Origin of the sequence: Kluyvera chengduensis, from assembly GCF_044197065.1 — a bacterium.
In the GTDB taxonomy this organism is placed as follows: Bacteria; Pseudomonadota; Gammaproteobacteria; order Enterobacterales; family Enterobacteriaceae; genus Kluyvera; species Kluyvera ascorbata_C.
Genome location: NZ_JBIQOI010000003.1, coordinates 57672 through 115342, shown reverse-complemented (window position 1 = coordinate 115342; position 57671 = coordinate 57672). Strand labels below are relative to the sequence as shown.

The 57671-nt window shown below is 54.4% G+C and carries 51 protein-coding genes and 1 tRNA gene (2 of these 52 cut by a window edge); 29 read left to right on the top strand and 23 right to left on the bottom strand.

The genetic code is table 11. The features are described 5' to 3' along the window. Positions 1 to 181, top strand: the final stretch of a protein-coding gene (locus ACH1XZ_RS11525; protein ID WP_395595676.1) for an AraC family transcriptional regulator. 638 nt of this gene lie to the left of the window's left edge; 181 of the gene's 819 nt are visible here — the last part of the coding sequence; its start codon lies off the left edge, out of view; it ends in the stop codon at positions 179 to 181. 4 nt (positions 182 to 185) lie between these two features. Here ACH1XZ_RS11525 and araD read toward each other — a convergent pair whose 3' ends face one another. From araD to yiaK, 8 genes are all read right to left on the bottom strand, one after another. Further along, on the bottom strand, positions 186 to 881 hold the full coding sequence (gene araD / locus ACH1XZ_RS11520; RefSeq protein WP_395595675.1) for an L-ribulose-5-phosphate 4-epimerase: 696 nt from the start codon (positions 879 to 881) through the stop codon (positions 186 to 188). Continuing rightward, a complete protein-coding gene (locus ACH1XZ_RS11515; protein WP_395595674.1) occupies positions 875 to 1735 on the bottom strand; it encodes an L-ribulose-5-phosphate 3-epimerase in 861 nt (286 codons plus the stop codon). The genes araD and ACH1XZ_RS11515 overlap by 7 nt, the downstream gene beginning before the upstream one ends. After that, positions 1735 to 2391: a 3-keto-L-gulonate-6-phosphate decarboxylase UlaD gene (gene ulaD, locus ACH1XZ_RS11510; protein WP_395595673.1), complete on the bottom strand. Its 657-nt coding sequence runs from the start codon at positions 2389 to 2391 to the stop codon at positions 1735 to 1737. The genes ACH1XZ_RS11515 and ulaD overlap by 1 nt, the downstream gene beginning before the upstream one ends. Further along, the gene (locus ACH1XZ_RS11505; protein WP_395595672.1) at positions 2388 to 3893 is read right to left on the bottom strand and encodes an FGGY-family carbohydrate kinase; all 1506 of its coding nucleotides are present in this window, start codon (positions 3891 to 3893) and stop codon (positions 2388 to 2390) included. Before ACH1XZ_RS11505 ends, ulaD begins: the two co-directional genes overlap by 4 nt. Before the next feature lie 83 nt (positions 3894 to 3976). Then, entirely contained in the window at positions 3977 to 5305 is a 1329-nt protein-coding gene (locus ACH1XZ_RS11500) for an MFS transporter (protein ID WP_395595671.1), read from the bottom strand. A gap of 41 nt (positions 5306 to 5346) precedes the next feature. Continuing rightward, positions 5347 to 6282 (bottom strand): DUF4862 family protein, encoded by a 936-nt coding sequence (locus tag ACH1XZ_RS11495; RefSeq protein ID WP_395595670.1) that lies wholly within the window; start codon positions 6280 to 6282, stop codon positions 5347 to 5349. A 25-nt stretch (positions 6283 to 6307) separates the two neighbouring features. Then, a complete protein-coding gene (locus ACH1XZ_RS11490) occupies positions 6308 to 6775 on the bottom strand; it encodes a YhcH/YjgK/YiaL family protein (protein WP_395595669.1) in 468 nt (155 codons plus the stop codon). A 10-nt stretch (positions 6776 to 6785) separates the two neighbouring features. Next, on the bottom strand, positions 6786 to 7784 hold the full coding sequence (gene yiaK, locus ACH1XZ_RS11485; RefSeq protein ID WP_395595668.1) for a 3-dehydro-L-gulonate 2-dehydrogenase: 999 nt from the start codon (positions 7782 to 7784) through the stop codon (positions 6786 to 6788). A 302-nt stretch (positions 7785 to 8086) separates the two neighbouring features. Between yiaK and ACH1XZ_RS11480 the strand changes: the two genes are divergently transcribed. Together ACH1XZ_RS11480 and ACH1XZ_RS11475 are read left to right on the top strand one after the other, a co-directional pair. Beyond that, on the top strand, positions 8087 to 8902 hold the full coding sequence (locus tag ACH1XZ_RS11480; protein WP_395595667.1) for an IclR family transcriptional regulator: 816 nt from the start codon (positions 8087 to 8089) through the stop codon (positions 8900 to 8902). A gap of 128 nt (positions 8903 to 9030) precedes the next feature. Further along, the gene (locus ACH1XZ_RS11475) at positions 9031 to 9492 is read left to right on the top strand and encodes a 4Fe-4S dicluster domain-containing protein (protein ID WP_395595666.1); all 462 of its coding nucleotides are present in this window, start codon (positions 9031 to 9033) and stop codon (positions 9490 to 9492) included. Here the strand turns inward: ACH1XZ_RS11475 and ACH1XZ_RS11470 are convergent. The 4 genes from ACH1XZ_RS11470 to ACH1XZ_RS11455 all read right to left on the bottom strand — a co-directional run bounded on the left by ACH1XZ_RS11470 (position 9484) and on the right by ACH1XZ_RS11455 (position 16213). After that, on the bottom strand, positions 9484 to 11199 hold the full coding sequence (locus ACH1XZ_RS11470; RefSeq protein WP_395595665.1) for a ShlB/FhaC/HecB family hemolysin secretion/activation protein: 1716 nt from the start codon (positions 11197 to 11199) through the stop codon (positions 9484 to 9486). The two genes, ACH1XZ_RS11475 and ACH1XZ_RS11470, sit on opposite strands and share 9 nt — an antisense overlap. A 104-nt stretch (positions 11200 to 11303) precedes the next feature. Then, a complete protein-coding gene (locus tag ACH1XZ_RS11465; RefSeq protein WP_395595664.1) occupies positions 11304 to 12383 on the bottom strand; it encodes a collagen-like triple helix repeat-containing protein in 1080 nt (359 codons plus the stop codon). Positions 12384 to 12749: 366 nt separating this feature from the next. Then, entirely contained in the window at positions 12750 to 14003 is a 1254-nt protein-coding gene (gene avtA / locus ACH1XZ_RS11460; RefSeq protein WP_395595663.1) for a valine--pyruvate transaminase, read from the bottom strand. Positions 14004 to 14176: 173 nt separating this feature from the next. Then, a complete protein-coding gene (locus ACH1XZ_RS11455) occupies positions 14177 to 16213 on the bottom strand; it encodes an alpha-amylase (RefSeq protein ID WP_395595662.1) in 2037 nt (678 codons plus the stop codon). A gap of 307 nt (positions 16214 to 16520) precedes the next feature. Between ACH1XZ_RS11455 and ACH1XZ_RS11450 the strand changes: the two genes are divergently transcribed. After that, complete coding sequence (locus tag ACH1XZ_RS11450; protein WP_395595661.1) at positions 16521 to 17375, top strand: protein bax; 855 nt, start codon at positions 16521 to 16523, stop codon at positions 17373 to 17375. Between the two features lie 102 nt (positions 17376 to 17477). Here the strand turns inward: ACH1XZ_RS11450 and xylR are convergent, their stop codons facing one another. The 4 genes from xylR to xylF form a co-directional block, all read right to left on the bottom strand. Further along, positions 17478 to 18662, bottom strand: a complete 1185-nt coding sequence (gene xylR / locus ACH1XZ_RS11445; protein WP_395595660.1) for a D-xylose utilization transcriptional activator XylR — start codon at positions 18660 to 18662, stop codon at positions 17478 to 17480. Between the two features lie 70 nt (positions 18663 to 18732). Beyond that, on the bottom strand, positions 18733 to 19914 hold the full coding sequence (xylH, locus tag ACH1XZ_RS11440) for a xylose ABC transporter permease XylH (protein ID WP_395595659.1): 1182 nt from the start codon (positions 19912 to 19914) through the stop codon (positions 18733 to 18735). After that, positions 19892 to 21433 (bottom strand): xylose ABC transporter ATP-binding protein, encoded by a 1542-nt coding sequence (locus ACH1XZ_RS11435; protein WP_395595658.1) that lies wholly within the window; start codon positions 21431 to 21433, stop codon positions 19892 to 19894. Before ACH1XZ_RS11435 ends, xylH begins: the two co-directional genes overlap by 23 nt. Before the next feature lie 57 nt (positions 21434 to 21490). After that, a complete protein-coding gene (xylF, locus tag ACH1XZ_RS11430) occupies positions 21491 to 22483 on the bottom strand; it encodes a D-xylose ABC transporter substrate-binding protein (protein ID WP_123651074.1) in 993 nt (330 codons plus the stop codon). 358 nt (positions 22484 to 22841) lie between these two features. On the opposite strand from xylF, the gene xylA reads away from it, so the two are divergent. The 3 genes from xylA to yiaB all read left to right on the top strand — a co-directional run bounded on the left by xylA (position 22842) and on the right by yiaB (position 26245). Beyond that, positions 22842 to 24164, top strand: coding sequence for a xylose isomerase (xylA, locus tag ACH1XZ_RS11425; protein WP_395595657.1), 1323 nt, complete (start codon positions 22842 to 22844; stop codon positions 24162 to 24164). Between the two features lie 81 nt (positions 24165 to 24245). After that, a complete protein-coding gene (gene xylB / locus ACH1XZ_RS11420) occupies positions 24246 to 25700 on the top strand; it encodes a xylulokinase (protein WP_395595656.1) in 1455 nt (484 codons plus the stop codon). Positions 25701 to 25867: 167 nt separating this feature from the next. Then, a complete protein-coding gene (gene yiaB, locus ACH1XZ_RS11415; protein WP_395595655.1) occupies positions 25868 to 26245 on the top strand; it encodes an inner membrane protein YiaB in 378 nt (125 codons plus the stop codon). Here the strand turns inward: yiaB and ACH1XZ_RS11410 are convergent. Then, positions 26210 to 27205 (bottom strand): acyltransferase, encoded by a 996-nt coding sequence (locus ACH1XZ_RS11410; RefSeq protein WP_395595654.1) that lies wholly within the window; start codon positions 27203 to 27205, stop codon positions 26210 to 26212. The genes yiaB and ACH1XZ_RS11410 overlap by 36 nt on opposite strands. Before the next feature lie 170 nt (positions 27206 to 27375). Between ACH1XZ_RS11410 and ACH1XZ_RS11405 the strand changes: the two genes are divergently transcribed. The 5 genes from ACH1XZ_RS11405 to ACH1XZ_RS11385 all read left to right on the top strand — a co-directional run bounded on the left by ACH1XZ_RS11405 (position 27376) and on the right by ACH1XZ_RS11385 (position 33213). Continuing rightward, positions 27376 to 27681, top strand: coding sequence for a YsaB family lipoprotein (locus ACH1XZ_RS11405; RefSeq protein ID WP_395595653.1), 306 nt, complete (start codon positions 27376 to 27378; stop codon positions 27679 to 27681). A gap of 138 nt (positions 27682 to 27819) precedes the next feature. Continuing rightward, on the top strand, positions 27820 to 28731 hold the full coding sequence (gene glyQ / locus ACH1XZ_RS11400; protein WP_035893112.1) for a glycine--tRNA ligase subunit alpha: 912 nt from the start codon (positions 27820 to 27822) through the stop codon (positions 28729 to 28731). A gap of 9 nt (positions 28732 to 28740) precedes the next feature. Continuing rightward, complete coding sequence (glyS, locus tag ACH1XZ_RS11395; RefSeq protein ID WP_395595652.1) at positions 28741 to 30810, top strand: glycine--tRNA ligase subunit beta; 2070 nt, start codon at positions 28741 to 28743, stop codon at positions 30808 to 30810. A gap of 329 nt (positions 30811 to 31139) precedes the next feature. Continuing rightward, complete coding sequence (gene hokA / locus ACH1XZ_RS11390; protein WP_395595832.1) at positions 31140 to 31292, top strand: type I toxin-antitoxin system toxin HokA; 153 nt, start codon at positions 31140 to 31142, stop codon at positions 31290 to 31292. 301 nt (positions 31293 to 31593) lie between these two features. Beyond that, positions 31594 to 33213: an ABC-F family ATP-binding cassette domain-containing protein gene (locus tag ACH1XZ_RS11385; RefSeq protein WP_395595651.1), complete on the top strand. Its 1620-nt coding sequence runs from the start codon at positions 31594 to 31596 to the stop codon at positions 33211 to 33213. Between the two features lie 53 nt (positions 33214 to 33266). On the opposite strand, the gene cspE is transcribed toward ACH1XZ_RS11385, so the two are convergent. Together cspE and ACH1XZ_RS11375 are read right to left on the bottom strand one after the other, a co-directional pair. After that, a complete protein-coding gene (cspE, locus tag ACH1XZ_RS11380) occupies positions 33267 to 33479 on the bottom strand; it encodes a transcription antiterminator/RNA stability regulator CspE (protein ID WP_035893107.1) in 213 nt (70 codons plus the stop codon). A 340-nt stretch (positions 33480 to 33819) separates the two neighbouring features. Then, entirely contained in the window at positions 33820 to 35193 is a 1374-nt protein-coding gene (locus tag ACH1XZ_RS11375; protein WP_395595650.1) for an MFS transporter, read from the bottom strand. Between the two features lie 419 nt (positions 35194 to 35612). On the opposite strand from ACH1XZ_RS11375, the gene ACH1XZ_RS11370 reads away from it, so the two are divergent. Next, positions 35613 to 36323: a DUF3053 domain-containing protein gene (locus ACH1XZ_RS11370; RefSeq protein WP_395595649.1), complete on the top strand. Its 711-nt coding sequence runs from the start codon at positions 35613 to 35615 to the stop codon at positions 36321 to 36323. A 39-nt stretch (positions 36324 to 36362) separates the two neighbouring features. On the opposite strand, the gene ghrB is transcribed toward ACH1XZ_RS11370, so the two are convergent. Next, a complete protein-coding gene (gene ghrB / locus ACH1XZ_RS11365) occupies positions 36363 to 37337 on the bottom strand; it encodes a glyoxylate/hydroxypyruvate reductase GhrB (RefSeq protein WP_395595648.1) in 975 nt (324 codons plus the stop codon). Positions 37338 to 37474: 137 nt separating this feature from the next. After that, complete coding sequence (locus ACH1XZ_RS11360) at positions 37475 to 38134, bottom strand: OmpA family lipoprotein (RefSeq protein ID WP_035893103.1); 660 nt, start codon at positions 38132 to 38134, stop codon at positions 37475 to 37477. Positions 38135 to 38300: 166 nt separating this feature from the next. Between ACH1XZ_RS11360 and ACH1XZ_RS11355 the strand changes: the two genes are divergently transcribed. Then, the gene (locus tag ACH1XZ_RS11355) at positions 38301 to 40634 is read left to right on the top strand and encodes a molybdopterin guanine dinucleotide-containing S/N-oxide reductase (RefSeq protein ID WP_395595647.1); all 2334 of its coding nucleotides are present in this window, start codon (positions 38301 to 38303) and stop codon (positions 40632 to 40634) included. Here the strand turns inward: ACH1XZ_RS11355 and ACH1XZ_RS11350 are convergent. Both ACH1XZ_RS11350 and tag read right to left on the bottom strand, forming a co-directional pair. Then, entirely contained in the window at positions 40612 to 41043 is a 432-nt protein-coding gene (locus ACH1XZ_RS11350; RefSeq protein WP_395595646.1) for an N-acetyltransferase, read from the bottom strand. The genes ACH1XZ_RS11355 and ACH1XZ_RS11350 overlap by 23 nt on opposite strands. Beyond that, positions 41021 to 41602 (bottom strand): DNA-3-methyladenine glycosylase I, encoded by a 582-nt coding sequence (tag, locus tag ACH1XZ_RS11345; RefSeq protein WP_395595645.1) that lies wholly within the window; start codon positions 41600 to 41602, stop codon positions 41021 to 41023. The genes ACH1XZ_RS11350 and tag overlap by 23 nt, the downstream gene beginning before the upstream one ends. A 157-nt stretch (positions 41603 to 41759) precedes the next feature. On the opposite strand from tag, the gene ACH1XZ_RS11340 reads away from it, so the two are divergent. The 15 genes from ACH1XZ_RS11340 to ACH1XZ_RS11270 form a co-directional block, all read left to right on the top strand. Beyond that, a complete protein-coding gene (locus ACH1XZ_RS11340; protein ID WP_395595644.1) occupies positions 41760 to 42467 on the top strand; it encodes an autotransporter outer membrane beta-barrel domain-containing protein in 708 nt (235 codons plus the stop codon). Between the two features lie 171 nt (positions 42468 to 42638). Then, complete coding sequence (locus ACH1XZ_RS11335) at positions 42639 to 43841, top strand: L-lactate MFS transporter (protein ID WP_395595643.1); 1203 nt, start codon at positions 42639 to 42641, stop codon at positions 43839 to 43841. 212 nt (positions 43842 to 44053) lie between these two features. Next, positions 44054 to 45745, top strand: a complete 1692-nt coding sequence (gene eptB, locus ACH1XZ_RS11330; RefSeq protein ID WP_395595642.1) for a kdo(2)-lipid A phosphoethanolamine 7''-transferase — start codon at positions 44054 to 44056, stop codon at positions 45743 to 45745. A gap of 80 nt (positions 45746 to 45825) precedes the next feature. Beyond that, a tRNA-Pro gene (locus ACH1XZ_RS11325) sits at positions 45826 to 45902 on the top strand. 645 nt (positions 45903 to 46547) lie between these two features. After that, positions 46548 to 48155 (top strand): dipeptide ABC transporter periplasmic-binding protein DppA, encoded by a 1608-nt coding sequence (dppA, locus tag ACH1XZ_RS11320; protein ID WP_395595641.1) that lies wholly within the window; start codon positions 46548 to 46550, stop codon positions 48153 to 48155. A gap of 160 nt (positions 48156 to 48315) precedes the next feature. Continuing rightward, on the top strand, positions 48316 to 49335 hold the full coding sequence (dppB, locus tag ACH1XZ_RS11315) for a dipeptide ABC transporter permease DppB (protein ID WP_368299656.1): 1020 nt from the start codon (positions 48316 to 48318) through the stop codon (positions 49333 to 49335). Between the two features lie 9 nt (positions 49336 to 49344). Further along, positions 49345 to 50247, top strand: coding sequence for a dipeptide ABC transporter permease DppC (dppC, locus tag ACH1XZ_RS11310; protein WP_395595640.1), 903 nt, complete (start codon positions 49345 to 49347; stop codon positions 50245 to 50247). Positions 50248 to 50257: 10 nt separating this feature from the next. After that, positions 50258 to 51241, top strand: coding sequence for a dipeptide ABC transporter ATP-binding protein (gene dppD / locus ACH1XZ_RS11305; protein ID WP_395595639.1), 984 nt, complete (start codon positions 50258 to 50260; stop codon positions 51239 to 51241). Then, on the top strand, positions 51238 to 52248 hold the full coding sequence (gene dppF / locus ACH1XZ_RS11300) for a dipeptide ABC transporter ATP-binding subunit DppF (protein WP_123650937.1): 1011 nt from the start codon (positions 51238 to 51240) through the stop codon (positions 52246 to 52248). The genes dppD and dppF overlap by 4 nt, the downstream gene beginning before the upstream one ends. 411 nt (positions 52249 to 52659) lie before the next feature. Next, the gene (locus ACH1XZ_RS11295) at positions 52660 to 52767 is read left to right on the top strand and encodes a type I toxin-antitoxin system toxin Ldr family protein (RefSeq protein WP_395595638.1); all 108 of its coding nucleotides are present in this window, start codon (positions 52660 to 52662) and stop codon (positions 52765 to 52767) included. 426 nt (positions 52768 to 53193) lie between these two features. Next, entirely contained in the window at positions 53194 to 53301 is a 108-nt protein-coding gene (locus tag ACH1XZ_RS11290; RefSeq protein ID WP_115073682.1) for a type I toxin-antitoxin system toxin Ldr family protein, read from the top strand. A gap of 420 nt (positions 53302 to 53721) precedes the next feature. Further along, positions 53722 to 55032, top strand: a complete 1311-nt coding sequence (locus ACH1XZ_RS11285; protein ID WP_395595637.1) for a DUF3289 family protein — start codon at positions 53722 to 53724, stop codon at positions 55030 to 55032. Further along, positions 55025 to 55417 carry a DUF943 family protein gene (locus ACH1XZ_RS11280; RefSeq protein WP_395595636.1) on the top strand — a complete coding sequence of 131 codons (393 nt, stop codon included), beginning with the start codon at positions 55025 to 55027 and terminating at the stop codon, positions 55415 to 55417. The genes ACH1XZ_RS11285 and ACH1XZ_RS11280 overlap by 8 nt, the downstream gene beginning before the upstream one ends. An 899-nt stretch (positions 55418 to 56316) precedes the next feature. Then, the gene (locus ACH1XZ_RS11275) at positions 56317 to 57627 is read left to right on the top strand and encodes a DUF3289 family protein (protein WP_395595635.1); all 1311 of its coding nucleotides are present in this window, start codon (positions 56317 to 56319) and stop codon (positions 57625 to 57627) included. Then, positions 57620 to 57671, top strand: partial view of a DUF943 family protein gene (locus tag ACH1XZ_RS11270; RefSeq protein ID WP_395595634.1) — the 5' end (the start) only. The gene runs 341 nt beyond the window's last position; the window shows 52 of its 393 coding nt (coding positions 1-52); it begins with the start codon at positions 57620 to 57622; the stop codon falls past the right edge of the window. The genes ACH1XZ_RS11275 and ACH1XZ_RS11270 overlap by 8 nt, the downstream gene beginning before the upstream one ends.

Here is a 57671-nt window from a genome sequence, read left to right as displayed (position 1 = left end):
CCAGCGGGTGCGGGCGGCTGAAAAACTGCTGAGCAATTATGCGTCTTCACTGAAAGAGGTTGCCGAGCAGTGCGGTTTTGCTGACGTGGGGTATTTCCGGGAAATTTTCCGCAAGCATACCGGGCTGACGCCCGCCGCGTGGAAGCGGCGGTACTGTAAGGAACACGTGAATTCACACTAATCGACTACTGGCCGTAGTAGGCTTTGGTGCCGTGCTTGCGCAGATAGTGTTTATCCAACAGCTCGGGCTGCATGTCGGGTAACTGCGGCGTTAATTGGCGCGAGAACAGCCCCATGTAGGCGCACTCTTCCAGCACCACCGCGTTGTGGACGGCATCGGCGGCATCTTTACCCCAGGCAAAAGGGCCATGAGAATGCACCAGCACGGCGGGAAGCTGCATCGGGTTGAGGTCGCGCTTTTCAAACGTCTCAATGATGACTTCACCGGTCTGGTATTCATATTCACCGTTAATTTCGTCACGCGTCATCAGCCGGGTACAGGGAATCGCACCGTAGAAATAGTCCGCGTGCGTCGTTCCCCATGCCGGGAGATCCAGCCCCGCCTGTGACCAGATGGTGGCGTGGCGAGAATGGGTATGCACGATGCCGCCAATCTCAGGGTAGCGGCGGTACAGCGCCAGATGCGTAGGCGTATCGGATGATGGTTTCTTCTTGCCTTCGATAACGCGCCCGGTCGCGATATCGACCACCACCATATCTTCCGCCTGCATCACGTCATACTCCACGCCGGAAGGTTTAATCACCATCAGGCCGCGTTCGCTGTCGACGGCGCTGACGTTGCCCCAGGTAAACGTCACCAGTTTATGGGTCGGGAGCGCCAGGTTTGCCGCCAGCACCTCGGCTTTGAGTTGTTCTAACATACGAATCCTCCTTCCTGCATACGGGCTTCAATCCAACGGCGAGCCTGGATAATCTCCAGCACCGGTTCTTTGGATTTCTCGGTCCACATCTCAATGAGAAATGCGCCGCGATAGTTCAGTTTTTTCAGTTCGTTAAAGATGCCGACGAAATCGACGCAGCCTTCGCCGAACGGCACGTCACGGAACTGCCCCGGACACTCTTTGGTGACGGCTAGCGTGTCTTTCAGGTGAATGGCGGCGATGCGATCGATGCCCAGCGCTAACTCTGCTGGCACATCGTTGCCCCAGGCGCTCAGGTTGCCGACATCGGGATAGACGCTGAACCACGGTGAGGCGAGCAGTTCATCCCACTTTTTCCATTTGCTGATGGAGTTCATAAAGGCGGTATCCATGATCTCGACGGCCAGCATCACCTGGGAGGCGGCGGCCTGCTCAACGGCCCAGGCAAGGCCTTCGGCAAAGCGCTGCTGCGTGCCCTCGTCATGCTCTTCGTAATAGACGTCGTAGCCCGCAAGCTGGATGGTGCGAATACCGAGGTCGCGGGCGAGTCTGATGGCTTTCTGCATAATTTCGCGGGCGCGATCGCGGACCTGCTCATCACGGCTGCCGAAAGGAAAGCGACGATGCGCCGACAGGCACATGGACGGGATCGAAACCCCGGTTTCCAGTATCGCTTCTACCAGCGAGGCGCGCTGCGTGGTGCTCCACTCGAGGCGCGATAAACGCTCGTCGGTTTCGTCCACGGACATTTCCACAAAGTCGAAGCCGCAGCTTTTTGCCAGTACCAGGCGTTCCGGCCAGCTCAGGTCTTTAGCCAGCGCTTTTTCATAAATGCCTAACGGATGCGTGCGCATTATTGACCTCCCCAGATAGCATCGATCTGCCCATGAAACTCTCGGGCGACCTGAACAGGGTCGGCCGCTCCCGCGAGTGCGCGTCCGGCAATGAATGCCTTCACGTTGATCTCTTTGAAGAGCGGTAAATCGGCGGGAGTGATGCCACCGGTAATGGAGAGTTCAAGGCCAATGTCGGAGAGCGTTTTCATGCGGGCTAGGTCGGCCTCTCCCCACTGCTGACCGCAGGCCTGTGCGTCACGTCCGCGGTGGTAAATCGCCTGGCGAACGCCGATGCGGCGCCAGGCTCTGGCGTCATCAAACGTCCAGTTGCCGAAGAGCTCCATCTGAATTTCGGCCCCTAGCTGCTGGGCGACGGCGTGGCCTTTTTCCACCGTGGCGAGCGGCGCGGCGCAGATGATGGTCATCCAGTTCGCGCCAGCGCCAAAGGCTTGCTGCGCCAGCGTTTCTCCGGCGTCGGCAACCTTCCAGTCGGCGACGATAATTTTATCCGGACACTGCTGGCGCAGCGCGCGAACGGCATGAAGCCCTTCATTCAGGCACAGAATGGTACCTGCTTCGACGATATCAACGTGGTCGCACAGCAGGGCGACATCTTTCTGAGCGGCCTGAAGCGTGCTGTGGTCGAGGGCGAGCTGCAATAGTGGGCGATTCATGCGGAGTACTCCTTAATTCGGCTATGGAAGCCTTGAAGTGATTCAATCAGTAATTGGTAGCCACGGTATTTGCGCTGGTAGGCGGCATGCGCCTGCGGGTCTGGTGTTATCACGCGGATATCGTGAGTCAGCGCGCGTTGTGCCGTGTGGAAATCGGGGTAGATGCCGGTGCCGACGAGGGCGGCGAGGGCGGCGCCAAAGCAGCCGGTCTCTTCGACCTGCGGCAGCTCGACGGTCAGGCCGCTGACGTCCGCCAGCATTTGCATCCAGACCTCAGAGTGCGCTGGGCCGCCCGTCACGCGCAGCGTGTGGACATCGGTGAAACGTTCTCGCATACGGTTGAGGTGCGTCATGTGGCAAAAGACCACGCCTTCGTACACCGCTTGTAAAAGATGGGCCCGGGTATGCAGCGCCTGCATGCCGTAAAAACCGCTGGTCATCTCCAGCCCGGCATTGCTGCCATACAAAAACGGCAGAAAGAACACGCTGCTGCTGGCTTTCGGCAGGCTGGCAACGGCCTGATTAATTTCGTTAAAAGAGATATCGCCCCACTGTGAGGTGAGCCACTCCAGATTGCCGGAAGAGGTAGGGCTCGCTTCGTGGACGATAAATTCGTCATGCTGGACATAGCGGCCGTAGACGTAGGGGTGTTTTTCGTGGCTTTTCAGGCCGTGCGTAATCCCGCTGGTGACCGCCCAGGTGCCCATAACGGCATTGAGCGTCTGCTCGTCTTTCAATCCTGCGCAGAGTGCGGTGGAAACCACATCAAACAGTCCGCCGACAACGGGCGTACCCGCTGCCAGACCGGTGATGGCGGCTGCCTGAGGTGTGATTTCCCCGCAAATTTCAGCTGAGCCCACAATCGGCGGTAGCGCGGCGTTAATGTCGCTAATCCCCAGCCAATGTGTGAGCTGAGGGTCATAGCGCCCGTCGTTCATGTTGTAGAGATTGGATTCGGAGATGTTGCTTTCTTCGCAACTTTTGACGCCGGTGAGGCACCAGCGCAGATAGTCGTGGCCCATCATCACGCAGCCAATCTGGGCGTAACGCTGGGGCGAATTTTCTTTCAGCCAGCGGAGTAGCGAGGCGGGATGCCCGGTCCATAGCGTCTGGCGGGTGAGCGGGTAGAGCTTTTCGGGGATGCCATCCTGTTGCCAGCGCTGGACGATGGCCATCGCCCGACGATCGGACGAGAGGATGGCGTGGCCCAGCGGCCTGTCCTGCTTATCCAGCAAGAATAGCCCTTTGCCCTGCGCCGAGATGCCCACCCCGTTGATCTGGCTTCCCTGAATATGATTGCGCTGCAGTAACCGTGCGATGGTGCTGGCGCAGACATCCCACAGTTGCGTCATATCGCGCTCAGCATAGCCAGGGAGTGGGCTAAGCGTGTGTAGCGCCTGACGTTCAATACAGTGTTCTTTACCCTGGCTGTTGTACAAACCGGCTTTCAGATAAGTACCGCCACAATCGATACCCAACCAGAAGGTCTCTTTTTCACTCATCTCTTTATCTCTGTTTTGCCGGGGGTGCCGGAATACGCTTTCTCTTCAGCCCGATAGCCGTGGCTATCGGGCTGGGGATACCTCTACGCGATACGTTTACGAGCAGGAACGTGGGGATCGGTGGATGCGCCGGAGGCGAGATCGCATTTCGCCGGGAGCAGTAGCGCCATGAACGCCGCCAGTGCCAGAGAGATAGCGAGGCAATACACGCCAGCATCTTTGCTGTAGAGGGTGATTAAGACGCCGACGGCGTAGGGGCCGCAGAAGCCGCCCAGGTTGCCAAGGGCATTGATAACGCCGCGCGCGCCGCCCGCCATTTCAGCGCTAAACAGCTTGGCTGGAATGGTCCAGAACACGCCTGCGGCGGATTGCAGGAAGAAGCCACAGCCAACCAGCGCGGTGTAGGCGAGCCAGACGTTGTCTTTCAACGCCACCGACAGGAACATGCACAGGGCAAACCCGGCGAGTGGCAGGCAGACAAAGACCTTACGCTTGCCCGTTTTGTCTGAGAGCCAGGAGAAGAGGAACATTCCGGCAATCGCCCCAACGTAGGGCAGAATGGCGAGCATGCCGACCTGGCCCATACTGGAATGCGTCAGCTCTTTCAGAATGGTTGGCAGCCACAGGGTGTAGCCGTAAATCCCGGTTTGATAGAAGAAGTTCAGCGCGATCAGTTGCCACATGATTTTGTCGGACAACACGGCTTTGAGCGAGGCGTTGCGCACCTCTTTTCCGGCAATCGCCAGCTGTTCGGCTTTTAGCGTTTCGACGAGCCAGTTTTTCTCCGCGTCACTAATCCAGCGCGCCTCCTGCGGGCGGTCGTAAACGGTCAGCGACCACAGCACCAGCACGACAATGGACAACATACCTTCAAGAATAAACAGCCAGCGCCAGTCGAGAGCGGTAATGAGCCAGCCGGAGAGAGGTGCGGTGATGATCCCGGCAATCGGCACAAACATGATAACTATCGCGTTAGCGCGGCCACGCTCTGCGTCAGGGAACCAGTTACAGATCATCGTCAGTACCACCGGCAGCATCCCGCCTTCAGCGACGCCCAGTAAGAAACGCAGCACTAACAGTTGCCATTGGTTGGTAATCAAACCAGTAAGCACGGAAATGACGGCCCAGGCGACCAGCGACCAGCCGATGAATTTTTTACCGCTGCCATGCACAGCAATTTTCCCGCCAGGAACCTGCAGGAACATATAACCAATAAAGAAAATACCGCCCGCAAGGCCCGCCATGGTGGCGGAAATACCCAGTTCGGCATCCATTCCACCCGGCATGGCAAAAGCAATATTTACCCGGTCCATATAAGAAATGATACAAGCAATCAGAATCGGTGGGATGATTCTCAACCAGCGCTGGCGTGGTATTTCCACAGGTGTAGATAATAGAGAGGAAGTGTTCATGTTTATATTCTCTGTTAAATAATAAAGGATGTTTTTATTCTTTAATGAGCTGCTTTATTTAAAACACGAATGCCATCGCGCAAAATATCTATGCGATGCTGCACATCTGCCTGTGCATCAATTTCTAATAATTTAATGCCGGAAAATTGTAAGGTGGAGGATGGTGCGGCCTGAAATAATTCATGGGCGCGCTCGGCGGTTAATAAACTCTCGGGACAGAACGGCGCAAACGGGGCGTGAAGATCCTGCCATTCGCCGTAAGGGCCTTGCTCCGTGGTGCCCGAAAACATGAGCGCACCGAGTTTACCCGCCCGCTGGGCGGCCAGCGTATGGGCCAGCGGTAGCGCCGTATTACGGCCTTCAATGGCGGAACGCGCCCAGTTGATGCAGACGCTGATATCGTATCCCGACAACGTGTCCAGTACGGAGTCGAGCGGTAAAAATCCCTTACGCGGTGCGTTTTGGGTCATGGCATCACAGTGTTCCAGCACCAGATTGCATGACCAGTCCCAGGCGGCGATCTCTTTGATTGAGCGAGCAAACGCTTCAGTGGCTTGCGCCACGCTGGTATTGCCCGCCTGCGGCGCCGCCTGGAGTTCGAGGGCGATAATTTTGCCAGGGTGCGACGTATTAATACGGTTAATTTTGTTCAGCAGATGGCGATAGTAGTCCACGCACGCCAGACGCTGTGGTTCATCCGCAGAGGCTAGGCCAAAATCACCGTTGCCGCCGCCACGACGGCGCATTGTCTCCATGACGGCAGTAACGACAATCTGCCACTCAGTAGGCGTATGGCGGAATAGCCACTCGTCGCCGTAAGGGTGAAGATGTTCGAGACACGGTTGTTCAATGCCCCGAATATTGGGCGTATCAGCAAGCAATCGCCAGAATTCCTTCTCCTGCTGCTCCCCTTGTTGGTGGAATGAGGGCGCACACGGATACGCACCGATAATATAACCGGTATTATTCGTTTTCATTTGCTACTCCTGACAATATATCTTGTTAATTCAATACAGCCAGCGCCACTTTTACGACAATCTTCCTAATTGGCGTTGTTTTTGTTTTATTGCATCCTGGACGGTGAACGTCCTGCGGGAAAAACATGGCATAGCTGCCAGGAACCATTTCGATAAACGATTCATTTTCACTGTGGTGATAAAAAATAATGTCTCGTTGTCCCAGCAATGATTCGCGAATTTCATTATTTCCGGTATCGATGGCAATACCTATTTTTTCTTCACCCCAGGCTAAAAATTGAATATCAAGATAGCGGCGGTGAACTTCCGGGTAATTTTCCTCTACGGGCCGGGTCGTCATATCGATTATCTGAGCAAAAATATTCCGACCTTCTATTTCAATCTCGCCCGGTTCGCATTGATGGAAATCGGTGGTGCGCAAGAAGTTGAGCGCTTTTTCAATCGCTGCCGGTAACGGGCAGGGATTGGGTTGTGAAACATGGCCAAATATCATGATTCATCTCCTACAGCGCCTGAATTTTGGCCCATACGCTGTCGTCAACGGTGATACCGTTGCGGCGATTTTCTGCCAGCAGTCGGGTAAATTCATGGCCTGGCAGGCGGATAGCCACCTCTTCATCTGCGCGCTCTGCCGTGGTGATGTAATCCATAATGCGCTGCAATTTTTCGTCCCGGGTAGCGCCATCAATGAGCTTATCGACTTCGATCGCCATGAAGATTTGCGAAATACCGTACTCATCGCTGTTGTCTTCAGTCACTTCCGCAACCGAGGCGCCATTGGAGAGCAGGGTGGCAATCATATCCAGCACGATAGATAAGCCGGAGCCTTTCCAGTAACCCATTGGCAGGATGCGACGGTTTTTCTCAATCACGCCGGGCTCTTTGGTGAGCTGGCCTTCATCATCAAAACCACCGTCTACCGGTAACTGGCGGCCTGCCAGGCGATTCACTTCCAGCATGCCGTAAGAGAACATCGACATCGACATGTCGATCATGGTGATAGGGTTTGACGGCACCGCCACAATCAATGGGTTGGTACCAATACGGCACTCTTTTGCCCCCCACGGCGGCATAACGGCGATGGAGTTGGTCCAGCAGATACCAATGTAGCCCTTCTCAGCCGCTTGCCAGCCGTAGCTGCCGCCGCGCATCCAGTGATTGGCATTGCGTACTGCAACCAGGCCAATACCGTGATCGGAAGCCAGAGAAATGGCGCGATCCATCATCTTTTTCGCCGTCAGGTTGCCGATTGAACGTTGGGCATCCCACTGTTCAATGGCGCCAAGCGTGGTGATGCGCTTTGGCTGGGCATCCGGAATGATGTCGCCATTTTCGAGCTGTTGGATGAAGCGAGGAAAACGGTTTACGCCGTGAGAATAGACGCCGGATTCGGTGGTGCTGGCGAACATTTCGGCGCAGGCATCGGCGGTTTCAGCGGCAACGCCGCGGGCTAAGAGCACGCGGGTAAACTCGTTTTTAAGGTCTGCGAAGCTTAATAACATACATCGTCTCCGTTAAATCAGGCGTTTTAGCCATTCGGTGAACGCGGCTCAAAGGCCGTTTTGTTCCTTCTTTTCTGCGTTCCTGATGGTCTAAAGAAACAACAAAAAGATCGTTTGTTAATCTCAATATTCCACATTGCGAAATCTGATTTCAAATATAGCGATCGTTTTTTAACAAAGCAATCTGTTTCATAATTTCTAAAATGCTATAAAATCAAACAATTACAAATTATCTGCCAAGATCGTGAACTGAAACACACTTTGCGCTACCATCAGGTCGCGACAGAGACGAGGAGCGGAGCATGAGCAATAAAGCGAGTGATGTGGCGTCGGATAAGGAGAAGCCTGCGGGTAGCCAGAGTCTATTCCGGGGGTTGATGCTGATAGAAATCCTGAGTAACTATCCCAATGGGTGTCCGTTGGCGCATCTATCTGAATTAGCGGGGCTGAATAAAAGCACCGTGCACCGGTTGTTACAGGGACTTCAGTCCTGTGGTTACGTCACACCGGCCCCGGCGGCGGGAAGCTATCGGCTTACCACCAAGTTTATCTCGGTGGGGCAAAAGGCACTGTCGTCCCTCAATATTATCCATGTCGCTGCGCCGCATCTGGAAACGCTGAACCTCGCGACCGGAGAAACGGTCAACTTTTCCAGCCGCGAAGACGATCACGCGATCCTGATTTATAAACTGGAGCCGACAACCGGTATGCTGCGCACTCGCGCCTATATTGGTCAGCATATGCCGCTGTATTGTTCTGCGATGGGTAAGCTCTACATGGCTTTTGGTCAGGAAGATTATGTGCAGCATTATTGGGATAATCATCAGGATGAGATTCGCCCATTGACCTGCAATACCATCACCGGGCTTCCTGCCATGTATGACGAGCTGGCGAAAATTCGCGAATGCAAAATGGCGATGGATCGCGAAGAAAACGAGCTTGGCGTGTCGTGCGTGGCGGTACCCGTTTTTGATATTCATGGGCGCGTGCCGTACGCGATTTCGATTTCGCTTTCGACCTCCCGACTCAAGCAGGTGGGTGAGCAAAATCTCCTGAAGCCGCTGCGTGAAACCGCGCTGGCTATTTCCAATGAGCTCGGATTTAGCGTGCGTAGCTGAGATTTCTGGCAGCCGGACAGATTGACCTGGGCATTTATCAAAAAATGCCCATTCCCCCCGTTGGATCAAAGCATATCGCCCCTCAGCTCTGGCACTCTTGGGGTTTATCTCTCGCATCGGAGTGGGGAATGAACCCGTTTATTGTCGCTGATTCCTTAAAGTGCATTGGCTGTCGAACCTGTGAAGTGGCCTGCGTGGTGGCGCATCAGGATGAGCAGGCGTGCGCGAGCGTGTCGCGTGAGGTTTTTCATCCCCGCATTCGGGTGGTGAAGGGCGGGGCGTTTTCCACGGCGGTGGCTTGCCATCAGTGCGAAGATGCCCCGTGCAGTAACGTGTGTCCTACCGGTGCTATCCTGCGTGAAAACGGCGTGGTTGCGGTTGAGCAGGCGCGATGCATCGGCTGTAAGAGCTGTATGCTGGCGTGTCCTTTTGGGGCGATGAACGTCAGCGTGCAGGCGCGACGGCCTCAGGCGATAAAGTGCGATTTATGCCGCCACCGTGAAGACGGCCCCGCCTGCGTGGCGGCTTGCCCGACGGGAGCGCTGGCCTGTGTGGACGTCAGCCAGCGCCCGGTATCGGGATTAATGTAGGTTGTTGAAGTTCCAACTAAACGTCAGGCTGTAGCGCCAGTCACGACTGTGGCTGTCGGTGGGCACATCGCCGACCGGGCGCGCGGCTTCGACCGTCACGCTGTAGTGTTTGTTATCAGCAAGCATCACCCCGGCGGCCACAGACGCTAGCCGCTGATGCGGCAGCCCCGGTGAGTTGAACCAGGTCTGGGCGGTGTCGGTCAGCACGTACGGCTGTACGGTGGCGACCCAGCTGTTCTCTTTGATCGAATGTATATAGCGAAGCTCAATCTGCCCACCGTAGCCGTAGTCACCGCTGGCCTCTCCGTCCTGATAGCCGCGCCCAAAGCGCTGGGCACCGAAGCTGACGCGCTCGGGCTCAGGCAAATCATTATCTGACCAGTCGCCTTCCATCGAGGTGGAGAGCCGCCATTTATCGGTGATCATCCAGGCCGCATCAAGGTTGCTTTTCCACAGCGTGAAAGAGAGATCGTTGCCGTAGGGCGGCGCGGCATCGGCCATGGATGAAATATCCACGCCCTGGCGCAGCGTTAACTTGCCGTTAATGCTGGCGCGGTCAAACGCCTGTAGACCATTGATGCCGAACTCAAATGCCGGGTAGCGAACGTGGCTTTTGAGTTCGATGCTATCGACCGTTTGCGTGTTCTCAATCTGGCGGATGTGGTTGTTGTTACGTCGGTCGGTGTAGTCCACGCCTCCGTTGACGTTGAGCTGCTGCTTGCCGGTTAGGATAATCGGATAGCTGAACATCGCGCCGCCGTTATACTGCGTGGTTTCCTGCCGGGAATCTAAGGAACCGCCCGGATAGTACAGTAACGGCGTATAGTCCCGTGGGTTGTCGCGGTAGAAGCTGCCCTTGAGCTGCATCATCAGCCCGTCGTCGGTCAGGAACTGTTGATAGTTCAGCCCTAAGTACGATTTTCGCGTCGAGCTATCGAGGGGAATCAATGTCGCCAGCCCGAGCTGATCGCCATAGCTGGTTAAGTTGCTCAGCGACCCGGTGACGAACGCCATATTCTGGCTACGACGAGTATCAATGGTCGATGAAATATCCCAGATATGCGGCTGGATGCTTTTGGCCTGCATGGCCGCGGCGCCATAGATGTTCTGCGGCAGCTGCGCGCTGGCATCGACGGTAACGCCGGGGGTGCGGGTCATTAATTGGGTATAGCGGTCGAAGGTGGCCTGCGTTAGTGGCTTCTCGGCCATGATTTTGGCGGCCAGTCGCTTTAAGCGCTCGGCCAGATTAGGGTTATTCGTTTGAATGTCACTGTGCGCTACGTAGCCCTCCACCAGAACGATTTTGATCGTGCCGTCATGAAAGTTGTCATCAGGAAGCCAGGCGTAGGAGAGCGGATAGCCGTCGGCGCGGTAGCGCAGCGTAATATTATTAATGAGCCCGACCAGCGTTTTCAACGGAACCTGTTTGTGTGCGTAGGGAACAAAAGGCTGTAATAACTCTTTTAATGGATATACGGTGCCGCCAATAAACTGAATATGATCGACTTTAATAAGTGTTTCTGGCGTTAATTTATTTTTGGGAACGCTTACAGTTAAACTTGGGGCTGCTGCAGGGAGGGCTTGCGGCGTACTGTTATGTTCCGCTTTGGCCGGGTTATTTGGGTCAATCAATGCGGGTAAAGTGTCTGCTCTGGCTATATTAAGCAGAACAACCCCCGATAGCGCATAAGCCAGGGTCGTTTTCATGACGCGTTCCTTGTGTATTTTATTGTGCAAGGATGATTATTGTTATTCTGCTGAAAAACGTGCCCCCATTGCGGGGGCACGGAAAGCATTAATAAATATATAGCTTATTTTTTTAACGTTAACCCGCCGAGCAGACCACCTAAAGGATTGCTGGTGGTTGTTGTCGTTGAAGAGCTGCTGCTGGCGCTGGCGTTAGCCGAGGTGCTGACGTTAAGGGTATTCGTTAATGAACTGACTGTGCCGCCCAGCGAAGCGCTTGCCAGCAGGCCGCCGCTACCGGTCTGGGTGCTGGTCGGTTTCACTAAGCCACCGGTATCCGTCACGATATTCCCGACGCTAGTGACGACCTGTCCGACGCCGCCCAGTGCGGGCGTTGAGGCGCTGACGTTGTTACCAATCCCGCTCACGGTGGTGCCTACCTGGGTGAGCAGACCGTTAACCGGCGTACCTAAACCGGTCGTTGCCCCGACGCCCTGGGTGACGCCCTGGACTCCAGACAGTGTGTTATTGACGACGGAGGTGACACCGGTTGTGGCTGCTACCGCCCCCGGGCTTTGCAAGGTGCTGGTTAAGCCCGTACCGGTGCTGCTAACAATCTGACCCGCGCTATTCACCACGTTGCCGACAAGGCCGGTCACGCCCGCAACTGGGGTACCAGAAGTGCTGGTCGAGAGATTATTACCCACGCCGGATACCGTATTCCCCAGTACGGTAACGGTACTGGTGGTGCCCTGCAGCGTCGTGCCCACGCCGTTAGCGTTTGATGAGTTCCCGACACCGTTGGTGACGCCCGTCCCTAAGGTATCAACCGCGTTACCCACACCGCTGACGGTGGTTGAAATGGTGGAAGTGACCGGGTTGTTGCCCGCCGTACTGGTCAACTGACTGCCCAGACCGCCCAAGGTATCGCCCACACCGGACACTGCTTTCCCGGTTTCACCCAGGATGCTGCTGCCAGCCGTTTGGCCACTACCAGAGCCGCCGCCGCTACCATCACCGCCGCCGCCGCTACCATCGCCGCCACCGGAGCCGTCGCCGCCACCGCCAGAACCACTACCTGTCGTGGTACCGTTTTTGGCCGTTGAATGAGAACCTCCGCCGCTTCCGCTACAGGCAGAGAGTGAGAATGCAAGAAGCACCGCCATCGCAATTATGCTTAATTGGCTAATTTTTTTAGAGGCCATGATCTTATCTCCACCAGTTAAAAACGCCGAGTGCGTATTAGTCAGTGTATGGCGGAAATTAAGCCTTGCATGGGGCGTTTTTTTTCATACGAAAGTATGGATAAGTCCGATTTAACTTAAGCGTAAACAAAGGCTGCTATGTAAATTAATATGCGCTTATGAAACATATTCTTACTTTGAATTTAACAAATTAAGCAGCGTTGAATAATGGGTTTAACTGTTAAGCGTTAATTAAATTGCGGTGGGAAATTGAGAGTAATCCGAGTGAATTAAAGAGCGTGATTTTCTGTTTTTTATTCTTTAAATAACTATCAAGATCACAGAAAAATATCAGCCTCTGATTTTCAGAGGCTGATGTATCGTATATTACTGGTTTTCTTTCCAGGCTAATTCTATCTCTTCAGCGAGGATTTTAACGCCCGCTTCGATCTTTTCTGGATCTGGTACATAGTTCATGCGCATGCACTGGTGAGTATGGTCCCAGGGTTTATCCAGCCCCGGGAAGAAGAAATCACCAGGCACCATCAGGACACCGCGTTTTTTCAGCCGCTGGTAGAGCAGCTCGGTGGTAATCGGCAGGTCCTTGAACCATAACCACAGGAAAATCGCGCCCTCGGGTTTATGGATGAGACAGCGGTCTTCCGGCAAATAGCGGCGGATAGTGGCGATGGTTTCCTGCACGCGCTGGTAGTAGAAAGGCTTAATCACCGTTTCTGACAGGCGCAACAGATCGTGCCGTTTAATCATTTCACACATGATTGCAGGCCCAATACCGCCAGGCGCCAGGCTGATAATCCCGTTCATGTTGCTGATTGCGGTAATGACTTTCTCGTTGGCGATAATGATGCCGCAACGGCTACCCGGCAGACCGAGCTTAGACAGGCTCATGCACAGCACGGTATTCGGGTTCCACAGCGGCGTCGCTTCGCTGAAGATAATGCCTGGGAACGGGACGCCATAGGCATTGTCGATAACCAACGGTATCTCGTGCTGATTCGCCAGAGCGTCGAGCTGTTTGAGCTCTTCATCGGTAATGACGTTACCCGTTGGGTTTGTCGGGCGCGAAACGCAGATCATTCCGATGTCTTTGCCAATTGGCAAATTATCGAAATCAACATGATATTTAAACTGCCCTTCCGGGAGCAGCTCAATATGCGGGCGGGTTGAGACGAACAGATCGTCTTCCAGACCGGAATCCGCGTAACCGATGTATTCGGGAGTCAGCGGAAACAGTACCTTGCGGGTAGAACCATCCGCGCATCGACCTGCGAAAAGATTGAACAAGTAGAAAAACGCGCTTTGGCTGCCATTTGTTAGTGCAATATTCTGTGGGCCAATATCCCAACCTAATTCATTACGCAGCATATCGGCCAGGGCGGTAAGCAGTTCATTCTTGCCCTGAGGACCATCGTAATTGCACAGTGCTTCAGAGACTTTGCCGCTTTCCAGCATCTCCGCCAGCAGGTTATTGAAGTAGGCGTTCATCTCAGGGATCTGCGCCGGGTTACCGCCGCCTAGCATGATAGCCCCTGGGGTGCGTAAACCGTCGTTGAGGTCTTCCATCAGGCGGGTAATGCCTGAATGGCGGGTGAACTTGTCGCCAAAAAGTGAAAATGTCATAGCTGAATTTCTATTGCTTGTTCTGTGATGTAGGTAACGATAACGCCACTCACGATAGGGTGCAAATGCGCTTGATGAACGGGTTTTAGAGAATAAATCGATGAATTTGTATTTAAGTGGTCTTTTATTCTAAAGAGGCCCGTATGGCTGATACGGGCCGTGATAAGAAAAAATTATGGTTTGCCGGACCACACGACCATCACTTTATCGTGGTCTGTTTCACGGACAAAACCGTAGCCCTGGTCGAGCGTGAGCGTGGTTTGTTTACCAGCGCCGATGGCAGGGTGACGCGTACGGAACTGGCCCAGCGTCTGCCAGTGTGCGACCTCGGCAGCAGATTTACCGGTGACATCCTGCCAGTTCATCTGCGAGCGTGTGCCCTGTAGCGGATCTGAACCGGTGGGGCCGAATGGACGACTGGACTCATCGCCGTAGAAAATCTGCACCGCGCCCGGGGCCAGCAGCAGAAGTTCTGCGGCGTTATTGCCTTTCTCCCGGAACAGGCGGGTATCGTGAGAGGAGAGGTAGCTCAGCACGTTGAAGCGTTGGAGTTTGTCGGCCATTTGTTGCCAGGTCATGTCGATACTGGAGAGACAGTCGGTCGCTTTCGCGGCCTGCTCCTGGTAATCGAAATTGATCATGGCGTCAAAGCCGTGACGGTAGTAATCGCTCTCCATCACGCCGTGTCCCCAGGCTTCGCCGGTCATCCAGAACGGCGCATCGTCGAGCGCTTTCTGCGGGTTGGCTTTTTTCCACTCGGCCAATGCGGCGACCGATTGTGTCTTAAGCTGCTGCCAGGCCGCCATCTCAACGTGTTTCGCCGTATCGACGCGGAAGCCGTCAATACCATAATCGCGTACCCATTGGCTTAGCCAGTGGGTGAGATAATCGCGCGGGGTGAAGCCATCGATGGCTTTCGCGTGGGTATCTGGCTTGTTGCGGTAGAAATTTGGCAGTCCGCTCGGCGTGGTGGATTCGGTTTTCAGATCCGGCAGAAACGCCAGCGACATCGTCAAATCGTCAAAGCCGGGATTGTCGTAATCGCCAATATCCGTGCGGACCCACGCTTTGCCCCACCATTTTTCCCATGCGGCCTTATCGCTGAAGTTGATGTAATCGTTAAAGCTGTGCCAGGTCTGGCCTGGGCCGGGCTGCCAGTCTGTCCAGTGTTCGCCGAGCGTTTTGGTGATGTCATTACCTTTGAGGTAGAGCGCGCCAAACTGGAACTGCTGCATGTCGGCCAGAGTAGCGTAGCCGGTGTGGTTCATCACGACGTCAAACAGGATGCGGATGCCTCGCTGGTGTGCGCCATCAACCAGCGCGCGCAGATCCTCTTCGTTGCCCATATTGGCGTCCAGCCGCGTCCAGTCCTGAGTGTAATAGCCGTGATAGGCGTAGTGCGGGAAGTCGCCTTTTGTTCCGCCGCCCACCCAGCCGTGGATTTGCTCAAGCGGGGAGCTAATCCAAAGCGCGTTAACGCCCAGTTTCTTTAGGTAGTCGAGCTTGCTGGTTAAGCCTTTGAGGTCGCCGCCGTGGAAGGTGCCAATTTCCGCCATGCCGTCTTTGTGTCGCCCGTAGCTATTGTCGTTGCTCGGGTCTCCATTCACGTAGCGGTCGGTCAGTACAAAATAAACCGTGGCGTTATGCCAGCTAAACGGCGCGGCGTTAGCGACGTCAGCGCGTTCAAGCAGTAATAATCCATTGCTGTTGTCAGCAGGGCGTAGCGTGATTTTTCCCTGCTTCACCGTCGCCGTCTGGCCGCTATAAAAGTCACGAACGAGGCTGCCTTCCGGGAAGGTTCTGGCGACGTCCAGCGTCAGCGGTTTGCCGTCCCAGCGCGGGCACTGGCGTACGTTGGCCTGTTCTGCGGTGTTCTGTGTGTCACTTTGCACGGCGATAGTGAGCGTAGGTGTGCCGGAGCGGGTATCGACCTCCAGCGTGTAGCGGCCGTCGCGGAAAAGACGCCACTGCGGCGCATCCCCCTGACACGGTTCCAGAGAGAGCATCTGGTTAAGACGAATCCCCGATGTGGGCTGCCAGCACTGTTGGTCAAAATTCAATCTTAATGGTCGGGTACCCTTCACGAGCGTTTTTTGGCTACTGAACTTCCCCGTGCCGTCCGCTGAAAAAGCGGGAAAGCCCTCACTGGACCAGTTTGCAGCACCGACGAAAGTGGGAATCAGTAGCGGTATCAGGGCAGCGAATTTCATTTCAGGATCCTTGTGCCATCGGGTTTTTACCCAGTTTGCCAGTCGCTTATCGTGCTGTACTCCTCCTGGTGAAAGGAGGAGATAAAGGGCTGAGTGATGGCGGTCAAAAAATGAACTAAAATGAGAGGTGGCTGACATTTTGCGTATGCAATTTGTCCTATGCTGAATCGCGTCCACGCGTCGTTTCGGAATCGGACTATTTCCTGAGCGTGCGTTGGCGGGGTATTTTTGGTACAATTTGAGATTCAGCTCTCAATTTTTTGAAATAATAAGGCGTTGGAATGATTAAATCCGACCAGGAGACCTAATGATATCGACTCCCATTCGACGATATGGGGCCGCGATACTTATGTTACTCATCTGGACTTTTTCAGGTGGGGTGTTTGCAACAACACACACGGTAACGAAGCATCCGAAAGCCTCGGTAACAAAACATACGAAGGCGACGGCACCAAAAGTAACAAAGGCAAGTTATAGCAAGGCAAGCAGTAAACAAGAGTATTCTCGCAATAGTGTAAAGAGCAGTTCACTTCCTGATTTGCGAAAATACCCTTCCGGAACCCCAAGGAAAAGAGCGTTTCTCCGGACGGTAATGCCTTATATCACAAGCCAAAATGCGGCTATTACTGCCGATCGTAACTGGCTGGTTTCTAAGCAGTACGAAGGCCGTTGGTCGCCGTCTGAACGTGCGCGTCTGAAAGATATTGCCGCACGCTATAAAGTCAGCTGGAACGGTAACACCCGCAAGGTGCCGTGGAATTCGCTGCTTGAGCGTGTCGACATTATTCCAGGCAGCATGGTCGCTACGATGGCTGCTGCAGAGAGCGGCTGGGGTACCTCTAAGCTGGCGCGCGCCAATAACAACCTGTTCGGCATGAAATGCGGTAAGGGTTGTAAAAATGGTGCCGGTTCAGTGAACGGCTACACCAAGTTTGATTCCGTAAAGGCGTCCGTTCAGGCCTACGCAGCTAACCTGAATACGCACCCGGCTTATGCCTCGTTCCGTAAATCTCGCGCCCAGATGCGCAAGTCGGACCAGGAACTCACCGCAACGGCGATGATCCATAAGCTGAAAGGCTATTCGACCAAGGGTTCAAGCTACAACGACTACCTGTTCGCGATGTACCAGGACAACCAGCGCCTGATCGCCGCACACATGTAATCCGCGCTACATTTGAAAAAGGCCTTCCAATTGGAAGGCCTTTTTTTATTCCGTCGTCAGACAATGTAGGCCAGATAAACGAAGCGCCATCCGGCAAAGGCATCAGGTCTGAATCAACAACTCACTGTGCTGTTCACGGTACTCTTTCGGCGTCGTGTCGTACTCTTTCTTAAATACCGAGTAGAAATATTGCAGTGAGGGATACCCGCACATCTGCGAGATTTCGTTAATCGACAGTGAAGTCGACACCAGCAAGCTGCGCGCTTTCTCAAGTTTCTCGCTGTGGATCACCGCGTGGATCGTTTCTCCCACCTCTTCCTTAAAGCGTTTCTCAAGGTTTGAACGGGAAATCCCGACAGAGTCCAACACCTGCTCCACCTTGATACCTTTGCAGGCGTTATTGCGGATATAGTGCATGGCCTGAATGACGGCCGGATCGTTCAAGGAGCGGTAATCGGTAGAACGTCGTTCCATCACGCGCATCGGCGGCACCAGCACGCGCTGAAGCGGCAGTACCTCGTTGTCGAGCAAGCGCTGCATCAGTTTTGCCGCCTGGTACCCCATTTGCCGCGCGCCTTGTGCAACCGACGAGAGTGCAACGCGTGAGAGATAACGGGTCAGCTCTTCGTTATCGATGCCAATGACGCACAGTTTTTCCGGCACGGGGATGTGCAGATGCTCGCAGGCCTGCAAAATATGACGGGCTCGGGAATCGGTGACGGCGATAATACCGGTTTGCGGCGGCAGCGTTTGTAGCCAGTCGGCCAGCCGATTTTGCGCATGTTGCCAGTTTTCCGGTGCGGTTTCCTGGCCCTGGTAAATGACGCCTCGATACTTCTCTTTGGCGACGATCTGGCTAAACGCGTATTCGCGCTCTTCGGCCCAGCGTTTGCCGCTAGCAGAAGGAAGGCCGTAAAACGCGAAGCGATGCACCCCTTTCTCTTTCAAATGCAAAAAAGCGCTTTCAACCAGCGCATAGTTATCGGTCGCAATATAGTGAACGGGAGGATACTGCTCCTGGCGATGATAGGAACCACCAACGCCGACAATGGGCACGTTGACATCGGTGAGCAGGGCTTCGATGGTCGGGTCGTCATAATCGGCAATAACGCCGTCGCCCAGCCACTCTTTAATGTTTTCGATACGTGCGCGGAAATCTTCCTCTATGAAGATATCCCACTCGGATTGCGACGCCTGTAAGTATTCGCCCACGCCTTCAACCACCTGCCGGTCAAAAGCTTTGTTGGCATTGAATAACAGCGTCACGCGGTGACGTTTTCCAAACATGGTTCAGGGTTCCTCGTGAATCATGAGGGGTGTTGCCGTTATGAAGAACGGCAACACCACGGCTGGGCAATTAAGCCCGCCGTTTGGTGGCGGAGTCCATCCAGACGGCGAGTAATAAAATTGCACCTTTGACGATATATTGCCAGAAAGTGGGGACGTCCATCATACTCATTCCGTTGTCGAGCGAGGCCATAATAAATGCCCCCATCACCGCGCCAGCAACGCTACCCACACCGCCCGCGAGGCTGGTGCCGCCGATAACGCAGGCGGCAATGGCATCCAGTTCGGCAATGTTACCCGCCGACGGAGAACCCGCTCCCAGACGTGAGCTAAGAATCAGCCCTGCAATGGCGACCATCAGGCCGTTGATGGCAAATACCGCCAGCTTGTTACGCTCAACGTTAATACCGGAAAGGCGTGCGGCTTCGATGTTGCCGCCGATAGCATATATGCGTCGACCAAAGGCGGTGCGCGTGGCCATAAACATTCCCGCCAGCAGCAGCAGCGTGAGCAGCAGAACCGGCGTTGGCACGCCGCGATAATCATTGAGCAGCCAGATAGCGCCGAGGACGATTACCGCCGTCAGCGCCTGACGACCCACCACGCCGCTGGAAGCCGGAGTGCCCAGTCCCAGCGACTGACGCCGCATTCGCCCGCGCCACTGCCAGGCGATAAACGCCATCAGCCCAATCGCGCCAAAGGTGAAGCCAATACCGTCTGGCAGGTAGCTTTGGCCAATTTGCGACATCGCCGCACTGGTGGGAGAAACGGTCGTACCGTTGGTTATCCCAATCAGAATGCCGCGGAAGGCAAGCATCCCGGCGAGCGTTACGATAAACGACGGTACTTTCCGATAGGCGACCCACCATCCGTTCCAGGCGCCCAGCACCAGGCCCATCGTCAGCGTGACGATAATGGTCAGCGGCAGCGGCCAGCCGAGCCAGACATCAAAAATGGCGGCAGCACCGCCTAGCAGGCCCATCATTGAACCGACGGAAAGGTCGATTTCGGCGGAAATAATCACGAATACCATTCCGACGGCGAGAATGCCGGTGATGGCGGTCTGGCGCAGCAGGTTGGAAACGTTACGTGCGCTGAGGTAGGCGCCGTCAGTGGTCCAGGTAAAGAACAGCATAATCACCACAATGGCCGCGATCATGACGAAGACCTGCAGGTTGAGCGATTTTAGCCGCAGCGCAGGGGCGGGAGCAGAGGCCGCCAGCTTGATTTCAGACGGGTTGTTTTTCGACATGACGTTCACTCCTTAAGGCGGCTTCCATCACTTGTTCCTGAGTCAGACCGTTATTGACCAGGTCGGCTTTTAATTTCCCCTCGTGCATGACCAGCACCCGGTCGCTCAGACCCAGCACTTCCGGTAGTTCAGAGGAGATAACGATGACGGCAATGCCTTGCTGCACCAGTTGATTAATCAGCTTGTAGATTTCGTACTTTGCACCGATATCGATACCGCGCGTGGGTTCATCAAGAATGAGAATGCGGGGATTAAGCAGTAGGCAGCGCGCCAGAATGGCTTTTTGCTGATTGCCGCCGCTGAGTCGACCGACAGCGAGATCCGGTGACGACGTTTTCACCTTCAGCCGCTGGATGGACTGTAAAATGCACTGCTGTTCTTTGGCATCATCCAGGCTGCTAAATGCACCGCTGAAGTCGTTGAGCGCGGCAAGCGTGATATTTTTTCCAACCGCCATGACCGGCACGATGCCGTCTTTTTTGCGGTCTTCCGGCACCATCGCTATACCGTGGGCGATGGCCTGCTGGCAGTTGCGGATGTCCACCTGCTTGCCATCAATAAAGACTTTGCCTTCCCAGCGCCCGCGCCAAACGCCAAACAGGCACTGGACGGCTTCGGTACGTCCGGCACCCACCAGGCCCGCGATGCCCAGAATCTCCCCGCGCTTGAGGCTAAAGGAGATGTCGTTCACGCGTTTAATATGCCGGTTCACGGGGTGCCAGGCGGTAAGGTGCTCCACGCGCAGAATTTCATCGCCAGCCGTATGCGGCTCGCTCGGATAGAGCGCGGTGAGTTCGCGGCCAACCATCATGGTGATAATGTCGTCTTCAGTCATATTCGTGGCATCACGAGTACCGATATGCTGGCCGTCGCGGATCACGCAGATGGTGTCAGAGATCGCTTTCACTTCATTGAGTTTGTGGGAGATATAAATACAGGCGATGCCATGGTTTTGCAGATCGCGAATGATCCCCAGCAGCACGGCAGTTTCTTGTTCAGTGAGCGAGGCGGTGGGTTCGTCCAGAATAAGCAGTCGTACCTGCTTGTTCAGCGCCTTGGCAATTTCAACCAACTGCTGCTGCCCTAGACCTAAATCGCCCACGCGCGTATCGGGTGAAATAGCGAGATTCACCTGTGCCAGTAATTTCTCGCAGCGCAGCGTCATGGTGTCGTAATCCAACACGCCGTGGCGGCTAATCTCTGTGCCGAGGAAAATATTTTCCAGCACGGTCAGATGTTTAACCAATGCCAGTTCCTGATGAATAATAGCAATGCCTTTGCGCTCGGTATCGCGAATATGCGTGGGCTGTAGCGTCTCGCCGGCAAAGGTAATTTCCCCCTCGTAGCTGCCATGTGGGTAAATACCGCATAGCACCTTCATTAACGTGGATTTTCCTGAGCCGTTTTCGCCACACAGGGAAACCACTTCGCCAGGGTTTAATCGCAGGCTGACATTATCAATCGCCTTCACCACCCCGAAGGTCTTGGTGATGCTTTTCATTTCGAGTAAATATGGCATAAGTGCTTGTGCTCCGCGTAAGCCAGGCTGCCCCAGCGTGAGGCTGGGGCGGGCCGTTTAGAGTTCGCTCTTCTTATGGAAACCATCTTTTACAACGGTGTCGTCAATATTGGTTTTATTGACTTCAATTGGGGTGAGCAGGCGGGATGGCACATCTTTCAGACCATTATTCAGCGTGGCATCGGCTTTCGGCTGCTTGCCGTTACCGAGCTCAACGGCGATTTCTGCTGCGCTATTGGCCAGTAAGGTGATCGGTTTATATACGGTCATGGTTTGCGTGCCGTTGATAATCCGTTTCACCCCCGCCAGATCGGCATCCTGACCAGAGATAGCCACTTTGCCAGCCAGACCCTGAGCGCTGAGTGCCTGAATGGCGCCGCCTGCGGTGGCATCGTTTGACGCTACAACCGCATCGATTTTGTTATTGTTAGCGGTGAGGGCGTTTTCCATAATTTTCAGCGCATTTTCCGGCAACCAACCGTCAACCCATTGATCGCCGACAACTTTAATTTTGCCATCATCAATATAAGGTTTTAATACTTTCATCTGTCCGGCGCGGAAAAGTTTAGCGTTATTATCAACCGGCGAACCACCCATCAGGAAATAATTTCCCTGAGGTACCTGATTAACCAGACTTTGCGCCTGCATTTCACCGACTTTTTCGTTGTCGAAAGAAATATAAAAATCAATATCCGCATTATTGATCATGCGGTCGTAAGCTAATACTTTAATGCCTTCTTGTTTCGCTTCTTTAATTACGTTGCTAAGTACTTGCCCGTTATACGGAATAATAACAAGGACATCTACACCACGGTTGATCATATTCTCGATCTGCGACATTTGTGTCTCTTCATTGCCGTTAGCGGATTGCACAAAAACCTGTGCCCCCAGCTGTTCAGCCTTATTCACAAAGATGTCGCGGTCTTTTTGCCAGCGCTCAAGGCGCAGGTCATCAATAGCCATACCGATTTTTACTTCTTTGGCGCTACTCACCATGCTGGTGAGCAGTAGCGATGCGCAGAGTGTGAGGCAAAGGTTCTTTATCTTCATAATCGTAATGCCTTCTGTAGGGATAGGTGATGAGATTGGCGATAAAAGAAACGGAGATGACTTAACACGCAGCAAATTTTTAACATGTAAATGCTGTCTGGCAATTACAGATTTTTATCTTCCTATTACGATATTTCGTTTAATTGTCAAATTATGACCGCGATCTGATTTTAAAATCATCGTATGCAAAATTTACTCACATAAATCGAGGCTGATTCCTATTTGTTTTGCGAGCTAGCGCACATTTGTGGATTCTCTTAATAGCAGTGTGAAATAACGTAATTGAGCAAGTGCAAATCAGAATTCAGTATTACAAAACGAATTATTCCTCGCCGCCTGTCAGATTATGGAGTTCATTATGCAAGCTTATTTCGACCAACTGGATCGTGTTCGTTTTGAAGGCCCAAAAACTGAGAACCCGCTGGCTTTCCGCCACTACAACCCGGACGAATTAGTGCTGGGCAAACGTATGGAAGACCATCTTCGCTTCGCCGCTTGCTACTGGCATACCTTCTGCTGGAACGGTGCAGATATGTTTGGTGTTGGCTCATTTGACCGCCCATGGCAGCAGCCTGGCGAAGCGATTGAGCGCGCAAAACGTAAAGCTGACGTGGCGTTTGAATTCTTCCACAAACTGAATGTGCCTTACTACTGCTTCCACGACGTGGATGTTTCCCCGGAAGGCGCGAACCTGAAAGAGTATCTGAACAACTTTGCGCAGATGGTTGACGTGCTGGCTGAGAAACAGCAGCAGAGCGGCGTGAAGCTGCTGTGGGGTACCGCAAACTGCTTCACTAACCCACGCTATGGCGCAGGCGCGGCAACGAACCCAGATCCAGAAGTCTTTAGCTGGGCTGCGACTCAGGTCTTCACCGCGATGAATGCTACCCATAAGCTGGGCGGTGAAAACTACGTCCTGTGGGGCGGTCGCGAAGGTTACGAAACGCTGCTGAATACCGACCTGCGTCAGGAGCGCGAGCAGATTGGCCGCTTCATGCAGATGGTGGTTGAGCACAAACACAAAATCGGTTTCCAGGGTACGCTGCTGATTGAGCCGAAGCCTCAGGAACCAACCAAACACCAGTACGACTACGATGCTTCCACCGTTTACGGCTTCCTGAAGCAGTTCGGTCTGGAAAAAGAAATTAAGCTCAACATCGAAGCAAACCATGCGACGCTGGCTGGTCACTCATTCCATCATGAAATTGCGACGGCGATTGCGCTGGGCCTGTTTGGCTCCGTGGATGCCAACCGCGGTGATCCGCAGCTGGGCTGGGATACCGACCAGTTCCCGAACAGCGTGGAAGAAAACTCGCTGGTGATGTATGAGATTCTGAAAGCGGGCGGTTTCACTACCGGTGGCCTGAACTTCGATGCGAAGGTTCGTCGCCAGAGCACCGACAAATATGACCTGTTCTACGGCCACATCAGCGGAATGGATACCATGGCACTGTCGCTGAAAGTCGCTGCCCGTATGATTGAAGGCGGTGAGCTGGATAAACGTGTGGCAAAACGCTATGCGGGCTGGAATGGCGAACTGGGTCAGCAGATCCTGAAAGGCCAGATGTCCCTGCAGGAACTGGCCAAATATGCCGAGCAGCATCAGTTGGCACCACAGCACCAGAGCGGCCATCAGGAGTTGCTGGAAGGGCTGGTAAACCACTACCTGTTCGACAAGTAAGTTAACCACCGCATTTCGCAGTATAACGTGCCCGGGAGCGTGAGCTTGCCGGGCATCGTACCACCTAAAGGAGCAGTCGCGATGTATATCGGCATAGATCTAGGCACGTCTGGCGTTAAGGCGATTCTGCTTGATGAACAGGGAAGCGTCCTGGCGTCACATACGGAAAAACTGACGGTTTCCCGTCCGCACCCGCTATGGTCTGAGCAGGACCCAGAGCAGTGGTGGCAGGCAACGGATCGTGCCATCAAAGGACTCAGCCAACTGCACAGCCTTCAGGGCGTGAAGTCTCTGGGGATTGCAGGGCAAATGCACGGTGCAACGCTGCTGGACAAACACCAGCGCGTGCTGCGCCCGGCTATTCTGTGGAACGATGGACGCTGTGCTGAAGAGTGCGAGCTTCTGGAAGCGAAGGTGAAAACGTCGCGGCAGATAACCGGCAACCTGATGATGCCTGGTTTTACTGCACCGAAGCTGCTGTGGGTACAGCGGCACGAACCTGAGATCTTCAGCCAGATCGATAAGGTGCTATTACCAAAAGATTATTTGCGTCTGCGTATGACCGGTGATTTTGCCAGTGATATGTCCGACGCAGCAGGCACCATGTGGATGGATGTCGCGAAGCGTGACTGGAGCGATGAGATGCTCGCCGCTTGCCATCTGACCCGTGACAACATGCCGGCGCTGTATGAAGGCTGTGACATCACCGGGAAATTGCTGCCATCGGTTGCCAGCGCATGGAATATGCCAGCGGTGCCGGTAGTGGCGGGCGGTGGTGATAACGCAGCTGGCGCCATCGGTGTGGGTATGGCGGATGCTGGCCAGGCGATGCTGTCGCTGGGCACTTCGGGCGTCTACTTTGCGGTGAGCGAAGGGTTCCTGAGCAAGCCGGAAAGCGCCGTACACAGTTTCTGCCATGCGCTGCCGGGCCGCTGGCATTTGATGTCGGTGATGCTGAGCGCCGCGTCTTGTCTGGATTGGGCGGCAAGGTTGACCGGCCTGACGACCGTGCCTGCGCTGATTAGCGCGGCGGAAAATGCGGATGCCAGCGCTGACCCAATTTGGTTCTTACCGTATCTTTCCGGTGAACGCACGCCGCACAATAACCCGCAAGCGAAAGGCGTTTTCTTTGGCCTGACGCACCAGCATGGTCCTGCCGAACTGGCGAAAGCGGTGCTGGAAGGGGTAGGCTATGCGTTGGCTGATGGGATGGATGTGGTTCATGCCTGCGGCGTGACGCCGGAAAGCATCACGCTTATCGGCGGCGGCGCGCGAAGCCCATGGTGGCGGCAGATGCTGGCAGATATTAGCGGGTTACAGCTGGACTATCGCACCGGGGGCGATGTTGGCCCAGCGCTAGGTGCAGCGCGGCTGGCGCAAATTGCTGTGAATCCGGATAAGCCGCTGTCAGACTTACTGCCGCAGCTCCAGCTGGAACAAACACATTATCCGGATGCTGATCTTCATGCTGTTTACCTGCAGCGCCGTGAGACCTTCCGCAAACTGTATCAGCGGTTGCTGCCGCTGATGTCCTGATGATAAATCCCTCCTGCAAGCAGGAGGGATTTACTCCCGCAATTAAATCGAAGCAAATAATAAAATAATTATATGATTTTATTCTGAAATGCTCCCCTGAGTCGCTTTTTCGGTGTTGCCAGCCTCCCGTTTCCCATAATGTGCATTTGATGGATAAGGAGATCCCAATGAAACGTTCTGTGCTTATTTCATGGCTAATCATGCTTGTTGGCGCTCTGATTTATCTCATTGGTTTATGGCAGGCCTGTCCGTTATTAAGCGGCAAAGGTTATTTCCTGGGCGTGCTGGTCACTGGTATGTTCGTCATCTATGTCTATCGGCGTGAAGTGAAACGTGGATCGATTGACGGTAGTTTTGCCTCTGTCTGCCAGATGGTAGCGCTGATGACTTGCGGGTTGTTGCTGGTGGGGTTGTGGAATGCGCCGCTCTCGCTGGTCGAAAGAGGCGCATATCTTGCGGCATTCTGTCTTTGTATATCGGGTCAGTATCTTCTGATGCGGGCTAGGGAATTAACTGACCAGCCTACGGGTATCGACACGCTGTAGCAGCATAGAAAGCAGCAGGCTTGCGGCAAGCGTTGCGCTGAATATCCAGAGAATATCCAGTGCAGGCCAGCGTTTTAATTCCAGACCGCCGGTACGTAAGGCGTAAATAATCAGCGCATGAAAGCCATAAATACCCAGCGAATGCTTTGAAATAAAGCCGAGCCCCGGAAGCACTCGCGCGTTCAGGGTATTTTTAATCAGCGTCAACAGCGATACGGCGCAGATAAAGACCATCGGGCCGCAGTAAACGTACCAGGTATCGGCGAAGTTGCCGCGCCATTGCAGCTCGTGCAGCGTACCCCGTGAGATAATCCATACGGAGGCTGCAAATAGCAGCGCGCAGCACCAGGAGAGACCTTTTTTATCGGTTTCCATCATACCGATTGCACGCCCTAGTAACCCGTAAATAACGTAATAGAACGTATCGCCGTTGATGTACAAGTTAACCGGCAGCCATTCGACGCCGTGAGTGCTGAGCGAAACGGTATTGGGGTTCGCCGCCAGGCCAATCACTACCATTAACGCCAGCAACATTTTGCCGCTGATGGTTTTAACCTCAATCAACGGTGAAACCAGGTAAATGACGATGATGGCGAAGAAAAACCACAGGTGATAGAACACCGGTTTTTGCAGTATATGCTTCAACGAGGCTTCAACGCTGATATGGGTAAAAGAGGCGATAAACAGCAGCGCGACGGCGCTATAGAACAGCAGGCAGAGCGCAATACGGAGAAAATGGCGCGGCTGGGCGCTACGCGGGCCGAAAAACAGGTAGCCGGAAATCATAAAAAAGAGCGGCACGCTGACGCGGGAAGCGGAGTTTAAGACGTTAGCAAAGTCCCAACTTAGCGGACTCACGTCGTGCGGGTGGGTGATATACCAGGTCGTGGTATGGATCATCACCACCATCAGGCAGGCAATTCCGCGTAAGTTCTCAATCCAGTTAATCTTTGCTTGCATCAGATACCTATTTTTCCGCTATAAATAAGGTCAGACTCGCCCCAGTGCTTGCTATCTCACTGGATAATTCCGAGTTTCTCGCCCCGCGCTTGTGATGGTGAAGCAATCTTCGCACAATGCGGCGGTAAGAAAGGGGTAAAGCCTAAAATAACAGCCCGGTAAGATAAATAATGATGATGAAACCTCTCCCTGCTTTGCTGACCATTATTCTGCTTGCAGGATGCTCTTCGGCGGAACCGTCGGTTGTACAAAAATCACAAAGTGCGCGCGTGAATTCCGAACGTTCGCTTTCTATGGAGCAATTGTGCAAAGACAATGCTGCAGAACGCTATAACACCGCGACGAAGAAAATTGATGTCACCGGATTTGAACGTTTCCAGGGAAGTTATGAACTCCGCGGCTATACGGCGCGAAATGAAAGTTTTGTCTGCTCTTTCGATGCCGATGGCCGATTTTTACATCTCTCCATGAGCTAAAACGGGTGGGTTCGTGGTAAAAACGGACCTGTTTTCCCCAATTTAGTCTAAACAACCTCGTTTCATACTGTATATCTCGCAGCCAGCGGGTATACTGACTCCTTCCTTTAAATCCACACGTATCCAGCACGAAATCATATGCAAAAGTTTGATACCAGGACCTTCCAGGGCCTGATCCTGACCTTACAGGATTACTGGGCTCGTCAGGGCTGCACCATTGTTCAACCACTGGACATGGAAGTTGGCGCCGGCACCTCACACCCAATGACTAGCCTGCGAGCGTTGGGGCCAGAACCGATGGCGACTGCCTACGTGCAGCCTTCCCGTCGCCCAACCGATGGCCGCTATGGCGAAAACCCGAACCGTTTACAGCACTACTATCAGTTCCAGGTAGTGATTAAACCGTCTCCGGACAACATCCAGGAGCTGTACCTCGGATCGCTGAAAGAGCTGGGTATGGACCCAACCATCCACGACATTCGCTTTGTGGAAGATAACTGGGAAAACCCAACGCTGGGTGCCTGGGGTCTGGGTTGGGAAGTGTGGCTGAACGGTATGGAAGTGACGCAGTTCACCTACTTCCAGCAGGTTGGCGGTCTGGAGTGTAAACCGATCACCGGTGAGATCACCTATGGTCTGGAACGTCTGGCCATGTACATTCAGGGCGTAGACAGCGTTTACGACCTGGTCTGGAGCGACGGCCCGCTGGGTAAAACCACCTACGGCGACGTGTTCCATCAGAACGAAGTGGAGCAGTCCACTTACAACTTCGAATACGCGGACGTGGACTTCCTGTTCACCTGCTTTGAGCAGTACGAGAAAGAAGCGCAGCAGCTGCTGGCGCTGGAAACTCCGCTGCCGCTGCCTGCTTACGAGCGTATTCTGAAGGCCGCCCATAGCTTTAACCTGCTGGATGCGCGTAAAGCCATCTCTGTCACTGAACGTCAGCGCTATATCCTGCGCATTCGTACCCTGACCAAAGCAGTGGCAGAAGCTTACTATGCTTCCCGTGAAGCCCTCGGCTTCCCGATGTGCAACAAGAATAAATAAGAGGCGGCCATGTCTGAGAATACTTTTCTGGTGGAAATCGGCACTGAAGAGCTGCCACCAAAAGCGCTGCGCAACCTGGCTGAATCCTTTGCCGCGAACGTCACGGCAGAGCTGGATAATGCCGGCTTAGCGCACGGTAACGTTGAATGGTTTGCCGCTCCTCGCCGCCTGGCGCTGAAAGTGGCAAATCTGGCGGCTGCGCAAGCGGATCGCGAAGTTGAAAAACGCGGCCCGGCCATTGCCCAGGCGTTCGACGCGGAAGGTAAACCAAGCAAAGCGGCTGAAGGTTGGGCGCGCGGTTGTGGTATTACTGTCGATCAGGCGGAACGTCTGACCACCGACAAAGGCGAATGGCTGCTGTATCGCGCGCACGTTAAAGGTGAAAGTACCGAAACGCTGCTGCCGAACATGATTGCCAACTCGCTGGCTAAACTGCCTATTCCTAAGCTGATGCGCTGGGGCGCGTCCGACGTACACTTTGTGCGTCCGGTTCACACCGTGACCCTGCTGCTGGGTGATAAAGTCGTTCCGGCGACCATCCTCGGCGTGCAGTCCGATCGCATCATCCGCGGTCACCGCTTTATGGGCGAGCCTGAGTTCACCGTCGACAATGCCGATCAGTACCCGCAGATCCTGCTGGAACGCGGCATGGTGATGGCTGACTACGAAATGCGTAAAGCCAAAATCAAAGCTGACGCTGAAGAAGCGGCGCGTAAGATTGGCGGTAACGCCGATCTCAGCGAAAGCCTGCTGGAAGAAGTCACCTCACTGGTGGAATGGCCGGTGGTGCTGACCGCGAAGTTCGAAGAGAAATTCCTCGCGGTGCCAGCTGAAGCGCTGGTTTACACCATGAAGGGCGACCAGAAGTACTTCCCGGTTTACGATAACGCGGGCAAGCTGCTGCCAAACTTCATCTTCGTGGCGAACATCGAGTCGAAAGACCCGCAGCAGATTATCTCCGGTAACGAGAAAGTGGTTCGTCCACGTCTGGCCGATGCCGAGTTCTTCTTCAATTCCGACCGTAAAAAACGTCTGGAAGATCACCTGCCGCGTCTGCAAACCGTGCTGTTCCAACAGCAACTGGGTACGCTGCGCGACAAGACTGACCGTATTCAGGCGCTGGCCGGCTGGATCGCGGGTCAGATTGGTGCTGACGTTAATCATGCAACCCGTGCGGGCCTGCTGTCCAAGTGTGACCTGATGACCAACATGGTCTTCGAGTTCACCGACACCCAGGGCGTGATGGGCATGCACTACGCACGCCACGATGGCGAAGCGGAAGATGTTGCCGTTGCGCTGAACGAACAGTACCAGCCGCGCTTTGCCGGTGATGACCTGCCGTCTAACCCGGTTGCCTGCGCACTGGCGATTGCGGACAAGATGGACACCCTGGCGGGTATCTTCGGTATCGGTCAGCACCCGAAAGGCGACAAAGACCCGTTTGCGCTGCGTCGTGCTGCGCTGGGCGTACTGCGTATTATCGTTGAGAAGAACCTGCCGCTGGATCTGCAGACCCTTATCGAAGAAGCGGTACGTCTGTACGGTGACAAGCTGACCAACGCGAAAGTGGTGGATGAAGTTATCGACTTCATGCTCGGTCGTTTCCGCGCCTGGTATCAGGACGAAGGCTACACCGTTGACACCATTCAGGCGGTACTGGCGCGTCGTCCGACCCGTCCGGCAGACTTCGATGCTCGTATGAAGGCGGTGTCCCACTTCCGCACGCTGGAAGAAGCCTCTGCGCTGGCTGCGGCCAACAAGCGTGTATCCAACATCCTGGCTAAATCTGACGAGACGCTGAACGATATCGTTCACGCTTCCGTACTGAAAGAAGCGGCGGAAATCAAGCTGGCGGGCAACCTGGTTGTGTTGCGCGACAAGCTGCAGCCGTACTTTGCAGAAGGTCGTTATCAGGAAGCGTTGGTTGAGCTGGCATCCCTGCGTGAGCCGGTGGATGAGTTCTTCGAGAACGTGATGGTTAACGCTGAAGACCAGAATGTGCGTGTGAACCGTCTGACGCTGCTGTCCAAGCTGCGCGATCTGTTCCTGCAGGTAGCGGATATTTCCCTGTTGCAGTAATGGTTCCGCGATTAAATAAAAACCTGCTCTCGGGCAGGTTTTTTTATGTCCTGGATATAATTAATGGAACGCTTAATAATTCTCTTATTAATATAAATTGGTCTAATCATTGATAGGCGAGAAATATTTTAGGAATACATCAAAGAAAGGTCTTTTGATATTTAAGGTAGAATAGTTGCGGGTGCTTGAGACTGTCTGTCTCAGGTATTCACCCGATGACAGACAGAGAAAAGCCCCACCTGACGTTAAATCAAAGTGAGGCCAACTCTATGCATGAACACCATAAGGTTAGCCTCTTACTTGTTGAAAATCAACACAGGAGGCAAAGGATGCCGCAAAAATCTATGTTGTATAGTTTGATAGTGATATGTCTCACTATTCTATTATTTACCTGGATGGTTCGTGATTCATTATGTGAATTGCATATTAAGCAAGGAAACAATGAATTAGCGGCATCTTTAGCCTGCAATATTAGACAGTAAGGGCGTACGGCGGGGAATATTCCCCGCCGCTATTGCGGTGTTATGCAGGCTCAATGCACCCCTTTTTATTTAACAAAATAATATAAAGGCTTTCCGTTCGCGGGAGGCCTTTTTTGTGGATAGGGCGGTTGCGCAAAAAAGAACCTTGAAATGATTGGCGTAATGCGTTTATCCTTTGCCGCGACGAATCCCTCGTCTCACTGAGGCACACTGAAAATGGACAAACACACCTGCTGAATTCGAATCCTTGCTGGGCGCTTGCCGCAAGCAGGGGAACTATTGATTTCATTCAGGAGTGCTTATGGCCCATTGCGCGCAATCCCCTTCTTTTATTTTACATCAGGTTACCTGTCAGTTTGCGACGGGTGATACTCTTTTCGGCCCGCTGAATTTATCGCTGGAACGTTCACTCTGTGGTCTTGTCGGGCGTAACGGCGTGGGCAAATCGCGGTTGCTGCGGCTATTGGCTGGCGTTGATGAACCCTCCACCGGACATATCGAATGTTTCGCGTCTCGTGCTTACGTCGCGCAGCAACATGAGGCCTCAGCGAAGACCACGCTGGCTGAGCTGTTGGGTTACGGGGCCGTTTTCGCCGCATTGCGGCGTCTTGAGCAAGGCCAGCCGTACGACGACGATATCGAAAGTCTGGATGGTTTCTGGGATCTGCCGGACCAGCTCCGCATCGCCTTTCAGGACGCGGCGCTGGGTGAGTTTAACCCATTGAGGCTGGCCGGTTCCTTAAGCGGCGGCGAACGGGTGAAAGCGCTGCTTTGCGCGGCATTTACCTCTGGTGCCAACTTCCTGTTGCTTGATGAACCGACCAACCATCTGGACCGCCCAGGACGCGAGTGGTTCTATCGACAGCTTGATGCCTGGCAGGGTGGGGCGCTTGTCGCGAGCCACGACCGGGAACTGCTGGCGCGGATGCCACGCATTCTTGAGTTGACCCCTGCGGCGCTTCGCAGCTATGGCGGTAGCTATGTGGAGTATCAACAGCAGCGTGATGCGGAGCAGCAGGCGGCGCGAGCCGCACTCGATCATGCTGCCACTGAACGTCGCCGCACGCGTGCTCGACAGCACAAAGAGCATGATGATTGCCAGAGACGCTCTGCAAAAACGCTGCGTACCGTTGATTCTCTCAATATCGCGTCATTTGAACGGGTGAAATACAAAGGGGCGGCGCGAGAGCGACCCGGCACTTTACTGCGCCAACATCGTGAGCAGCAGACTGCGCTGGATAATGCGGTAAAGCAGGCTCGGGAGCGGGTGGAAGAGGATACGCCTGTCATGTTTACGCTGCCCGGCAGTGAGGTGCCCAGCGGTAAGCAGGTTCTGGTTCTGGAGTCGCTACAGCTGGCACATCAGGCGCATTCTGTCCTCGACTGGCGCATGGACGGCCCGATGCGGGTGGCGCTGCGCGGACCCAATGGCTGCGGAAAAACGACGCTGCTCAAAACCCTGATGGGGCTTGAGGCACCGCTTGCCGGGCACAGCCAGCTTTCTGTCTCTGCCGCCTGGCTGGATCAGCATCTTAGCCAGTTCGATCTGTCGTTATCGGTAATGGCGCATCTACGGGCGGGCGACACGCCGCTGGAAGAGGGCGCGCTGCGTACTCGTCTTGCGCAGCTACAGCTTGGCGCGGACAAAGTGAACCTACCGTTATCGGCACTCAGTGGGGGAGAACGATTAAAAGCGGCGTTGGCCTGCGTGCTGTGGCGGCGAGAGGCGACGCAGCTGTTACTGCTGGATGAGCCGACGAATCACCTTGACCTGGCATCGATGCAGGCGATTGAGGTGGCGCTGGCTGATTTTCCCGGCGCGATGCTGGTGGTGTCTCACGATGAGGCGTTCTTGCAGGGGCTGAAACTGACGCATGCGCTGGAGTGGCATGAGTCCGGGTGGCATTTTACCGCGCTGTAGATAAAAAAATCCCCGCCATAAGGCAGGGATTTTCAATTCTTAGCGGCGTTAACTTACAGGGAAGTTACGTTGCCAGCTGCTGGGCCTTTAGCGCCGTTCTCGATGGTGAAGGAAACTTTCTGACCTTCGTCCAGAGATTTGTAGCCATCGTTCTGGATAGCAGAGAAGTGTACGAACACGTCTTTAGAACCATCGTCAGGAGTGATGAAGCCGAAACCTTTATCAGCGTTGAACCATTTTACGATACCAGTCATTTTACCGGACATAGAAATTACCTTTAAAAATTAATTGAGCCTTTCGGCGATATGGCATGCTTTACAGAATTTAAAGCGTAAAGGAATGTCGCTACGAGGGGTACCAATGGATAACCTTGAAGGGAACTGCTTTACTCAACTGCTTTGTGGTCTGTATGTCAAACCGTGGATGTATTAACGCATAACTCTTACCGCAAAAGCAAACGTTATCTGCACATAATTTACTATGCTCCTGGGGTGCAGATAAGGAGAATTCCGTCTAATAACTTGATAAATATGAACTATTATCATTTGTGAGTGCATTGTAAAAAAATATCATTTAGCCCCGGCAGCGCACTGTCGGGGCTAAATATCAGACTTTTTGTGCCGATTCAGTCAACGCTGCCGCTGTGCTGTCGCCTTGATTCTGCTGATTTTTACCGGCGATGTACTTCACCATCAGCGCGATGGCTGACAGCACCGCGGGTATTGCCAGCAGAGCGAAAATCGTTTTGAAGGAAAGCTCTGCCTGCATTAAGAACGCACCGCTAAATGCGCCGAGGATACCCCCAAAGCGGCCCAGCCCCAGCATCCAGGCAACGCCCGTTGCGCGCCCCTGCGTTGGATAAAACCCGGCGGCCAGCGCTGGCATGGATGACTGTGCGCCGTTCATTATCGTCCCGGCGATAAACACCATGACGCCCATCAGCACCAGATTACTGGTTGAGAAACCGACCAGACAGACAAAGATCCCGGTTAACAGGTAGCCCACGGCGACGACTTTATTCGGGTTGATTTTGTCCATCAGCGCGCCTAATACCAGCACGCCAATCCCTCCGCCGAGCGGGAACAGTGCGGTAATCACGGAGGCCTGACTCAGCGTCGCACCGGTTTCACGAATTAACAGCGGCAGCCAGCTGGTCAGCAGGTAGAAGATAAGCAGCCCCATAAAGTAGGTCAGGCACAGCATGATGGTGCCCACCAGATAGCGTGGCGAGAAGATAACCCCCAGCGCCGACTGCTCCTTGACCTGCCCAGCCTCTTGCAGGACAAACCGGGTGTTCTCCGGCAGCGCGGCAATGTGGCGCAGAATATTGGCAATCTGCTGTTGAGAACGGTTTTTTACTGCCAGATAGCGGGCCGACTCTGGCAGCAGGAAAATCAACGCGACCGCCAGCGCTAACGGCATTACGCCGCCCAGCACCAGTACGCTCTGCCAGCCGTAGTGTGGGATCATCCATGCAGAGATGAACCCACCGAGTGAAGAACCAATTGGGAAACCAACGAACATCAGATTCACCAGCAGGGCGCGACGGCGCTCCGGCGCATACTCGCTCATGAGCGTCGCGGCGTTTGGCATGGCAGCACCGAGCCCCAGGCCGGTTAAGAAACGTAGAACGGTCAGTTGCGTCAGCGAAGTGGCGAAGGCGGTAATCAGGCTGAAGCCACCAAAGACCAGAATCGACAGCACCAGCACCTTTTTACGGCCGATACGGTCTGCCATCGGCCCAGCGGTCAGCGCGCCGACGGCAAGACCGACCAGCGCGGCGCTCATCACCGGGCCAAGGTCAGATTTTTGTACGCCCCACTCCTGAACCAAATCGGATGCGATAAAGCCAATAATGGCGGTATCGAAGCCGTCCAGCGCGACGGTCACAAAGCACAGCACCAGAATCATCCACTGGTACTTTGAGAAGGGATTGCGATTGATAAAAGCCTGAATATCCGTTGTTGTCTGTGTTGTCATGCGGTAATTCCTGCTAAGCGGTGCGAGTAAGTGGTTTTTTCAACGCTTATCTTTCTCGCCGGTATTGAGGTAATTGGGCGATTATCGAACGTTTTGTCGTTAATCGTTCGTTAAATAAAATCACTTATGCAGCAGGACAACAATCCACCGTGGCCAGGAAGTGTGCGATTATCGTTCTCTCAAGGCGAGGTGGGTGCATTGGCGGGTGAAAAATAAAGCAATATCATCTTGTTATGCCCATTTATTTACCGTGGTTTCATCGTGATAAATGTGATGTGTGCAACAATCAATTAACAATGCGCGCGAACCGCCAGAGAACGCATGAAAAAGGTATCTTGCGGCGCGGCTCTGGACTATCCTTGTCACCGTTGGGCACGCGTGTGCCGGTTTGCGCTTTTTTTGGCTGAAGGAGTATTAAAATGGCGTCAGGAAAGTCCTGCTCTCGCTGGTTTGCGCCTGTTGCGGCGATATTGATGGTTGTTAGCCTGAGTGGGTGTTTTGATAAGGAAGGCGATCAGCGTAAAGCATTCGTCGATTTCCTGCAGAATACGGTAATGCGTGGCGGTGAACGCCTGCCGACGCTGACCGCTGACCAGAAAAAACAGTTCGGACCGTTTGTTTCCGACTACGCCGTCATTTATGGCTACTCACAGCAGGTAAGTCAGGCGATGGATGCCGGTTTACGTCCGGTTGTCGATAGCGTTAACGCGATTCGCGTACCGCAAGATTACATGACCCAGCGCGAGCCGCTGCGTCAGGCTAATGGTTCACTGGGTGTTCTGAGCCAGCAGTTGCAGAATGCGAAAATGCAGGCTGATGCCGCGCATTCGGCGCTGAAACAGGCTGATGACCTTAAGCCTGTCTTTGATCAGGTATACAGTAAAGTCGTGACCGGCCCGTCCGAAGCGCTGCAACCGCTGATTCCTGCTGCTCAGGTGTTTACCCAGCAACTGGTACAGGTCGGTGATTTCGTCGCGCAGCAGGGCACTCAGGTGAGCTTTGTCGCTAACGGTATTCAGTTCCCGACGTCACAGCAGGCAAGTCAGTACAATTCACTGATTGGCCCACTGGCGGCACAGCACCAGGCGTTTAGCCAGGCGTGGACCGCAGCAGTCAACGCAACTAAATAAGCGTTATCGTTGCCCGGCATCGCGCCGGGCAGCGTCGTTTTACCCCGCAACCTGCGGGTTCACACAGTTCTTCTCTACGTTCCCTTTCAGTGCGTCAATCAGGTTATCCACCGCACAGGCCGCCATGTTGTAGCGGGTTTCATGCGTCGCGGAACCGATATGCGGCAGCGCCACCACGTTAGGTAGCTTCAACAACGGAGACTCTACTGGCAGCGGCTCCTGCTCAAACACGTCCAGCCCCGCGGCGTGGATATCGCCGTTTTGCAGTGCGGCAATCAGCGCTTGCTCATCCACGACCGGACCACGACCGGCGTTAATGAAGATGGCGGATGACTTCATCCGTGCGAACTGCTCTGCGCCGAACAGATGGTGAGTCTCCTCGGTGAGCGGCAGGATCAGGCAGACAAAATCAGCTTCTTCCAGCAGGGTATTCAAATCACAATAGCGGGCGTTAAAGCGCTCTTCCGCCTGCGGATGGTGGCGTCGTGCGTTGTAGAGAATTGGCATGTTGAAGCCGAAATGCGCGCGCTGGGCGAGCGCCATGCCTATGCGGCCCATTCCGACAATCCCCAGCGTCTTGTGATGAACGTCGATGCCAAACCAGTCCGGGCCGATACCCTGCTTCCATTCGCCTGCTTTCACTCGTTCGGCAACCTCAACCACGCGACGAGCAGAGCTGAGTACCAGCGCCATCAGCGTATCGGCCACGGTTTCGGTCAGTACGGTCGGCGTGTGCATCAGCAGAACGCGACGGTTGTTCAGCGCATTCACATCGAAATTGTCATAGCCCACGGAAATGGTGGAAGCGGCACGTAGCTTTGGCATTTTCTCAAGCAAAGCGGTGTCCACGTTTTCGCTGGAACCCAGCAGCCCAACGGCATTCGCGAAGGCATCAGCGTGCTGCTGCACGGTCTCTGGATGCAGGTTTGGTACGCGGGTGACGGTGAAGTTGTCGTTCAGGCGTTGTAACAAATCGTCAGGCAGGGCTTTGTAGAGAATAACGGACGGCTTCATGTGTATCTCCATGGATTGAAGAGGGAAGAGTTGATCGTTAGCAGGCTTAACAATCCCACAGCGAGGTGAAAAGTACCAGCCCAGAAAATAGGGAGTGATGAACGCCGGGCAGAGTGGAGCCCCTACCCGGCAGGGGATTACTGCGGACTTAAGGTGATTTCTACGCGACGGTTCTGCGCTTTGCCTTCGGCAGTGCTGTTGCTGGCGATAGGGTTCGCCGGGCCCATGCCGGAGGTACGGATACGAGCAGCGGCCACGCCCTGGGTGATAAGCGAGCTGGCGACAGAATCGGCGCGCTGCTGAGACAGCGTCATGTTCAACTGCTGGCTGCCGGTGCTGTCGGTATAGCCGACCACGTTCACAGCGGTTTTTTCGTACTCTTTCAGTACCATTGCCACGCCGGTCAGGGTGTTAGCCCCTGCTGGTTTCAGCGTAGAAGAGGAGCTGTCGAAGGTGACGTTGTTTGGCATATTCAGCACGATGTTGTTGCCATTACGCGTCACGCTCACGCCGGTCCCCTGCATTTTCTGACGCAGCTTGGCTTCCTGGGCATCCATGTAGTAACCCACGCCACCGCCGACGGCTGCACCGGCGGCAGCGCCAATCAGTGCGCCTTTACCGCGGTCGTGTTTAGAGGATGCCAGTGCGCCGATGCCCGCGCCCACTAAGGTACCAAGGCCTGCGCCGATGCCGGTTTTGCTGGCTTCCTGTTCGCCAGTGTAGGGGTTGGTGGTACAGCCAGAAACCGCCAGTGCGCCGCTAACCAGGGCCGCAATCATGAGCATGCGTTTTTTCATCTTATTTCCTTAATCCTTTTTATTCTTTGCCACGGCAGGTGTGGCGGTTGATTATGACGTGCAAAACCGGGGAAAATTCCCGGGAGATTTTGTCATTTTGTAAAAAACATTGAGCGATGAACAAAACATCGACGAACCACCTGCAACCGCTATCCAGGAGCACGCTTTGCCACACTCACCGACCACGAAAACTATCCTGACCGCCGCTCATTGGGGCCCTATGTTGGTTGAAACCGATGGCGAGCGCGTGCTCTCTTCGCGCGGCGCGCTGAAAACGTCGTTCGAGAACTCGTTGCAGAGCGTGGTGCGCGATCAGGTACACAGTAAAACGCGGGTGCGTTATCCGATGGTGCGTAAAGGATTTCTGGTTTCACCGAGCCGCCCGCAGGGGATTCGCGGGCAGGATGAATTTGTGCGGGTGAGTTGGGATGAGGCGCTGACGCTGATAGACCAGCAGCATCGTCGCATTCGCGAAAGCTATGGGCCGTCGTCGATTTTTGCGGGTTCCTACGGCTGGCGCTCTAACGGCGTGCTGCATAAGGCGGCGACGCTGCTCCAGCGTTACATGAGCCTGGCAGGCGGTTACACCGGGCATCTGGGCGATTACTCTACCGGCGCGGCGCAGGCAATCATGCCGCACGTGGTGGGCGGCAACGAGGTCTACCAGCAGCAGACCAGCTGGCCGATGGTGCTTGAGCATGCTGACGTGGTGGTGCTATGGAGCGCCAACCCGATGAATACGCTAAAGATTGCCTGGAACGCTTCCGATGAGCAGGGATTACCCTATTTTGAACAGTTGCGGAAAAGCGGCAAACGTCTGATCTGTATCGATCCGATGCGATCGGAAACCGTCGCGTTCTTCGGTGAGTCGATGGAGTGGGTAGCCCCGCATATGGGCACGGATGTGGCGCTGATGCTGGGCATTGCCCATACGCTTTTCGTCAATAACTGGCACGATATCGACTTTTTATCGCGCTGCACCACCGGTTTCCCAACGTTTGCTGAATATCTGCTGGGTAAAAGCGACGGCGAGGCGAAATCCGCCGAATGGGCGGCAGCAATTTGTGGTATTAGTGCGGATAAAATCCGCGAACTGGCGGATATTTTCCATAAAAATACCACCATGCTGATGTCCGGCTGGGGGATGCAGCGCCAGCAGTTTGGCGAGCAGAAACACTGGATGTTGGTGACGCTCGCCGCCATGCTGGGGCAGATTGGTACGCCGGGCGGCGGGTTTGGCCTCTCTTATCACTTCGCGAATGGCGGGAACCCGACGCGTCGCGCGGCGGTGCTGGCCTCGATGCAGGGTACGGTGAAAGGCGGCGTTGATGCCGTTGATAAAATCCCGGTAGCGCGCATCGTCGAGGCGCTGGAAAACCCCGGCGCACCGTACCAGCATAACGGGCTGGACCGCCACTTCCCGGATATTCGCTTTGTCTGGTGGGCGGGCGGCGCTAACTTTACCCATCATCAGGATACCAACCGGCTGATTCGCGCCTGGCAAAAACCGGAGCTGGTGGTCATTTCCGAATGCAACTGGACGGCAGCGGCGCGTCACGCCGATATCGTGCTGCCAGCCACCACCTCGTTTGAACGTAACGACCTCACCATGACCGGCGATTACAGTAATCAGCATCTGGTGCCAATGAAGCGGGTGGTGATGCCGCGTGATGAAGCTCGCGATGATTTTGAGGTGTTTGCCGACCTCAGCGAACGCTGGGAAACCGGCGGGCGGGCTCGCTTTACGGAGGAGAAGAGCGATCTCCAGTGGCTGGAAACCTTCTACCATATTGCCGGGCAGCGCGGCGCCAGCCAGCAGGTGACGCTGCCGCCGTTTGCCGAGTTCTGGCAGGCCAATGAACTGATTGAGATGCCGGAGAGCGAACAGAACGCCGCTTTTGTACGCTTTGGCGCGTTTCGCGCCGATCCCCAGGCGAACCCGCTGAGCACGCCGAGTGGCAAAATTGAGATTTATTCCGAGCGTATTGCCAGCTTCCAGTATCCCGACTGTCCGCCACACCCGATGTGGCTGGAGCCTGATGAATGGCACGGTAATGCCGAGCCGGAACAGCTTCAACTGCTCTCTGCACATCCCGCGCATCGCCTGCACAGCCAGCTCAACCATACGACGCTGCGTGAGCGCTATGCGGTCGCCGGGCGTGAGCCGTTAACGCTGCATCCGCAGGATGCGAAGGCGCGGCAGATTCAGGATGGCGATGTGGTGCGTGTCTGGAACCATCGTGGGCAGGTGTTAGCGGGAGCGGTAGTGAGCGAAGACATTAAGCCCGGCGTTGTCTGTCTGCACGAAGGGGCGTGGCCGGATTTAGACGTTGAGGCGGACGGTATCTGTAAAAATGGGGCGGTGAATGTCCTTACCAAAGATATCCCCAGCTCGCGGCTGGGGAATGGGTGCGCGGGAAACACGGCGCTGGCCTGGATTGAAAAATACACTGGCCCGACGCTTACGCTCACGGCGTTTAATCCGCCTGCCAACGCATAATCCAGGTAGGATGCCGGGTCTCGTCCTGCCACGCGCCGTCTTCAATACGAAACCCCTGCGCGTGGTAGAAATTCACCGCCCGGATGTTCTTCTGGTAGACCTCAAGGCTAAGGTCGGAAAAATGCTGCTTCGCCATGCTGAGCAGCGCACTGCCAATCCCTTGATGGAGCTGATTCGGGGCGACAAACAGCGCCCCAACGAAGCGCGAATCAATCACGCTGACAAAGCCCTGTAGCCGTTGTTCGTCCTCCCAGACCCAGGTTTCGGCCGCGGGGAGGTAGGTGTCGCGCACGATGGGCAGACTCTCTTGCCAGTATTGCTCGGCGATAAACGGATGCGCGTAGGTCGTGCTTTCCAGCCAGAGTCCCAGCAACGGCTCGAACTGGTTAGTGTTCCATTTTCTTATCATGCTGAACTCCTGGATGGCAGAAGCAGTGGGTGACGTGGTCATTGACCAGCCCACAAGCCTGCATGAAGGAATAACAAATTGTGGTGCCAACAAACTTAAAGCCGCGTTTTTTCAGCGCCTTAGACAATGCGTCAGACGCGGGCGTAGAGGTGGGAATTTCCCCGAGCGCGGCGGCCTGAGTGACAATGGGTACACCCTCGACGAACGACCAGACAAAATCGTTAAATGATTCGCCGTTGGCCTCCATTTCCAGAAATGCGCGGGCGTTACCGATAATGGCCTGAATTTTCCCACGATGACGGATGATACCGGCATCCAGCACCAGGCGTTCAACGTCGGCTTCGCTCATTGCCGCGACCTTAACCGGGTCGAAATGATGAAAAGCCTGGCGATAATTTTCGCGTTTTTTCAGCACGGTTATCCAGGAAAGCCCCGCCTGCTGACCCTCCAGACAGATCATCTCAAACAACTCCTGGTTATTTCGTTGGGGCACGCCCCATTCAGTATCGTGATACGCGATGTAAAGTGGATCCTGACTTACCCAACCGCAGCGTTGCATTTGATTCTCCCTGTTTTTGTTGATGGGTCACGCCTGGCAATAAAAGCCTGCACTTCGCTTGACGCTGATAAGAAAACAGTAATAGTTAATACAGGGAATTTTTTCCCTAAAAACATAACAATAATTGCCGAATCTGGCTCTTTAGTGGAGTCAATTAATGAATAATAAGAAATGCACTGGCTTCTGGCGATGTGTCGTGCCGGCATCGTGTTGCGCGTGGATGTTACTTTCCCCACATGCGAATGCCTGGCAACAGGAATATATCGTGTCTGATGCGCAAAGTAATACTACCGAGCGCTATACATGGGATAGCGATCACCAACCGCGCTACGATGATATCCTTGCTGAGCGTATTGATGCGTTGCAAGCGGGCGCCGGGCTCAATACGAGTCTCCCGGATAACAGCCCGCTGGATACCACCAAAACCATGAGTATCGGCTGGAATTTTCCGTTGACGGAAAGTATGACCATGGGGCCGGTCGCCACCTGGCACTACGACGGCTCACCGGGCTTTATGTGGAACGAATTTGGCGATACGGTGAATAGCGTTTCGCAAAACGATGCGCTGTGGCATGCGAGCGTAAGTACGCTGGGCTGGCGCGTTGATTCACATCCGTGGCAGGGTATCCGTCCATGGGCGCAGTTGAGCTATAACCAGCAGTTTGGTGAGAACCAATGGAAGGCGCAGTCCGGGCTCAACCGTACGCCAACCTCGGCTCAGGACGGAAATTGGGTTGATGTGACGCTGGGTGCGGATATGTTACTTAATTCACATCTGGCTGCCTATGCCGCACTTTCTCAGGCCGACAGCATGTCTGCCGGAACGAACTACTCCTACATGATGGGCGTGAGCGCGCGCTTCTGATCTACGATGTTTATCTGACAAAATCCAGCGGCGGCAGAATTTGGCAATGCCATTCATGCCGCCGCTGATGCATTTCATTCCGTCCTGAATGCAGTTCATGCCTTTTAAAACCCGCGAAAATGCTAACTTCGTTATCGTTGGCAGCAGTTAATTTAAGAAGGCATCATCATCATGAACGCTGCAACTAAAAATCATACCCGCTGGCTGACATTGTTCGGCACCATCATTACTCAATTCGCATTAGGTTCTGTTTATACCTGGAGCCTGTTCAACAGCGCATTGTCCACCAAGCTGGATGCATCCGTTAGCCAGGTGGCGTTCTCCTTTGGTCTGTTAAGTCTGGGCCTGGCACTTTCTTCTTCCGTTGCCGGTAAATTGCAGGAACGTTTTGGCGTGAAACGCGTCACCATGGCGTCCGGCATTCTGCTGGGCATCGGCTTCTTCCTGACGGCTCATGCTAACAACCTGATGATGCTGTGGCTGAGCGCAGGCGTGATTGTCGGCCTGGCGGATGGTGCGGGTTATTTACTGACGCTTTCCAACTGCGTGAAGTGGTTCCCGGAGCGTAAAGGCCTGATTTCCGCTTTCTCCATCGGTTCATATGGTTTAGGTAGCCTTGGTTTCAAATTCATCGATAGCCAACTGCTGGCAACCGTGGGGCTGGAAAAAACCTTTATGATCTGGGGCGCTATCGTACTGGTGATGATTGTCTTCGGTTCTATGCTGATGAAAGACGCACCGAATCAGCCTGTGAGCACGACGAATGGGGTTGTGGCGAATGACTTCACCCTGGCAGAATCCATGCGCAAACCACAGTACTGGATGCTGGCAGTGATGTTCCTGACCGCCTGTATGAGCGGCCTGTACGTCATCGGTGTTGCAAAAGATATTGCGCAGGGCATGGTGCATCTGGATCTGGCCACTGCTGCGAACGCGGTGACAGTTATCTCCATCGCTAACCTTAGCGGTCGTCTGGTGTTGGGTATCCTGTCTGACAAAATTGCCCGTATCCGCGTTATCACGATTGGTCAGGTTATCTCGCTGGTGGGTATGGCAGCACTGCTGTTCGCGCCGCTGAATGAAGTGACCTTCTTTGCGGCCATTGCCTGCGTCGCCTTTAACTTCGGTGGGACTATCACCGTCTTCCCATCGCTGGTCAGCGAATTCTTCGGTCTGAACAATCTGGCGAAAAACTACGGCGTTATTTACCTTGGCTTCGGTATCGGCAGCATCTGTGGTTCCCTGATTGCTTCAGTGTTCGGTGGGTTCTACGTCACTTTCTGCGTCATCTTCGCCCTGCTGATTCTTTCTCTGGCACTGTCTACAACGATTCGTCAGCCAAAAATCGAAGTTATGCAGGAAGCTCACGCTTAATTATTACCTTTCCTCCTAAGTAGATTCTGACCAAATATATTGTAAATATTTGGTCAGATCACATTCTCTCCGCATACTTTTCCCCTTTCTTGTTGTCTACTTACCGCGCTTGCATGTGATGCCTGTAATGGCATGACGCTTATATTAATTGGTCCATAAAGAATGTGATTTGGCACCGGTTTTTCTTTTTCCCTTTTTCCAGGGTTTTTTGAATGCGATATATAAAAGCGATGCGCCAGCAGACACTGAGTCTTCTGCTGGCGGTCTACATCGGCTGGTTTATGAATTTCTCCGTATTGTCCCGTCGGTTTGAGGGGTATTTACAGAATTTCAGTTTCGAGAAAGGTCTGTTCATCGTTATTGAGCTCGTCGGTACGCTGCTGGTGAGCTTCTTCTTATTCCGTGTGCTCTCTCTTGGGGGGCGTCGGTTGTGGAAGATACTGGCAACGCTGGTGGTGCTGATTTCCGCCGGTGCCAGCTATTACATGACCAACCTGAACGTTGTGATTGGCTATGGCATTGTGGCTTCGGTCATGACCACGGATGTCGATCTGTCGAAAGAGGTGGTGGGCTGGCACTTTATCAGCTGGCTGGTGCTAACCAGCATCGTACCGCTGGCTTTTATCTGGATTAACCAGGCGCGAGATACGCTGCTTTATCAACTGCGTACGCCGGGGCATCGTATTCGCGGCATCGCGGTGGTGCTGCTGTCGGCGCTGCTGGTCTGGGGACCGATTCGTCTGATGGAAGTCCATCTGAAGGAGACCGAGCGGCAGTCGCAGGTGGATCTACCGAGCTATGGTGGCGTCCTGGCGAACTCTTACCTCCCGAGTAACTGGGTGGCGGCGCTGGGGCTCTACGGCTGGACGCAGATTGATGAGTCTACCGATACTCGCGAACTGTTCGACCCGACGAAGAACTTCACCTACGTGGCGCCAAAGGATATTGATGATACCTATATGGTGTTTATCATCGGTGAAACCACCCGTTGGGATCACATGGGCCTGTTCGGCTACGCGCGTAATACCACGCCGGGGCTGGCAAAAGAGAAAAATCTGGTCGCGTTCCGCGGTTATTCCTGCGATACCGCCACCAAGCTTTCACTGCGCTGTATGTTTGTCCGTCAGGGCGGCGCGAGCGATAACCCGCAGCGTACGCTGAAAGAGCAGAACGTCTTTGCGGTGCTGCATCAGTTGGGTTTTACCGGCGACCTGCTGGCGATGCAAAGCGAGCTGTGGTTCTACAGCAACACGATGGCGAACAACATTGCCTATCGTGAGCAGATTGGCGCAGAGCCGCGTAACCGTGGTAAGAGCGTGGACGACATGCTGCTGGCCGATGAGCTGCAAAACGTGCTGGCGCGTCAGAGTGATACAGGGAAGCACCTTATTATCATCCATACCAAAGGCTCTCACTTTAACTACACCCAGCGCTACCCGCGTAACTTCGCGCAGTGGAAGCCTGAGTGCGTGAACGTGGACGATAAGTGTAGTAAGGCGGAGCTGATTAACTCCTACGACAACTCGATTACCTATATCGATCACTTCCTGGTGAACGTGTTCGATCAGCTGCGCGATAAGAAAGCGATAGTCTTCTTTGCCGCGGATCACGGCGAGTCGATTAACGAGCACGAACGTCTGCACGGTACGCCGCGCAAAATGGCGCCACCAGAGCAGTTCCGTGTGCCAATGATGGTCTGGATGTCGGATAAATATCTGCAAAACCCGGATCACGCGAAGTCGTTTGCCTACCTGCAACAGCAGGCGGCGATGAAGCAGCCAAAGCGTCACGTGGAGCTGTACGACACGATTATGGGTTGTCTGGGTTATACCTCGCCAGATGGCGGTATTAATGAATTCAACAACTGGTGCCATGTGCCTGAAGGCAAGAAAACGGCGCAGTGACGAGTTCTTCACCGAACAAAAGGCATGGGTTTAATAAGGGATTGACGCCCCAAAAACGCAGCAGTAAGATCTGCAGCGTACGGTGATTGGCGCAGCCTGGTAGCGCACTTCGTTCGGGACGAAGGGGTCGGAGGTTCAAATCCTCTATCACCGACCAGATTGGAAAGCCTGCTGAATAAGCAGGCTTTTTGCGTTTATAGCGTCTGGTAACGGGACAAGGTGTTTACGTTGGCTCCGGGGAATTCCCGGCGGTGCTTCGCTTTGCCGGGCTAGATGCTGCTTGTTCACAATTCTGTGACATATTCCATTGTATTTTCGTATGCATAGACGAATCTTTTTTTTCGCTGCTTATGACTAAGCTCAGCATTTTCCGCTGTGCGTTTTAACGTTCGCGGCATTAATCGCTCAGATTATCATCATATCGAAATAATTTTTTCACATAACGGCTAATTGTTAATCGCTGAATGTTGCAAATTATTAAGTGGATTACTCTGCCTTCTTGCCCATAGCATAAATTTCTCTGCTGAAAATAGTGCTTCGGGGTTTTTTTAATCTTTGCCCATCCATTCTCACCTTCAATACAAATCCCGGATAACTGTATTGACGTTTTCACATTCTATTGACAGATTGTAGGGCATGAGGGGCATTTCATGGAGAATCCGCACTGCAACTCAGATGTTCCAGTGAAAGGAATCCCTCGCCTCTAAATGCATCGACCCAGCCGGTTCAAAAATAAATAAGGTCAGGCGGTGTAACCCAATGCAAAGGGTAAAACAACACATAATCACATTGGAGCAGAATAATGAGTATTTCCTTGAAGAAGTCAGGGATGCTGAAGCTGGGTCTCAGCCTGGTCGCCATGACCGTTGCAGCCAGCGTACAGGCCAAAACCCTGGTTTATTGTTCAGAAGGCTCGCCGGAAGGCTTTAACCCACAGCTCTTTACGTCTGGTACCACCTACGATGCCAGCTCCGTACCTATCTATAACCGTCTGGTTGAATTCAAAACCGGCACCACGGAAGTGATTCCGGGTCTGGCTGAGAAATGGGACATCAGCCCGGACGGCAAAACCTATACCTTCCACCTGCGTCAGGGCGTGAAGTGGCAGGACAATAAAGATTTCAAACCAACGCGTGACGTGAACGCCGACGACATCGTCTTCTCCTTCGACCGTCAGAAAAACGCACAGAACCCGTACCATAAAGTCTCTGGCGGTAGCTATGAATACTTTGAAGGCATGGGCTTGCAAGACCTGATTAGCGAAGTGAAAAAAGTCGACGATCATACCGTTCAGTTCGTGCTGACTCGCCCAGAAGCGCCATTCCTGGCCGACCTGGCGATGGACTTCGCGTCTATTCTGTCAAAAGAATATGCTGACAACATGCTGAAGGCCGGCACGCCGGAGAAAGTTGACCTGAATCCAATCGGTACCGGTCCATTCCAGCTGGTTCAGTACCAGAAAGATTCCCGTATTCTGTACAAAGCCTTCCCGGGCTACTGGGGCACCAAGCCGCAGATCGATCGTCTGGTCTTCTCCATCACGCCTGACGCCTCTGTGCGTTATGCGAAGCTGCAGAAAAATGAGTGCCAGGTCATGCCGTATCCGAACCCGGCTGACATCGCGCGTATGAAAGAAGACAAGAACATCAACTTGATGGAACAGGCTGGCCTGAACGTCGGCTACCTTTCCTTCAACACCGAGAAAAAACCGTTTGATGACGTGAAAGTACGTCAGGCGTTGACCTACGCGGTGAACAAAGAAGCGATCATCAAAGCCGTTTATCAGGGTGCTGGCGTTGCGGCTAAGAACCTGATCCCGCCAACCATGTGGGGCTATAACGACGACGTCAAAGACTACAGCTACGATCCGGAAAAAGCCAAGGCGCTGCTGAAAGAAGCGGGCCAGGATAAAGGCTTCACCGTTGAGCTGTGGGCGATGCCGGTACAGCGTCCGTACAACCCGAACGCTCGCCGTATGGCCGAGATGATTCAGGCTGACTGGGCGAAGATCGGCGTACAGGCCAAAATTGTGACCTACGAGTGGGGCGAATACCTCAAGCGCGCGAAAGCAGGCGAGCACCAGGCGGTCATGATGGGCTGGACCGGCGACAATGGGGATCCGGATAACTTCTTCGCGACGCTGTTCAGCTGCGCGGCGGCGAAAGACGGTTCCAACTACTCTCGCTGGTGCTACAAGCCGTTTGAAGACTTGATTCAACCGGCACGTGCTACCGACGACCACAACAAACGCGTTGAGCTGTACAAACAGGCTCAGGTGGTGATGCACGATCAGGCTCCAGCGCTGATCATCGCTCACTCCACCGTATACGAGCCAGTGCGTAAAGAAGTCAAAGGCTATGTGGTTGATCCATTAGGCAAGCACCACTTCGACAACGTATCTATCGAATAATAAAGACGATGCCTTAACCGGCAGCGCAACGCTTCCTGCCCCCCTTGGGGTGGGAAGCTGCGCCGTATCTGCGCCTCTTGTGTTTAAGACTGGCGGCAGATTTGTGAGCAATACAGACGACCTGTGACCAGGCGGGCCGTCATTAGAGAGAATCAGGGTTATGTTGCAGTTCATCCTCAAACGATTGGGTCTGGTGATCCCGACGTTTATCGGTATCACCCTCCTCACGTTTGCCTTCGTGCATATGATCCCCGGCGATCCGGTGATGATTATGGCGGGCGAGCGTGGTATTTCCCCTGAGCGCCATGCCCAGCTTCTGGCCGAACTCGGCCTGGATAAGCCGATGTGGCAACAGTACCTCCACTATATCTGGGGCGTACTGCACGGTGACTTAGGCATTTCATTGAAAAGCCGACTCCCGGTGTGGGACGAGTTCGTGCCGCGCTTTAAAGCGACGCTGGAGCTCGGTATCTGCGCCATGATTTTCGCCATCGCCGTGGGTATCCCGGTGGGCGTTCTAGCCGCCGTTAAGCGCGGTTCCATCTTCGATCACACTGCTGTTGGCCTGGCGCTGACCGGCTACTCCATGCCGATTTTCTGGTGGGGCATGATGCTGATTATGCTGGTGTCGGTGCACTGGAACCTGACGCCGGTCTCCGGACGCGTCAGCGACATGGTATTCCTTGACGACTCCAACCCGCTAACCGGTTTTATGCTGATTGATACCGCTATCTGGGGCGACCCGGGCAACTTTATCGATGCGCTGGCGCACATGGTGTTGCCGGCGATTGTGCTCGGCACTATTCCGCTGGCGGTGATCGTGCGTATGACCCGCTCCTCTATGTTGGAAGTGCTGGGTGAAGACTATATCCGTACCGCGCGTGCCAAGGGGTTAACCCGTATGCGCGTGATCATCGTTCACGCCCTGCGTAACGCTATGCTGCCGGTGGTGACCGTTATCGGCCTGCAGGTGGGGACGCTGCTGGCGGGTGCGATTCTGACGGAAACCATCTTCTCCTGGCCGGGTCTCGGACGCTGGCTGATTGACGCGCTGCAACGCCGTGACTATCCGGTAGTGCAGGGTGGGGTGCTGCTGGTGGCGACGATGATTATTCTCGTCAACCTGCTGGTTGACCTGCTGTACGGCGTGGTGAACCCGCGTATTCGGCATAAGAAGTAAGGGGCCATCATGACACAAGTAACTGAAAACAAAACGGTGTCCGCACCGGTGCCAATGACCCCATTCCAGGAATTCTGGCACTATTTTAAGCGTAACAAGGGCGCGGTTGTCGGCCTGGTTTACGTGGTTATCGTATTGGTTATCGCTATCTTCGCTAACTGGCTCGCGCCGTATAACCCGGCAGACCAATTCCGCGATACGCTGCTTGCGCCACCGGCGTGGCAGGAAGGCGGTACGTGGGCGCATCTGTTTGGTACCGATGACGTGGGCCGCGACGTGCTGTCCCGCCTGATGTACGGCGCGCGTCTGTCGCTGCTGGTGGGCTGTCTGGTGGTGGTGCTGTCGTTGATTATGGGTGTGGTGTTGGGGCTAATTGCAGGCTACTTCGGCGGCCTCGTCGATAACATCATCATGCGCGTCGTCGACATTATGCTGGCACTGCCGAGCCTGCTGCTGGCGCTGGTGCTGGTGGCTATCTTCGGCCCATCTATTGGTAACGCCGCGCTGGCGCTGACCTTTGTCGCCTTACCGCACTACGTCCGTTTAACCCGCGCCGCCGTGCTGGTGGAGGTTAACCGCGACTACGTGACCGCGTCTCGCGTGGTGGGTGCCGGGGCGATGCGTCAGATGTTCGTCAATATTTTCCCAAACTGCCTTGCGCCGCTGATTGTTCAGGCCTCGCTCGGTTTCTCTAACGCCATTCTCGATATGGCTGCCCTCGGCTTCCTGGGGATGGGCGCACAGCCGCCTACGCCGGAGTGGGGCACCATGCTCTCTGACGTACTGCAATTTGCACAAAGCGCTTGGTGGGTGGTGACCTTCCCAGGGCTGGCGATCCTGCTGACGGTACTGGCGTTTAACCTGATGGGTGACGGTCTGCGTGACGCGCTCGATCCCAAACTGAAGCAGTAAGGGGATCGAGATGGCGTTATTAAATGTAGATAAATTATCGGTGCACTTCGGCGACGAAGGCACACCGTTTAAAGCCGTAGACCGCGTGAGCTACAGCGTAAATCAGGGTGAGGTTGTCGGCATCGTTGGCGAATCCGGCTCGGGCAAATCCGTTAGCTCGCTGGCGATTATGGGGCTGATTGATTATCCCGGCCGCGTGATGGCCGAAAACCTGCTGTTCAACGGTCAAGATCTGAAGCGTATCTCTGAGAAAGAGCGTCGAAACGTGGTGGGCGCCGAAGTGGCGATGATCTTCCAGGACCCGATGACCAGCCTCAACCCGTGCTACACCGTGGGCTTCCAGATTATGGAAGCCATCAAGGTGCACCAGGGCGGTAATAAGAGTACGCGCCGTCAGCGTGCCATCGATCTGCTTAATCAGGTGGGTATTCCGGACCCGGCCTCGCGTCTCGACGTGTATCCGCACCAACTCTCCGGTGGGATGAGCCAGCGCGTGATGATCGCCATGGCGATTGCCTGTCGTCCGAAGCTGCTGATTGCCGATGAACCGACAACCGCGCTGGACGTGACCATTCAGGCGCAGATCATCGAGCTGCTGCTGGAGCTTCAGCAGAAAGAGAACATGGCGCTGATCCTGATCACTCACGATCTGGCGCTGGTGGCCGAAGCCGCGCACAAAATCATCGTGATGTACGCCGGTCAGGTTGTGGAGACAGGCGCTGCGGGTGATATCTTCCGCGCCCCGCGTCATCCTTACACCCAGGCGCTGCTGCGCGCGCTGCCGGAATTTGCGCAGGATAAAGCGCGCCTGGCATCGCTTCCGGGTGTGGTACCGGGCAAATACGACCGTCCGAATGGCTGTCTGCTGAACCCGCGTTGCCCGTATGCGACGGATAAATGTCGCAGCGTAGAGCCTGAGCTGAACACCGTTGACGGTGCTCGCCAGTCGAAATGTCACTACCCACTCGATGATGCCGGGAGGCCCACACTATGAGTACGCACGAGGCCACCTCGCAGCAGCCGCTGCTGCAGGCAATTGACCTGAAAAAACACTACCCGGTGAAGAAGGGGATGTTCGCCCCGGAACGCCTGGTGAAAGCGCTGGACGGCGTGTCATTCACCCTGGAACGCGGCAAAACGCTGGCGGTCGTCGGGGAATCCGGCTGCGGTAAATCGACGCTGGGTCGTCTGCTGACGATGATTGAAACGCCGAGCGGCGGTGAGCTTTACTATCAGGGGCAGGATCTGCTCAAGCACGACCCGCACGCGCAGAAACTGCGTCGGCAGAAAATCCAGATTGTGTTCCAGAACCCGTATGGCTCGCTGAACCCACGTAAAAAAGTGGGGCAGATTCTGGAAGAACCGCTGTTGATTAACACCTCGCTCAGCAAAGAACAACGCCGTGAAAAAGCGTTGGCGATGATGGCGAAAGTGGGCTTGAAAACCGAGCACTACGACCGCTATCCGCATATGTTCTCCGGTGGCCAGCGTCAGCGTATTGCGATCGCCCGTGGTTTGATGCTTGACCCGGACGTAGTGATTGCCGATGAACCGGTCTCCGCGCTCGACGTATCCGTTCGTGCACAGGTGCTGAACCTGATGATGGATTTGCAGCAGGAACTGGGGTTGTCCTATGTCTTTATCTCCCACGACCTGTCGGTCGTAGAGCATATTGCCGATGAAGTGATGGTGATGTATCTGGGGCGCTGCGTGGAGAAGGGAACGAAGGACCAGATCTTCAATAACCCGCGTCACCCGTACACCCAGGCTTTGCTCTCAGCGACCCCGCGTCTGAATCCGGACGACCGCCGCGAGCGCATCAAACTGACCGGTGAGCTGCCAAGCCCGCTGAATCCACCACCGGGCTGTGCGTTTAACGCCCGCTGCCGCCGCCGCTTTGGCCAGTGCACGCAGCTGCAGCCGCAGCTGAAAGAGTATGGCGGTCAGTTGGTCGCGTGTTTCGCGGTCGATCAGGATGAGAATCCAGAGAAAACCGCGTAACCGGATACTCATCAGCTATAAACAGAGCCGCAGAGATAAAACCCTGCGGCTTTTTTGTATTTGTAGCCCGGGCAAGGCGTTTACGCCGCCCCCGGGGGCTGCTCGGTGCTTATCTCTGCATCGATTCCCGGCGTCGCTGCGCTCGGCCAGGCTACGTGCGGGTCGGGCGCTATTCTGAAAATGGGGTGGCGACGGCGAGTTGCGGGGCGGATTGCAGTAGTATCGTCGCCAAGCCGGGACTCCCGGTGAGGCGCAATGTTGCGGGGGCTTGATCCCCGGTGGCATAAGTTGCTGGAAAGAGAAAACCCCCGCACGTTGTTTGGTATAAACCAGCAACATAACGGGGGCCATTCTTTGACTCGCAAACAAAGGATAGCCGCGAACTGTTGCTATTGCAACCAAGGCGGCTACATGACGCTCGCAGAACTTGGCGTGCTTTTCTGGCACGATCTGGCAGCTCCGATAGCGGTGGGAATTATCACCAGCGCAATTCTGAACTGGTGGCGTAACCGGAAATAACGCTAACTGACGGGCGTCTTTCCGCCGCAGTGGCAGCATGCGCCCGAACCGGGCCGCAGGGGTAAAATCCTGCGGCCTTTTTCGTATTGGTAACCCGGGCGAGGTGTTTACGCCGACCCCGGGGCGGCTCGGAGCTCATCCCTGCGTCGCTTCACTCGGCCAGGCTACGTGCGGGTCGGGTGCTATTCTGAAAATGGGGTGGCGACGGCGAGTTGCGGGGCGGATTGCAGTAGTATCGTCGCCAAGCCGGGACTCCCGGTGAGGCGCAATGTTGCGGGGGCTTAATCCCCGGCGGCATCGGTTGCTGGAAAGAGAAAACCCCCGCACGTTGTTTGGTATAAACCAGCAACATAACGGGGGCCATTCACTTGCCTCAACACCAAGAGAATAGCCGCGAACTGTTGCTATTGCAACCAAGGCGGCTACATGACGCTCGCAGAACTTGGCGTGCTTTTCTGGCACGATCTGGCAGCTCCGATAGCGGTGGGAATTATCACCAGCGCAATTCTGAGCTGGTGGCGTAACCGGAAATAACGCTAACTGACGGGCGTCTGTCCGCCGCAGTGGCAGCATGCGCCCGAACCGGGCCGCAGGGATAAAACCCTGCGGCCTTTTTCGTATTGATAGCCTGGGCGAGGCATTTATGCCGACCCCGGGGCGGCTCGGTGCTTATCTCTGCATCGATTCCCGGCGTCGCTGCGCTCGGCCGGGCTACGCGAGTGTCGGCGCTATTCTGAAAATGGGATGTCGACGGCGAGTTGAGAAGCGGATTGCAGTAGTATCGTCGCCAAGCCGGGGTTCCCGGTGAGGCGCAATGTTGCGGGGGCTTGATCCCCGGCGGCATAAGTTGCTGGAAAGAGAAAACCCCCGCACATTGCGGGCAACGGGCGCTATGGTAAATCCCTGTCGCTCAGGGAGTATGATTACCATACAACTTACAGGGAGTTATGGCAGATGGCTGGAGTAGCAAGAAAAGGGGATATCACAAAAGGTCACGGTTGTTTCCCGGATACGCTGATTGTCGAAGGCAGTCCGGATGTGTTTATCAACGGCCAGCCTGCCGTGCGCTTAGGTGATGCGGTTGCCCCACACAGTTGTACCTGTGGAAACGGCTGCGGGACGCATTCACGCTCGATTTCGGAAGGTGCGCCGACGGCCTTCATCAACGGCAAGCCTGCCGTCATCGTCGGGCACGGTATCAGTTGCGGTGGCGTGGTGATTTCCGGCAGTAATAACGTCTTTATTGGTAATACGCCATACAAATCACTGGTGCATGAGTGCGGCAAGCAGGCAGCCCTGCAACGTTCTCCACTGCTGGCGCTCTCTCCGATGCTCGATGCTGATATACCCGAACCTGAGCAGCACGCACAGGCCGCGAAAAACCCCCGCCCGGAGCCGATGCCGTTGCCTGCGCTGATTTACCAGACCACGCACCAGATGGATGACTATGAAGCGGGGGACATGCATCACGGTGATCTGGATGCACTGACGCTGCGAAATAAGCTGAACATCGATGTGGATACGGTATCCGCCAGGGTCAATGCCCGGACGCTCAGACTGCTTAATCAGCCCAACCCCTACATGATGCCATCTCCAAATGCTATCGCGGCAATACCTGAACAGATGCCAGCGGTAAGCCGCGAGCAGGCTGTTGTACTCATGTTTGATGAGTTCCGGGAGCTGGCGAAACTGTACTCTTTCCATGGTCCGTATAAACACATCATCACCGGGATGATTGACCACATGCAGGATAACACCGGAACGCCATACAGCAGCCCGCTACTCGATCAGGCTCTGAAAGAGCAAATTCTGAATGACCATTCAGAGACAAGTTCTTTGCTAAAAATTAACGGTGTTCTGCGTGACGCAATCAATTATGAATATGGCTTTATTCCGCTCAGCCAGAAAGGCAATATTTTTGACGAAAAAGGTAATTTTAAGGAAGTTAATACGGCTGTATTGCCTAAATTCGACAGGAAGATAGATTACACCAACGGGCTGGTGATCACTGTTCACGATACCTGGTCGACGCATATCACGCTGGAATCTCTGGTGGTTGAGGGAGACAGCTACCGGGCAAAAGTGCATTACCGTATTCAGGATCACTTTGGCCTAGATGACGATGATGTACTGAATCCGGTATACCGGGAGTTCCGTATTTTCCGCCTGTGGTTTGCGCTTCAGCGCTGGGATAAATACGGCTATAAGCCGTTTATCACCGAGATGAATGCGACCGTAGAAATTAGCGGGAGGCGGGGTGAATAAGCGACTGATTACCGGTGTGATTGCAGTGGCTGCTTGCGGTTATTTGCTCTGGCAGTCTCTGAGGCCGGTTGAGATTGTGGCTGTGCATAAAGACGATATTATTCTGGTCAGGCATTTCCCCTATCTGAAAAGTCGTCAGATTGCCTGGTGGGAAGCTAATAAGGGCATGATTCAGGCTAAGTATGGGATTCCTCATAAGTCAGAGGATGGTTACTACAGCGTTAACATCATGGATTTTGGGGATGGTTACCGAGTTGATCGGGGAACTGATGAAGACTCTGACTTGCTGTGCTTCGATGATATGAAGGTTGCGGCACAATGCATTGAAAAAAAACCGCTTCGTTGGATTGGGTGGAGTCAGAATTCAGGGCAGTTTTATCGATAGTCTCACTCACTTCAAAAAGGATCTTCTTGAGACCCTTTTTTTTCGCGCGTAATTTCTTGCCCTGTAAACGAAAAAACCGCCCAGCAAGGCGGCTTTTTCGAAGGATCTTAGTGTCAGCAAACACTTTGAACCTGTGGTAACTGGCTTGGTGGAGCGCAGATACCAAATACTGTCCTTTCAGTGTAGCCGCAGTCGGGCTGAACGGGGGGATCTTGCTTACAGCCCAGCCTGGAGCGAACTGCCTAACCGGAACGGGGGCGTGGTTATTTGGGTAAGGCCTCCACCACAACACGTAGACCGTATGGCGGGAACAGGAGAGCGCAAGAGGGAGCGACCCATTGGAAACAGTGGGGATCTTAATAGTCCTGTCAGGTTTCGTCACCGCTGACGGATTTCATGGTTGAGCCTCACGGCTCCCACAGATGCACAGAAAAAGCGTCTGTTTGGTTGGCTGCGTTTACGGTAGCTACGGGATAAAACAGGCAACAAACCACCCGAAAAGCCACCGGAAACGCACCTGATAAATTTTACCCGATTGCATAGCCATGCAGCCAGATGCATCGGCGCCCGTTTCGTCGAAAAATGGCAGGGTAAGCGGCGTTTAGCCGCGAACTTTATCCCGGCATCGATTCCCGGCGTCGCTGCGCTCGGCCGGGCTACGCGAGTGTCGGCGCTATTCTGAAAATGGGATGTCGACGGCGAGTTGAGAAGCGGATTGCAGCAGTATCGTCGCCAAGCCGGGGTTCCCGGTGAGGCGCAATGTTGCGGGGGCTTGATCCCCGGCGACATAAGTTGCTGGAAAGAGAAAACCCCCGCACATTGCGGGCAACGGGCGCTATGGTAAATCCCTGTCGCTCAGGGAGTATGATTACCATACAACTTACAGGGAGTTATGGCAGATGGCTGGAGCAGCAAGAAAAGGGGATATCACAAAAGGTCACGGTTGTTTCCCGGATACGCTGATTGTCGAAGGCAGTCCGGATGTGTTTATCAACGGTCAGCCTGCCGTGCGCTTGGGTGATGCGGTTGCCCCACACAGTTGTACCTGTGGAAACGGCTGCGGGACGCATTCACGCTCGATTTCGGAAGGTGCGCCGACGGTCTTCATCAACGGCAAGCCTGCCGTCATCGTCGGGCACGGTATCAGTTGCGGTGGCGTGGTGATTTCCGGCAGTAATAACGTCTTTATTGGTAATACGCCATACAAATCACTGGTGCATGAGTGCGGCAAGCAGGCAGCCCTGCAACGTTCTCCACTGCTGGCGCTCTCTCCGATGCTCGATGCTGATATACCCGAACCTGAGCAGCACGCACAGGCCGCGAAAAACCCCCGCCCGGAGCCGATGCCGTTGCCTGCGCTGATTTACCAGACCACGCACCAGATGGATGACTATGAAGCGGGGGATATGCATCACGGTGATCTGGATGCACTGACGCTGCGAAATAAGCTGAACATCGATGTGAATACGGTATCCGCCAGGGTCAATGCCCGGACGCTCAGACTGCTTAATCAGCCCAATCCCTACATGATGCCATCTCCAAATGCTATCGCGGCAATACCTGAACAGTTGCCAGCGGTAAGCCGCCATCAGGCTGTTGTACTCATGTTTGATGAGTTCCGGGAACTGGCGAAGCTGTACTCCTTCCACGGTCCGTATAAGAACATCATCACTGAGATGATTGACCACATGCAGGAGAACTCCGGCACACCCTATAGCAGCCCGCTGCTGGACAGGGCGCTGAAAGAGCAGATCCTGAGTGACGATTCAGAACAAAGCACGTTGTTGAGGATCAAAACCGTTCTGAATAAGTCTGTTAATTACGAGTATGGTTTTATCCCGTTGAATAAAAAGGGTGAGTTGTTCGATGAAAAGGGGAATTTTAAGGACTTAAGTAGGACTGTCCTACCTAAGTTTGACCACCTGGTTGACCGTACTAACGGGCTGGTAATTACCGTCCATGATACCTGGTCTACGCATATCACGCTGGAGTCTCTGGAGGTTACTGGGGGTAGCTACCGGGCAAAAGTGCATTACCGAATTCAGGATCACTTTGGCCTCGATGATGATGATGTTCTGAATCCGGTATACCGGGAGTTCCGTATTTTCCGCCTGTGGTTTGCGCTTCAGCGCTGGGATGAATACGGCTATAAACCGTTTATCACAGAGATGAACGCTACTGTGGAAATCAGCGGGGCGCGGGGTGAATAAGAGACTAATAGCGGGGATTGTGGCTGCTGCTACCTGTGGTTATA

Bases quoted from the DNA above. Each gene is read 5' to 3' on its own strand.
- araD (WP_395595675.1), bottom strand. From the start codon at position 881: ATGTTAGAACAACTCAAAGCCGAGGTGCTGGCGGCAAACCTGGCGCTC.
- ACH1XZ_RS11515 (WP_395595674.1), bottom strand. From the start codon at position 1,735: ATGCGCACGCATCCGTTAGGCATTTATGAAAAAGCGCTGGCTAAAGAC.
- ulaD (WP_395595673.1), bottom strand. From the start codon at position 2,391: ATGAATCGCCCACTATTGCAGCTCGCCCTCGACCACAGCACGCTTCAG.
- ACH1XZ_RS11505 (WP_395595672.1), bottom strand. From the start codon at position 3,893: ATGAGTGAAAAAGAGACCTTCTGGTTGGGTATCGATTGTGGCGGTACT.
- ACH1XZ_RS11500 (WP_395595671.1), bottom strand. From the start codon at position 5,305: ATGAACACTTCCTCTCTATTATCTACACCTGTGGAAATACCACGCCAG.
- ACH1XZ_RS11495 (WP_395595670.1), bottom strand. From the start codon at position 6,282: ATGAAAACGAATAATACCGGTTATATTATCGGTGCGTATCCGTGTGCG.
- ACH1XZ_RS11490 (WP_395595669.1), bottom strand. From the start codon at position 6,775: ATGATATTTGGCCATGTTTCACAACCCAATCCCTGCCCGTTACCGGCA.
- yiaK (WP_395595668.1), bottom strand. From the start codon at position 7,784: ATGTTATTAAGCTTCGCAGACCTTAAAAACGAGTTTACCCGCGTGCTC.
- ACH1XZ_RS11480 (WP_395595667.1), top strand. From the start codon at position 8,087: ATGAGCAATAAAGCGAGTGATGTGGCGTCGGATAAGGAGAAGCCTGCG.
- ACH1XZ_RS11475 (WP_395595666.1), top strand. From the start codon at position 9,031: ATGAACCCGTTTATTGTCGCTGATTCCTTAAAGTGCATTGGCTGTCGA.
- ACH1XZ_RS11470 (WP_395595665.1), bottom strand. From the start codon at position 11,199: ATGAAAACGACCCTGGCTTATGCGCTATCGGGGGTTGTTCTGCTTAAT.
- ACH1XZ_RS11465 (WP_395595664.1), bottom strand. From the start codon at position 12,383: ATGGCCTCTAAAAAAATTAGCCAATTAAGCATAATTGCGATGGCGGTG.
- avtA (WP_395595663.1), bottom strand. From the start codon at position 14,003: ATGACATTTTCACTTTTTGGCGACAAGTTCACCCGCCATTCAGGCATT.
- ACH1XZ_RS11455 (WP_395595662.1), bottom strand. From the start codon at position 16,213: ATGAAATTCGCTGCCCTGATACCGCTACTGATTCCCACTTTCGTCGGT.
- ACH1XZ_RS11450 (WP_395595661.1), top strand. From the start codon at position 16,521: ATGATATCGACTCCCATTCGACGATATGGGGCCGCGATACTTATGTTA.
- xylR (WP_395595660.1), bottom strand. From the start codon at position 18,662: ATGTTTGGAAAACGTCACCGCGTGACGCTGTTATTCAATGCCAACAAA.
- xylH (WP_395595659.1), bottom strand. From the start codon at position 19,914: ATGTCGAAAAACAACCCGTCTGAAATCAAGCTGGCGGCCTCTGCTCCC.
- ACH1XZ_RS11435 (WP_395595658.1), bottom strand. From the start codon at position 21,433: ATGCCATATTTACTCGAAATGAAAAGCATCACCAAGACCTTCGGGGTG.
- xylF (WP_123651074.1), bottom strand. From the start codon at position 22,483: ATGAAGATAAAGAACCTTTGCCTCACACTCTGCGCATCGCTACTGCTC.
- xylA (WP_395595657.1), top strand. From the start codon at position 22,842: ATGCAAGCTTATTTCGACCAACTGGATCGTGTTCGTTTTGAAGGCCCA.
- xylB (WP_395595656.1), top strand. From the start codon at position 24,246: ATGTATATCGGCATAGATCTAGGCACGTCTGGCGTTAAGGCGATTCTG.
- yiaB (WP_395595655.1), top strand. From the start codon at position 25,868: ATGAAACGTTCTGTGCTTATTTCATGGCTAATCATGCTTGTTGGCGCT.
- ACH1XZ_RS11410 (WP_395595654.1), bottom strand. From the start codon at position 27,205: ATGCAAGCAAAGATTAACTGGATTGAGAACTTACGCGGAATTGCCTGC.
- ACH1XZ_RS11405 (WP_395595653.1), top strand. From the start codon at position 27,376: ATGATGATGAAACCTCTCCCTGCTTTGCTGACCATTATTCTGCTTGCA.
- glyQ (WP_035893112.1), top strand. From the start codon at position 27,820: ATGCAAAAGTTTGATACCAGGACCTTCCAGGGCCTGATCCTGACCTTA.
- glyS (WP_395595652.1), top strand. From the start codon at position 28,741: ATGTCTGAGAATACTTTTCTGGTGGAAATCGGCACTGAAGAGCTGCCA.
- hokA (WP_395595832.1), top strand. From the start codon at position 31,140: ATGCCGCAAAAATCTATGTTGTATAGTTTGATAGTGATATGTCTCACT.
- ACH1XZ_RS11385 (WP_395595651.1), top strand. From the start codon at position 31,594: ATGGCCCATTGCGCGCAATCCCCTTCTTTTATTTTACATCAGGTTACC.
- cspE (WP_035893107.1), bottom strand. From the start codon at position 33,479: ATGTCCGGTAAAATGACTGGTATCGTAAAATGGTTCAACGCTGATAAA.
- ACH1XZ_RS11375 (WP_395595650.1), bottom strand. From the start codon at position 35,193: ATGACAACACAGACAACAACGGATATTCAGGCTTTTATCAATCGCAAT.
- ACH1XZ_RS11370 (WP_395595649.1), top strand. From the start codon at position 35,613: ATGGCGTCAGGAAAGTCCTGCTCTCGCTGGTTTGCGCCTGTTGCGGCG.
- ghrB (WP_395595648.1), bottom strand. From the start codon at position 37,337: ATGAAGCCGTCCGTTATTCTCTACAAAGCCCTGCCTGACGATTTGTTA.
- ACH1XZ_RS11360 (WP_035893103.1), bottom strand. From the start codon at position 38,134: ATGAAAAAACGCATGCTCATGATTGCGGCCCTGGTTAGCGGCGCACTG.
- ACH1XZ_RS11350 (WP_395595646.1), bottom strand. From the start codon at position 41,043: ATGATAAGAAAATGGAACACTAACCAGTTCGAGCCGTTGCTGGGACTC.
- tag (WP_395595645.1), bottom strand. From the start codon at position 41,602: ATGCAACGCTGCGGTTGGGTAAGTCAGGATCCACTTTACATCGCGTAT.
- ACH1XZ_RS11340 (WP_395595644.1), top strand. From the start codon at position 41,760: ATGAATAATAAGAAATGCACTGGCTTCTGGCGATGTGTCGTGCCGGCA.
- ACH1XZ_RS11335 (WP_395595643.1), top strand. From the start codon at position 42,639: ATGAACGCTGCAACTAAAAATCATACCCGCTGGCTGACATTGTTCGGC.
- eptB (WP_395595642.1), top strand. From the start codon at position 44,054: ATGCGATATATAAAAGCGATGCGCCAGCAGACACTGAGTCTTCTGCTG.
- dppA (WP_395595641.1), top strand. From the start codon at position 46,548: ATGAGTATTTCCTTGAAGAAGTCAGGGATGCTGAAGCTGGGTCTCAGC.
- dppB (WP_368299656.1), top strand. From the start codon at position 48,316: ATGTTGCAGTTCATCCTCAAACGATTGGGTCTGGTGATCCCGACGTTT.
- dppC (WP_395595640.1), top strand. From the start codon at position 49,345: ATGACACAAGTAACTGAAAACAAAACGGTGTCCGCACCGGTGCCAATG.
- dppD (WP_395595639.1), top strand. From the start codon at position 50,258: ATGGCGTTATTAAATGTAGATAAATTATCGGTGCACTTCGGCGACGAA.
- dppF (WP_123650937.1), top strand. From the start codon at position 51,238: ATGAGTACGCACGAGGCCACCTCGCAGCAGCCGCTGCTGCAGGCAATT.
- ACH1XZ_RS11295 (WP_395595638.1), top strand. From the start codon at position 52,660: ATGACGCTCGCAGAACTTGGCGTGCTTTTCTGGCACGATCTGGCAGCT.
- ACH1XZ_RS11290 (WP_115073682.1), top strand. From the start codon at position 53,194: ATGACGCTCGCAGAACTTGGCGTGCTTTTCTGGCACGATCTGGCAGCT.
- ACH1XZ_RS11285 (WP_395595637.1), top strand. From the start codon at position 53,722: ATGGCTGGAGTAGCAAGAAAAGGGGATATCACAAAAGGTCACGGTTGT.
- ACH1XZ_RS11275 (WP_395595635.1), top strand. From the start codon at position 56,317: ATGGCTGGAGCAGCAAGAAAAGGGGATATCACAAAAGGTCACGGTTGT.